General features: G+C 43.2%; 46 protein-coding genes and 2 riboswitches. Of the genes, 32 read left to right on the top strand and 14 right to left on the bottom strand.

Features of this window, described 5'->3' with window-relative positions:
* Positions 1 to 33: 33 nt before the first annotated feature.
* The 3 genes from H140_RS0109155 to H140_RS0109145 all read right to left on the bottom strand — a co-directional run bounded on the left by H140_RS0109155 (position 34) and on the right by H140_RS0109145 (position 4,392).
* Positions 34 to 1,341 carry an MFS transporter gene (locus H140_RS0109155; RefSeq protein WP_019673361.1) on the bottom strand — a complete coding sequence of 436 codons (1,308 nt, stop codon included), beginning with the start codon at positions 1,339 to 1,341 and terminating at the stop codon, positions 34 to 36.
* Positions 1,342 to 1,453: 112 nt separating this feature from the next.
* Positions 1,454 to 3,220: a phospholipase D family protein gene (locus H140_RS0109150; protein ID WP_406947558.1), complete on the bottom strand. Its 1,767-nt coding sequence runs from the start codon at positions 3,218 to 3,220 to the stop codon at positions 1,454 to 1,456.
* Positions 3,221 to 3,417: 197 nt separating this feature from the next.
* Positions 3,418 to 4,392 (bottom strand): NAD(P)-dependent oxidoreductase, encoded by a 975-nt coding sequence (locus H140_RS0109145; RefSeq protein WP_019673359.1) that lies wholly within the window; start codon positions 4,390 to 4,392, stop codon positions 3,418 to 3,420.
* A 360-nt stretch (positions 4,393 to 4,752) separates the two neighbouring features.
* Here H140_RS0109145 and H140_RS0109140 point away from each other — a divergent pair, with 360 nt between their 5' ends.
* The 4 genes from H140_RS0109140 (at position 4,753) to H140_RS0109125 (ending at position 8,808) form a co-directional block, all read left to right on the top strand.
* Complete coding sequence (locus H140_RS0109140) at positions 4,753 to 6,030, top strand: O-succinylhomoserine sulfhydrylase (RefSeq protein WP_019673358.1); 1,278 nt, start codon at positions 4,753 to 4,755, stop codon at positions 6,028 to 6,030.
* A gap of 222 nt (positions 6,031 to 6,252) precedes the next feature.
* The gene (locus H140_RS0109135) at positions 6,253 to 6,585 is read left to right on the top strand and encodes a YbaB/EbfC family nucleoid-associated protein (protein WP_019673357.1); all 333 of its coding nucleotides are present in this window, start codon (positions 6,253 to 6,255) and stop codon (positions 6,583 to 6,585) included.
* Between the two features lie 195 nt (positions 6,586 to 6,780).
* A complete protein-coding gene (recR, locus tag H140_RS0109130; RefSeq protein ID WP_019673356.1) occupies positions 6,781 to 7,368 on the top strand; it encodes a recombination mediator RecR in 588 nt (195 codons plus the stop codon).
* 93 nt (positions 7,369 to 7,461) lie between these two features.
* Positions 7,462 to 8,808, top strand: coding sequence for a ribonuclease D (locus H140_RS0109125; protein WP_019673355.1), 1,347 nt, complete (start codon positions 7,462 to 7,464; stop codon positions 8,806 to 8,808).
* Here H140_RS0109125 and H140_RS0109120 read toward each other — a convergent pair.
* The 5 genes from H140_RS0109120 to gcvT all read right to left on the bottom strand — a co-directional run bounded on the left by H140_RS0109120 (position 8,805) and on the right by gcvT (position 15,453).
* The gene (locus H140_RS0109120; protein ID WP_019673354.1) at positions 8,805 to 9,527 is read right to left on the bottom strand and encodes a lipase family alpha/beta hydrolase; all 723 of its coding nucleotides are present in this window, start codon (positions 9,525 to 9,527) and stop codon (positions 8,805 to 8,807) included. The genes H140_RS0109125 and H140_RS0109120 overlap by 4 nt on opposite strands.
* Positions 9,528 to 9,668: 141 nt before the next feature.
* Complete coding sequence (gene gcvP, locus H140_RS0109115) at positions 9,669 to 12,572, bottom strand: aminomethyl-transferring glycine dehydrogenase (RefSeq protein WP_019673353.1); 2,904 nt, start codon at positions 12,570 to 12,572, stop codon at positions 9,669 to 9,671.
* A 104-nt stretch (positions 12,573 to 12,676) separates the two neighbouring features.
* Positions 12,677 to 13,456: a nitroreductase family protein gene (locus tag H140_RS0109110; RefSeq protein ID WP_019673352.1), complete on the bottom strand. Its 780-nt coding sequence runs from the start codon at positions 13,454 to 13,456 to the stop codon at positions 12,677 to 12,679.
* A gap of 331 nt (positions 13,457 to 13,787) precedes the next feature.
* Positions 13,788 to 14,168 (bottom strand): glycine cleavage system protein GcvH, encoded by a 381-nt coding sequence (gcvH, locus tag H140_RS0109105; RefSeq protein ID WP_019673351.1) that lies wholly within the window; start codon positions 14,166 to 14,168, stop codon positions 13,788 to 13,790.
* Positions 14,169 to 14,307: 139 nt separating this feature from the next.
* Positions 14,308 to 15,453: a glycine cleavage system aminomethyltransferase GcvT gene (gene gcvT, locus H140_RS0109100; protein ID WP_019673350.1), complete on the bottom strand. Its 1,146-nt coding sequence runs from the start codon at positions 15,451 to 15,453 to the stop codon at positions 14,308 to 14,310.
* Positions 15,454 to 15,624: 171 nt separating this feature from the next.
* Positions 15,625 to 15,818: riboswitch (glycine riboswitch) on the bottom strand.
* A gap of 98 nt (positions 15,819 to 15,916) precedes the next feature.
* A riboswitch (glycine riboswitch) is annotated at positions 15,917 to 16,034 on the bottom strand.
* 164 nt (positions 16,035 to 16,198) lie between these two features.
* Here gcvT and H140_RS0109095 point away from each other — a divergent pair.
* The 7 genes from H140_RS0109095 (at position 16,199) to H140_RS0109065 (ending at position 23,796) form a co-directional block, all read left to right on the top strand.
* Positions 16,199 to 16,519 (top strand): YcgL domain-containing protein, encoded by a 321-nt coding sequence (locus H140_RS0109095; protein ID WP_026348984.1) that lies wholly within the window; start codon positions 16,199 to 16,201, stop codon positions 16,517 to 16,519.
* Between the two features lie 258 nt (positions 16,520 to 16,777).
* On the top strand, positions 16,778 to 17,443 hold the full coding sequence (locus H140_RS0109090) for a hypothetical protein (RefSeq protein ID WP_019673348.1): 666 nt from the start codon (positions 16,778 to 16,780) through the stop codon (positions 17,441 to 17,443).
* Positions 17,444 to 18,068: 625 nt separating this feature from the next.
* Positions 18,069 to 18,977 carry an AAA family ATPase gene (locus tag H140_RS0109085; protein WP_019673347.1) on the top strand — a complete coding sequence of 303 codons (909 nt, stop codon included), beginning with the start codon at positions 18,069 to 18,071 and terminating at the stop codon, positions 18,975 to 18,977.
* A gap of 42 nt (positions 18,978 to 19,019) precedes the next feature.
* A complete protein-coding gene (locus H140_RS0109080) occupies positions 19,020 to 20,264 on the top strand; it encodes a vWA domain-containing protein (RefSeq protein WP_019673346.1) in 1,245 nt (414 codons plus the stop codon).
* Positions 20,265 to 20,385: 121 nt separating this feature from the next.
* Positions 20,386 to 20,922 (top strand): septum formation family protein, encoded by a 537-nt coding sequence (locus tag H140_RS0109075; protein ID WP_019673345.1) that lies wholly within the window; start codon positions 20,386 to 20,388, stop codon positions 20,920 to 20,922.
* A 233-nt stretch (positions 20,923 to 21,155) separates the two neighbouring features.
* Positions 21,156 to 22,301 (top strand): carboxynorspermidine decarboxylase, encoded by a 1,146-nt coding sequence (nspC, locus tag H140_RS0109070; RefSeq protein WP_019673344.1) that lies wholly within the window; start codon positions 21,156 to 21,158, stop codon positions 22,299 to 22,301.
* 235 nt (positions 22,302 to 22,536) lie between these two features.
* Positions 22,537 to 23,796, top strand: a complete 1,260-nt coding sequence (locus tag H140_RS0109065) for a saccharopine dehydrogenase family protein (RefSeq protein ID WP_019673343.1) — start codon at positions 22,537 to 22,539, stop codon at positions 23,794 to 23,796.
* A 364-nt stretch (positions 23,797 to 24,160) separates the two neighbouring features.
* On the opposite strand, the gene H140_RS0109055 is transcribed toward H140_RS0109065, so the two are convergent.
* The 6 genes from H140_RS0109055 to metG all read right to left on the bottom strand — a co-directional run bounded on the left by H140_RS0109055 (position 24,161) and on the right by metG (position 31,760).
* Positions 24,161 to 24,535, bottom strand: coding sequence for a hypothetical protein (locus H140_RS0109055; protein WP_019673341.1), 375 nt, complete (start codon positions 24,533 to 24,535; stop codon positions 24,161 to 24,163).
* Between the two features lie 378 nt (positions 24,536 to 24,913).
* On the bottom strand, positions 24,914 to 25,708 hold the full coding sequence (locus tag H140_RS0109050) for an ABC transporter ATP-binding protein (protein WP_019673340.1): 795 nt from the start codon (positions 25,706 to 25,708) through the stop codon (positions 24,914 to 24,916).
* A gap of 110 nt (positions 25,709 to 25,818) precedes the next feature.
* Entirely contained in the window at positions 25,819 to 26,712 is an 894-nt protein-coding gene (locus H140_RS0109045; RefSeq protein WP_019673339.1) for an ABC transporter permease, read from the bottom strand.
* A gap of 312 nt (positions 26,713 to 27,024) precedes the next feature.
* Positions 27,025 to 28,041, bottom strand: coding sequence for an ABC transporter substrate-binding protein (locus H140_RS0109040; protein ID WP_019673338.1), 1,017 nt, complete (start codon positions 28,039 to 28,041; stop codon positions 27,025 to 27,027).
* A gap of 173 nt (positions 28,042 to 28,214) precedes the next feature.
* Complete coding sequence (locus H140_RS0109035; RefSeq protein ID WP_083932732.1) at positions 28,215 to 29,204, bottom strand: ABC transporter substrate-binding protein; 990 nt, start codon at positions 29,202 to 29,204, stop codon at positions 28,215 to 28,217.
* Between the two features lie 456 nt (positions 29,205 to 29,660).
* The gene (gene metG, locus H140_RS0109030) at positions 29,661 to 31,760 is read right to left on the bottom strand and encodes a methionine--tRNA ligase (RefSeq protein WP_019673336.1); all 2,100 of its coding nucleotides are present in this window, start codon (positions 31,758 to 31,760) and stop codon (positions 29,661 to 29,663) included.
* Positions 31,761 to 32,097: 337 nt separating this feature from the next.
* Here metG and H140_RS14350 point away from each other — a divergent pair, with 337 nt between their 5' ends.
* From H140_RS14350 to H140_RS14345, 21 genes are all read left to right on the top strand, one after another.
* Positions 32,098 to 32,841, top strand: a complete 744-nt coding sequence (locus H140_RS14350) for a TIGR00366 family protein (RefSeq protein ID WP_019673335.1) — start codon at positions 32,098 to 32,100, stop codon at positions 32,839 to 32,841.
* Positions 32,842 to 33,308: 467 nt separating this feature from the next.
* Complete coding sequence (locus H140_RS0109020; protein WP_019673334.1) at positions 33,309 to 34,010, top strand: CoA transferase subunit A; 702 nt, start codon at positions 33,309 to 33,311, stop codon at positions 34,008 to 34,010.
* A 75-nt stretch (positions 34,011 to 34,085) separates the two neighbouring features.
* Entirely contained in the window at positions 34,086 to 34,715 is a 630-nt protein-coding gene (locus H140_RS0109015; RefSeq protein ID WP_019673333.1) for a CoA transferase subunit B, read from the top strand.
* Between the two features lie 286 nt (positions 34,716 to 35,001).
* Positions 35,002 to 36,339 carry a magnesium transporter gene (gene mgtE / locus H140_RS0109010; RefSeq protein WP_019673332.1) on the top strand — a complete coding sequence of 446 codons (1,338 nt, stop codon included), beginning with the start codon at positions 35,002 to 35,004 and terminating at the stop codon, positions 36,337 to 36,339.
* Positions 36,340 to 36,729: 390 nt separating this feature from the next.
* The gene (apbC, locus tag H140_RS0109005) at positions 36,730 to 37,950 is read left to right on the top strand and encodes an iron-sulfur cluster carrier protein ApbC (RefSeq protein WP_019673331.1); all 1,221 of its coding nucleotides are present in this window, start codon (positions 36,730 to 36,732) and stop codon (positions 37,948 to 37,950) included.
* 151 nt (positions 37,951 to 38,101) lie between these two features.
* Positions 38,102 to 39,328, top strand: coding sequence for a DUF2804 domain-containing protein (locus H140_RS0109000; protein ID WP_019673330.1), 1,227 nt, complete (start codon positions 38,102 to 38,104; stop codon positions 39,326 to 39,328).
* A 154-nt stretch (positions 39,329 to 39,482) separates the two neighbouring features.
* Positions 39,483 to 40,058 (top strand): dCTP deaminase, encoded by a 576-nt coding sequence (gene dcd, locus H140_RS0108995; RefSeq protein WP_019673329.1) that lies wholly within the window; start codon positions 39,483 to 39,485, stop codon positions 40,056 to 40,058.
* A gap of 324 nt (positions 40,059 to 40,382) precedes the next feature.
* Positions 40,383 to 41,021, top strand: coding sequence for an NADH-quinone oxidoreductase subunit A (gene ndhC, locus H140_RS0108990; RefSeq protein ID WP_019673328.1), 639 nt, complete (start codon positions 40,383 to 40,385; stop codon positions 41,019 to 41,021).
* A 10-nt stretch (positions 41,022 to 41,031) separates the two neighbouring features.
* On the top strand, positions 41,032 to 41,700 hold the full coding sequence (locus H140_RS0108985; protein WP_019673327.1) for a NuoB/complex I 20 kDa subunit family protein: 669 nt from the start codon (positions 41,032 to 41,034) through the stop codon (positions 41,698 to 41,700).
* A gap of 244 nt (positions 41,701 to 41,944) precedes the next feature.
* Complete coding sequence (gene nuoC / locus H140_RS0108980) at positions 41,945 to 43,732, top strand: NADH-quinone oxidoreductase subunit C/D (RefSeq protein ID WP_019673326.1); 1,788 nt, start codon at positions 41,945 to 41,947, stop codon at positions 43,730 to 43,732.
* A 96-nt stretch (positions 43,733 to 43,828) separates the two neighbouring features.
* Positions 43,829 to 44,338, top strand: a complete 510-nt coding sequence (nuoE, locus tag H140_RS0108975; RefSeq protein WP_026348979.1) for an NADH-quinone oxidoreductase subunit NuoE — start codon at positions 43,829 to 43,831, stop codon at positions 44,336 to 44,338.
* 38 nt (positions 44,339 to 44,376) lie between these two features.
* Positions 44,377 to 45,963: an NADH-quinone oxidoreductase subunit NuoF gene (gene nuoF / locus H140_RS0108970; protein ID WP_033426950.1), complete on the top strand. Its 1,587-nt coding sequence runs from the start codon at positions 44,377 to 44,379 to the stop codon at positions 45,961 to 45,963.
* 16 nt (positions 45,964 to 45,979) lie between these two features.
* Positions 45,980 to 48,967, top strand: coding sequence for an NADH-quinone oxidoreductase subunit NuoG (gene nuoG, locus H140_RS0108965; RefSeq protein WP_019673323.1), 2,988 nt, complete (start codon positions 45,980 to 45,982; stop codon positions 48,965 to 48,967).
* A 1-nt stretch (position 48,968) separates the two neighbouring features.
* Positions 48,969 to 50,009, top strand: a complete 1,041-nt coding sequence (gene nuoH / locus H140_RS0108960) for an NADH-quinone oxidoreductase subunit NuoH (protein WP_019673322.1) — start codon at positions 48,969 to 48,971, stop codon at positions 50,007 to 50,009.
* Between the two features lie 151 nt (positions 50,010 to 50,160).
* The gene (nuoI, locus tag H140_RS0108955) at positions 50,161 to 50,709 is read left to right on the top strand and encodes an NADH-quinone oxidoreductase subunit NuoI (protein ID WP_019673321.1); all 549 of its coding nucleotides are present in this window, start codon (positions 50,161 to 50,163) and stop codon (positions 50,707 to 50,709) included.
* Positions 50,706 to 51,443: an NADH-quinone oxidoreductase subunit J gene (nuoJ, locus tag H140_RS0108950; RefSeq protein WP_019673320.1), complete on the top strand. Its 738-nt coding sequence runs from the start codon at positions 50,706 to 50,708 to the stop codon at positions 51,441 to 51,443. Before nuoI ends, nuoJ begins: the two co-directional genes overlap by 4 nt.
* Positions 51,444 to 51,808: 365 nt before the next feature.
* Positions 51,809 to 52,120, top strand: a complete 312-nt coding sequence (nuoK, locus tag H140_RS0108945; RefSeq protein WP_026348978.1) for an NADH-quinone oxidoreductase subunit NuoK — start codon at positions 51,809 to 51,811, stop codon at positions 52,118 to 52,120.
* 4 nt (positions 52,121 to 52,124) lie between these two features.
* Entirely contained in the window at positions 52,125 to 53,999 is a 1,875-nt protein-coding gene (gene nuoL, locus H140_RS0108940) for an NADH-quinone oxidoreductase subunit L (protein WP_019673318.1), read from the top strand.
* 1 nt (position 54,000) lies between these two features.
* Positions 54,001 to 55,764 (top strand): NADH-quinone oxidoreductase subunit M, encoded by a 1,764-nt coding sequence (gene nuoM, locus H140_RS0108935; RefSeq protein WP_019673317.1) that lies wholly within the window; start codon positions 54,001 to 54,003, stop codon positions 55,762 to 55,764.
* Complete coding sequence (gene nuoN, locus H140_RS0108930; protein WP_019673316.1) at positions 55,764 to 57,239, top strand: NADH-quinone oxidoreductase subunit NuoN; 1,476 nt, start codon at positions 55,764 to 55,766, stop codon at positions 57,237 to 57,239. Before nuoM ends, nuoN begins: the two co-directional genes overlap by 1 nt.
* A gap of 210 nt (positions 57,240 to 57,449) precedes the next feature.
* Positions 57,450 to 57,671: hypothetical protein (locus tag H140_RS14345; RefSeq protein ID WP_026348878.1), on the top strand; the 222-nt coding region annotated here is incomplete at its 3' end.

The following is a 57,671-nucleotide window of genomic DNA, read 5'->3' as shown; positions in this document are numbered from 1 at the left end:
AAATATCAAAGCTTGCAGTTCAAAGCTTTAAGTTCAAAGTTTAAGTGAGGCATCCAAATCTTTAAACTTAGGTAAGCGGAAGATATACAGTCCAATAATAAAGCTAATCAAGCCGACAAAGGTAATATACAGGGCTGGTGAAAAGCTAATAATATTGGTAGCATAACCTAGTCCTAAAGGAAGGGCTGTACCAACAATGGCATAAGTACAATTGTAAGTTAAAGATACTGCGGTTACTCTCAGTTCAGTTGGGAACAGCTGCACTAATATCACAGCGCCCAAGCTGACAATGCCAGTACAAAATGCCAAAATCGCATACATCAATAGAATAAAAGAGCCAGCACTGTTTTCTAAATGATAGTAAAATGCTAACGTCTGTACGATCAACGCAAAAGAGCCAATCATTAGCGCCTTACCTGTGCTACTTTTATCTGCAATTAAACCAAAGAATATACAGCCGATAATCAAAAATAATAAGCTCAAACTATGAGAAAAGTTGAGCATAGACTCATCGACACTAAACTTCATTAAAATTAGGTCAGGGAGCAGTAAAGCAACGACCATGATTAAGCTAGAAATAATAAAGGTCATCAATAGTGCTAAAAAGATAGCGTTACCGCGTTTTAGCGATAAGTCTATCTCCGACATTTTTGGTAAGTATTTTTTTGTTACTTGCTGACAGGTAAAAATAGGTGTTTCATCTAACACATTCCATAGCAATAATGCCACAAAGCTAAGCATAGCGCCCCAGACAAAAGGAATACGCCAGCCGCTTTCAATGAGCTGTTGCTGTGTATGAGTGCTGGTAAGTGCTTCGAACAATAAGTTTGAGCCAAGCTCGCCTAGCATAAAGCTTGCAGTAACGCAGCTTAAATAAGTTGCTAAGTTACTTCTAGGAACATGTTCGGCAATATAAACCCAGCCTAAAGGCGTGTACGCGCCAAAAGCCATGCCTTGAAATAATCGGGCAATAAAAAATAATATTGGTGCCCAAACGCCAGCTTGCGCATATGTCGGTAGCGAGGCGGTGATTAAGGTGGTGATGGCGATGCATAACAAGCTAATTAATAGAGCTGGTTTGCGTCCACTGACATCTGCATAACGACCAATCAGTAAGGCGCCAAGTGGACGTGTTAAATAGCCAGCACTAAATAAACTAATGGCTTGTAGCTTGGCTAACAAAGGATCTTCACTAGAAGGAAAAAAGGTAGTACTGATAATATCTGCCATAAAAAGGTAGATTAAAAAATCAAAAAAAGCCACAGCATTACCATAGCAAATAATTAATAATTGCTTGATGGATAAGGTATTTTGTTTGGTAGATAAGGCAACAAAAGGCATAGTCGTTGTATTCAATAATTAAAGAGTAATGGCTGACATAATTTAAAATAAAATTACGGCTGATTTTACGTTTAATAGTCTTATGGCTTTAAGCTAAAGCTCGAGCAGGCATCTATAACAGCCAGTCTATCGGCATTAACGACATCATATTAATCCAAAAACTGTCCATAAACCCAACATCAGGCTCTTTGTCATAAATCACTGGCACCCCATCTTCAAGCGTCTGCCAGCGTATCTGAGCTTGTGGTGTCAGTACTAAGCGATAGGCCTGTGGCAACAGATCTTCACTGATGGCAGCATGTAACCTGTCTGCCAACTCATCATCTTCGATGATCACGCCCATCTCTGTATTAATGTTCGCAGAGCGGGGATCGACATTATAAGAGCCGATAAACACATGGTGGTCATCTACCGCAAATGCTTTAGCATGTAAGCTGGTAGAGGACTGTGAGCGGGCTCTCCATAGTTTATTTTCGCGTGCTTCAGCGCCTGCGGTTGCTTTGAGCTCATAAATCTCAACCCCAGCTTTTAATAAGGGCACGCGCCACTGAGCATAGCCAGAGTGAACTGCTGCCACATCGGTGGCGTTAAACGAATTAGTGAGTATTCTAACCTGAACGCCTTGTTGTGCAAGTTTGATTAATGTAGCCACGCCATCCTTGGTGGGGACAAAATAAGAAGAAATGATAGATAAATGGGTATCTGGCGTGCCTAGCATCTCTCTGAGTTTAAATACCAGATGACTGTTGGCAGGCGCATTATTAATCAGCTTATCCACATCATCGCTTAAAAAAGTAATGGGCGCCCAACGAAAAGGTACTTGCTTATTAATCAAATCGACATCAATACGTGACTTTTGTTGTGCTTGTAAATAAGTCGTTAGGCTTTGGGTGCGATTGCCTTGTTCATCAAACTTGATCTTGTCAAGATGACGAATAAAGTCAATTTTGCTGGCAGGTGTGGCAATAGGTAAGGCATGGTCTGTTGTATGGGCTTTGAGTTGAGCTTGAGCTGGTTTGTTTAATTTTGCTAACTCACCCGAGGGTCTTACCAAGGTTTGAATATCATAGGCCAAGGGTGAGTGCCAATATTGTTCAAAGCTGTCGGTAATTTCCGCCACCACATCACCGATTAACAGCACGTCAAGATCTGCAAACTGGTTGTATTCATTATTACTTAAATATTCATCGCCCACATTGCGCCCGCCTATGATGCTCAAGCTGCGATCAAAGGTCATGCTTTTGTTGTGCATTCTGTGGTTAATTCGCCGCAAATCGGTTAAGTAGTTAAGGGTTTGTAACTTGCGGTGTGACATGGGGTTGACCAAGCGCACTGCAATATTGGGATGGCTAGCAAAGCGCAACAGATGCTTGTCTAAGGCAGCAGTGTTGTTAAAGTCATCGAGCAAAAAGCGTATGATCACCCCACGCTCAGCCGCTTGCCACAGATGCTTTAATAACAGCTGTCCTGCTTGATCATTGTGCCAAATATAGTATTGCACATCGATGCTTTCACGTGCCATGTCGGTTAACACACTGCGGGCGGCAAAGGCGTTGGAGCCAGTAATGATGGTGTGATAGCCAGACTGATTTGGATGTGACTCGCTTTGTTCGATAATCGACTCGCTAAGGCGCAGCTTTTGTCGCTCTAACTGTGGGTCGGTAACGGGCTGATAATTGGGCACTTGTGCGTTTAATAAGGTGTCGTCAGCCATAGTGTTTGCTTGATTGTAATGGGCATCTAACAAGTTACTTAAACGCACGCTTTTGGCAATATGCGGCTGCTGTGGCAAGCTATTACAGGCGGTTAATAACACAAAAAGCAGGGGGAGTAGGCATATTTTAACCAGATTATAAATACCTGTCTGATGCATCGTTATATTCAGCTGCTTTAAACTAAGTTGCTTTATAGCCAACCGTTTTAATATTAGTTGGTCAAAAGTTAGCCTTTTAAAAACAGGCCACTGAATTAAAACAGACCACTGAGTGAAAAAAGGCATGACAAAATGCTGGCTAGAGCTTTGTGGTCGGCCAGATGCATTGTTTTGAGAGTCCGTTAACTTATTTTTCAAAATAATCATGCCTTTTTGTCGTTACTGTTCTTTGGCGTCTGCAACTGTTTAGAATCCTCAATATTAATACCGGTTAGCATCTCATAAAACTTAGCAAACTCTGAAAAATCGACTGCCCCTGGTGGGTGCTGATTGCTGGCTGCTCGAATCAAGCTCGCCACCTGTGCCATTACTGGGGTGGGTACGTTTTCTGCTGTTTGTAAGTCTATTGCAATGCCACAGTCTTTCGCCATCAAATCTAAGGTAAAGGTTTTGGGAAATGTTCGATTAACAATACGATCAGGAAAAGTGGCTAGGGTAGCAAAGCTTTGACCACTGGCCTTGTTGAGACAGCTTAAAGCGGCGCTGGGATTAACGCCATGTGCTTTTAGCACACTTAATCCTTCTGCTGCGGCCCAAGCGTTGATAGCAAATAAGGTGTTGTTCACTGCTTTGACCGCAAAGCCTGCGCCCAAGCCGCCGACATGCACAATTAGACCAGCAAAGCAGTCAATGGCTGGCTTGGCATAATCAAGGGCAGCAGCTTCTGCGCCGACCATAACTGTGAGGGTGCCAGCATCTGCTCCAGAAGTTTGTCCAGAGACCGGGGCATCAATAAATTGGCAACCAATGGCATTTAATTTGTGTTGACTTTGTTTGGCTTGATCTGGCACGCCACTGGTGCAGTCTACCCAAACACTGCCAGGCTGCATATGTGGTAACGCCTGTTCAATAATGGCATCGACAACATCACTGGTGGGCAAACAAGAAAAAATAACATCGGCGCTCACAGCCTGCGCCAAGCTTACCGCTTGAGTGCCAAACTGTTTGGCGTGGGCTTCAGCAGTTTCAAAGCTGCGGTTCCAAACCATAACAGTCTCAAACTCACCGACTAAATGCTTGGCCATCTGATAACCCATAGCGCCAAGACCCAAAAAACTGACGCTTTGAATTGGCTGGGTAGGGATAAAATGTTGAGTCGAAGTGTGTGCTGTGTCCATCAGTCATTTCCTTTGGCAATAGAGTTGATTTTTAATATTTAAAAACAGAATAGCGTTAACCTAGATTAGAAGGTTAAACTAACATAAAACCTGTCATCTATTTGCTAAAATAGCTTATTTATGATTACTCTGTAAACTGTATCCTATTTTATGGGTTAGCGTTTACTTTTTACATTGTTATTTTTACATTGTTATTTGTTTTCTATTCTCTGCTATTGAATTGACTCGTCATTGTTTTGCTGTTTATTTTGATGACCTGTTATTGATTATTTATTACTTTTATTATTACTTAATTATTCTATTGTGATATCCACATATTTTATTATTTCTTTTATCTAAGACAACTGGCTGACGGACACTATGACAGACACCCAAAAAAATCAAAATCAAGCAACCACCAGACTGGATTCTAATTGGTGCAGCGATGCATTAGATTTGACCCAAGACTACGGCATGCAAACCATAGCCGTTCGTGCTGGGCAGCACCGCAGCGATGAAGGTGAGCACAATGATCCTATCTATACCACCAGCTCCTATGTGTATGCTTCAGCGGCGGATGCAGCCGCTCACTTTAATGGTAGCAAAACAGGCAATGTCTACTCTCGCCATACCAATCCAACAGTGCGCACCTTTGAGCGTCGCTTGGCTGCCTTAGAAGGCGCAGAGCGTGCGGTGGCAACGGCGTCAGGCATGGGTGCTATTTTGACCATGTGCTTGGCGTATTTGCAACAAGGCGATCATGTTGTGGCTGCCAAACAGTTATTTGGCTCTTCTGTGGGGCTATTTAACAACCTTATGAGCAAGTTTGGTGTCAGCGTTACTTATGTTGATTGCTTCGACAATGAGGCTTGGGCGCAGGCAGTTGAGCCGAATACCAAATTGCTGTTTTGTGAAACGCCAAGTAATCCACTGGGGCAAATTGCTGATTTAAAAGCCATTAGTCAAATCGCACATGCAAACGATGCCTTATTTGTGGTGGATAACTGCTTTGCGACGCCGGCCATTCAGCGGCCTTTAGAGTTGGGTGCAGATGTGGTGATTCATTCAGCGACCAAATATATTGATGGGCAAGGACGGGTGCTTGGCGGTGCGTTGGTTGGTAGTGATGATCTGATGCAGCAAGCCTTTGTAGTGGTGCGTTCTGGCGGTATCAGTATGAGCCCGTTTAATGCGTGGGTATTCATTAAAGGCTTAGAAACCTTAAACTTACGCATGCAGGCGCACTGTGATAATGCCAATAAAATCGCAGCCTTTTTAGAGTCGCATCCTAATGTCAGCAAGGTGCATTTCTCAGGGTTGCCTAGCCACCCCATGCATGCGCTTGCCAAGCAGCAGCACCATAGAGCCAACTGTTTTGGTGCCATCATGGGCTTTGAAGTCAAAGCTATTGGTGAGCATACGCAGCAATCAGCCGCTTGGCATGTGATTGATAGCACGCAAATGGTTTCTATTACCAATAACCTTGGCGATGCCAAAACCACAGTGACGCATCCAGCAACCACCACTCATTTTAGAATCTCACAACAAGCCCGTGATGAAGCTGGCGTGACGAATGCTTTAATTCGCTTGTCGGTAGGACTTGAGGATGTGGATGATATTATTGCTGACTTAGCACGTGGTTTAGACAGCTTAAGTTAATAGATTGCTAACTTAAAATATAATTGCTCACTTAAAATATAATTGCTCACTTAAAATATAATTGCTTCCTTAAAGCACAGTTGCAAACTTAAAGCATAAGAGTGGCATTTACTTTAGACAGCACGCAGAGTTATCAGTATAATAAAGTCACTGATGGCGATTGCCATGTTCCTAATTCGCACGTTTTTAAATTCGTAAGTAATGACTTTATATGAGGTAAATATGAATATTCAAGCTTTAATGCAGCAAGCACAAGCCATGCAAAAGCAAGTGGAAGCCAATGTTGAAAAAGCAAAAAAAGAGCTTGCTGACAAAGAAGTGCAAGCTGAAGCTGGTAACGGTTTGGTAAAAGTAACCATGACAGGCCGTCATGTGGTGAAGCGTTTGTCGATTGACCCAAGTTTATTGGAAGATGAGCCTGATTTGATTGAAGACTTGATTGCGGCTGCTATCAATGCAGCAGTGACGAAAGCCGATGAGCTTTCTGATAAAACCTTGGCTGATGCTACTAGCGGCATGGGCTTACCACCAGGCATGCAAGGTCTATTTGGCTAATAACTTGTTTGGCTAACTGATCATTTGTTTGCCAGTAAGTGGGATAACACGCTCAGCTTATGGCTTCGATAGCCAACCAGGTAGGGTGGTAATTTTTTGAGTTACCTCCCTTTTTTTATGTTGTCGCCGCACCAATCTATTAGTTAATGTTAGATTGTTAGTTGCTGTTAAACGAAAAAAGATAAAGGTGATTGATTGTTAACCGAAAAATTTGATAATTTGGTTAAGCAGCTGCGGGTATTACCCGGTGTGGGTCAAAAGACCGCACAAAGAATGGCGCTGCATCTGCTTAATGGCAAGCGTCCACAAGGGATAGCACTAGCGCAGGCGCTGGATGTGGCGATGCACGATATTATAGAGTGTCGCCAGTGCCATTCGTTCAGTGATGACGAGGTATGTCCGATCTGTTTGGACCCACGTCGTGATGACAGTCTGCTGTGCGTGGTTGAAACTGCTGCGGATGTGATGGCTATTGAACAGACAGCGGGATATCGTGGTCGCTATTTTGTGCTCGGTGGTCATCTATCACCACTTGATGGCATCAATGCCGATGATTTAAATATTGATCAGCTGGTAAATCGATTGAAGACGACGCAAGTTGATGAGTTGATTTTGGCAACCAGTACCACAGTTGAAGGACAGACCACAGCTCACTTTATTGCTGAGGCAGTGCGCCGTCATGTGGGTAAGGTGACACGTATTGCACAAGGTATCCCGATGGGCGGTGAACTTGAATATTTGGACAGTATGACCTTATCGCAGGCGCTACAAAATAGATCTTAATGTGTGTTTATTTAGCTTCCTCCATTAAGTGCCACTGAGTGCTTGCACAGTTACTGTACATTATTTTATTTATAAAAAAGAAAGAAGGCTTTTATGACTCAGTCCACGCAACACTCGCCATCTCATGTAAACGCAAAGGAGTCTGCTGATGCTAACAAACCAAAGCTGGCGTCTATTTATGATGACAGTAAGTTGCTTGATATCGATCGTATCCAGCGTGAGTTGCAAGCGTCAACCGATCTGCCAGTGTATTGGGTATCAGACTTCGATGGGCTAGAGGCTTGCTTAGATGACTTAGAGACCCAAGATCGTATTGCGCTGGACACAGAGTTTATTAAGCGCAGTACTTATTTTCCCATTTTGGCATTGGTACAGATCAATACTGGTGAAACCATCTATTTAATCGATGCGCCTAAGCTAGACTTGACTGAGTTTTGGGTGGTGTTAGAAGAAATGCCACAGATGATTTGGCATGCCTGTGGTGAGGATTTGGGTATTTTTTATCTGCTCTCTGATAGCCCGGCTTTAACCAATGTGTTTGATACTCAAATTGCGTTGGCATATTTAACCGGTCAATTGCAGATGGGCTATCAGCAAGCGGTTCATCAAGAGCTTAATATTCAATTGGAAAAAGGTGAAAGTCAATCTAACTGGCTACTGCGCCCATTAAGCCAGGAGCAAGAAAGCTATGCCATTGATGATGTGCGCTACTTACTCAATCTGTATGATATTTTGCAGCAGCAATTACAAAAAACAGGTCTATTTGATAAGGTGGTTGAAGACTGTCAACTGTATGCCAAAGAGCTGTATGAGTCAGCCAATATCGAAGATGACGCCACTTATTTGGCGATGGCAGATTTTCGCTATACCAGTGAGCAGTTGGCCGTATTGCAGGCGGTATCTAGCTGGCGTGAGGCGTTGGCACGGGCGACCAATCAGCCAAAAACCTTTATATTAAAGAAGCAAGCTGTACGTGAAGTGGTGCTTGAGATGCCCACGACTATGAAGCAATTGACACAAAAAACCACCATGCAGCGCAACATGGCTCGCCTTTATGGTGATGAGCTACTGCAAGTGATTAACCAAGCCCGCCATCTAGATGAGCAAGAGCGTCCTGCATGTATTTTGCCTCCTTATCGCTCAAAAGATAAGACAGTTTCTAAAGCAGTAGATACAGCGGTAAAAGCGTATGCGGCTAAGGTTGGTGTGCCTGCCAATGTGTTAATGCGCAAAAAGTGGATAGCACAATTATATGAAATCGTCGCTTATGATTTGCCATTATCTGAGCTACCAGAAGGCTTGCAAGGTTGGCGTTATCAGTGGGTCACCCAAACGCTAATTCCACTGATTACTACCCATAAAGAAGCCCTCAAAGCAGGTATGAGTATGGCTGAGGATTCTGACTCTAATAATGAGTCTAATACAGAATCTGACAGCTAACGCTTGAAGCGCCCGTGTAGTAAAAAATAAGAGGTCTGATCAGCCACTGTTTTGTTAATCAGCATACCTGTATGCGACACGGGTAACACCAAATGATCACGGGCGTTGGGTAGCCGTGTTTCACTGACAAATACCGTACCATCATGTTCGCTTTGCTCAGCGGTAAGCTTGGCTTTGCGCTTATAATGATTTAAAAATAACTGTCCTAATCCATGCGGCGAGTTGCCTGCAATCACACCCAAACTTATCCGATCTGGCAAAGGTGCGCTAGTGCCATCTAGTGCGCCTTGATACGCCTTACCGACGGCAGCCGGCAGCAACTTACTAATATAATCAGCACTGACGCTGCCATTGTGCGGCGTACCTAAGGTAACGCAGCGCCCGATTGACCAATGCGGATAGCGCTCAATAAAGTCACGTATCACCAAGCCGCCTAAGCTATGACCTACCAAATACAGCATATCATTTGGATTGTAATGCGCTTCTAGCCACAGATTTAAGCTGCGGCTGTGCTCAGCAATGGGCGCACTTAAGCTATGATAATCATGCAGATGAGTCTGAAAGCCTTGCGCTTTTAAACGTCTACCTAAAACTGACATGATAAAGCCACGCTGGTGTAGGCCATGAATGAGCACCACCAAGGGTAGGTTGATTCTAGCAACGGGAAGTGCGTCTGGTGCGTCAAGATATGACGGTGTCATAATAACGGGTTGTGGCATAGTGATATCTTTTTTATCAGATGAACAAGCTTTACGTTAAACAAAAACATCCTGCAAATCAAGTGCTGATTTGCAGGATGTTAGGTCAATCAAAACAGTTATGGTAGGGCTGATAATTCGTTCAATTATCCAGCAAAAATCCTACATGTAGTTCTCAATACTTGGGCAGCTACACATTAGATTTTTGTCACCATACACATCATCAATACGACCCACAGACGGCCAGAACTTATGTTGACGAATATAGTCTAATGGGAAGGCGGCTGTATCACGGCTGTATGGATGTGACCACTCATCGGCAGTAATAACAAATGCAGTGTGTGGTGCATTAACCAGAGGATTATCCTCAAGCGTCCAGCCATCTGTGCCTGCTTTAACTTTTAACGCTTCTTGCTTGATGGTTTTTAGCGCATCAATAAAGCGGTCTAGCTCATGCTTGGCTTCTGACTCTGTTGGCTCAATCATCAAAGTACCTGCCACTGGGAAGCTCATGGTTGGCGCATGGAAGCCATAATCCATCAAGCGCTTGGCAATGTCCGCTTCTGTGATGCCAGTTTCTTCTTTTAATGGGCGAATGTCGATGATACATTCATGTGCCACACGACCATTATTACCTGTATATAAGATTGGGTAATCATCTTGCAGCTGGCTGGCAACATAGTTAGCATTTAATAAGGCAGACTTAGTGGCAGCAAGAAGTCCGTCACCACCCATCATGGTGATATACATCCATGAGATAGGTAAGATGCTGGCTGAGCCATAAGGTGCGGCTGATACCGCAGTGGTTTGTTGCGTAGCATTAAAGACAGGTGTGACACTGTGATTGGCCTTAAATGGTGCAAGATGTGATTTCATGCCGATAGGCCCCATGCCTGGACCACCACCACCGTGTGGGATGCAGAAGGTTTTGTGTAGGTTCATGTGTAGCACGTCTGCGCCCACTTCAGCAGGCTGCATTAAGCCTACCTGAGCGTTCATATTTGCGCCATCCATATATACCTGACCACCATGCTCATGGATCAAGGTACAGATGTCACGGATACCTGGCTCAAACACACCATGAGTTGATGGATAAGTAATCATCAACGCACCCAGATTGTCGCTATGCTCTTCACACTTGGCTTTTAGGTCATTAATGTCAACGTTACCATTGTCATCAGTGGCAACTACGACTACTTTCATACCCATCATATTGGCTGTGGCAGGGTTGGTACCGTGCGCTGATTTTGGAATTAAGCACACATTACGGTTGGTTTCACCCAGTGACTCATGATAACGGCGAATAGCAAGCAGACCTGCATACTCACCAGAAGCACCTGAGTTTGGCTGCATAGAGATGTCATCAAAACCAGTGATCGCTTTTAGCTGCTCTTGCAAGCTTGCAATCATATCTAGATAACCAGTCACTTGGTCACGTGGTGCAAAAGGATGTACATTGGCAAACTCATTCCAAGTGATCGGTAGCATTTCGCTGGTGGCATTTAGCTTCATGGTACAGCTACCTAGCGAAATCATACTACGGTTCATCGCCAGATCTTTGTCTTCTAGCTTTTTCAGATAGCGCAGCATCTCATGTTCAGTATGATGCGAGTTAAAGACAGGATGAGACAGGATGTCATCAGTACGTAGAACAGAAGTATCTAATGAAACTTTAGCGTTTGTTGGCAGGGGATGTGCTTTATTAGTAAACAACTGAGTTAGGATTTCAAAATCAGTTTGGTCACTGGTCTCAGAGAAAGAAACTGCTAATTTGGTATCGCCTTCACGCCATAAGTTGTAGCCCACGTTATCAGCGTTTTCAAAGATTTGAGTGGCCAGTTTTTCTGAACCACAATCAATTAATATCGTATCAAAGATTTGATCATGGACGACTTTAAGGTCAGCACCAGCGGCTTTGATGGCATCACTAAAGGCAGTCGCTAGCGCATGGATACGGGTTGCAATGCGTTTTAGACCTTCTGGGCCATGGTAGACGGCATACATACCCGCTAAATTGGCGAGCAGCACTTGTGAGGTACATATATTAGAGTTGGCTTTTTCGCGGCGAATATGTTGTTCACGGGTTTGCAGCGCCATGCGTAGGGCGGTATTACCTTGAGCATCCTTAGACACACCAATGATACGACCAGGTGCTGAGCGTTTTGCTTTATCTGTAAAAGCAAAATATGCAGCATGTGGACCACCAAAGCCCATTGGGATACCAAAGCGCTGGGTACTACCTAAGGCAACATCAGCCCCCATGTCAGCGGGTGACTTTAATAGTACTAAGCTCATGATGTCACTGACTACTAAGGCGTAGGTTTTGTTTGCTTTAACTGCCGTGATGACCTCGGTCAAGTCAACCACGTCACCCTCACGCCCTACATACTGAAAAATAGCACCGAAAAAGTCACCAGACTTAGCGGTTTCAAAGTCGCCAACTACTACTTCCCAACCAAAATATTTTGCACGAGTTTTGATCACATCTAGTGTCTGCGGATAGATACGCTCATCAACAAAGAATTGATTTGATTTATTTTTGCTGACACGTTTGGCCATTGCCATACCTTCAGCAGCAGCAGTGGCTTCATCAAGAAGTGAGGCACCTGCCATTTCAAGACCGGTTAAATCAATACAGACCTGTTGGAAGTTTAATAAAGCTTCTAAGCGGCCTTGTGAGATTTCAGCTTGATAGGGTGTGTAGGCTGTGTACCAGCCTGGATTTTCCAACACGTTGCGCTGGATAACAGCGGGCATGCGTACTGGCGAGTAGCCTTGACCGATATAGCTTTTGTTAACTGTAATCTTGTCAGCCATCGCGCGCAGTTTCGCCAGCGCATTGTGCTCGCTCATGGCAGGGGGTAAATCAAGCTTGCGGTTCATACGCACCGCTTCAGGTACGGTATCTGCAATAAAGCTGTCTATATCTTCATAACCGATGGCTTTTAGCATTTCTGCTTGATCGTTAGCACCAGAGCCTAGATGTCTGGCGACAAAACGTGCTTCATCAAATAGCCCATCAAAAGATAAGCCATTACTGGTATGGGTTGAATTTAGTGAAGTCATGGTTGTCCTTTGTGTTAAGTTGGTAGTCAAGCTAAAGTAGCTGTTTATTAATAGTTGTTAAAAATATCTTAATTTTAACTAGAGATACTCTATTTTAAAGATACTTAAATTTCTTTAACAAACTGATCATAATCGAAGCGAAATTGGCTGTGGTAAATGCCATTGTCTGCTCGTTCACCAGCAGCAATCATCATAACCACATGATGGTGCTTCCCTAATTTTAATAAACGCTTTAGTGCAGGTTCGTCAAATCCACCCATAGGGCAGCTATCGAAGCCATGAGCACGAAGGGCTAGCATTAAGTTTTCCGCTGCAAGTGCTGTATTGTTTGTTGCCCAGTTTTTGATGTCATCAAATGTATAATAAGGGGTTTTAACGGGTCCTTTAAGCTGTCTGACAGCCTTTGTCATACCACGTTTAGCCAATGAAACAACGCCACCAGGTCCACGCAAAAAGTCTAATGGAACTATTTTTTCATAGTAGGTACGTACTCTTTTTGGTGCAGGACCATCAGGGAATTTGCGAATATTTTGTTTGGCATGCTCTCGCCATGTATCGGTTCTAGCAACAACTGCGATAAGCTTATTTGCTGTCCTAGCTGCATTTTGATTCATGCAGATTTTATTTGCTTTAGCCCGCTTTTCTGGTGTGTTGATAATATAAAACTCCCAAGGTTGCAGGTTGCTTGAGTTAGGTGCGAGCATGGCTAAGCGAAGACAGTCACGCAGTACATCATCAGGAATAGGGGTATCCGTAAATTTGCGCACAGAGCGACGTGACTCTACTACCTCTGTAAAAGCTGCTAAACGAGCAGCATCTTGCGCTTGCAGACCGTCATAGCTAAGGGTGCTTTGTGGCTGAGATGGCTGAGATGAATGTGACATAACAATTATCCCTAATTGGTGGTTAATAAGACGGGGAGTAAACATGCGATTAGGGCGCATTGTCTTATATTGCATAAGACAATGCTGAATTAAGCCAATATATGGCATATACAATAGCTAAGAAAGTTTTAAATAAATGCTAGAAAAGTCTTAGCTGTGGCATTAGATAATTTTTTAGATAAAAGTATCACAGTATGGGTGACAACTGATAATATAGTCACAGCCATATAAAAGAGTTACAGCGTTAACCTCGTTTAGCCTACTTCAGTAGTAAGTAGTACTTGCACTCGGTTGCCTTGCAACTCATTTATCTGGCTACAAATATAGCTTGTTACAGCTCAGTTTGATATTCTTCAGCTGTCATTAAGTCTTCATAATCAGCAACATTATCAGGCTTAATGCGATACATCCAGCCATCACCGTATGGGTCTGTGTTGATAACTTCTGGATCATCTTCTAGTGCTTCATTGATCGCCACAACTTCCCCAGTGATAGGGGCATAGACATCAGAGGCTGCTTTGACAGATTCAACAACCGCCACCTCATCATCAACAGCAACGGTATCGCCAACATCAGGTAATTCAACGTAAACGATATCACCTAAGGCTTCTTGTGCATGGTCAGTGATGCCAATAGTAATGGTGCCGTCATCTTCTAAGCGTAACCACTCGTGGCTTGCTACATACTTTAACTCACTTGGTATATTACTCATAGGTTTCTCCAATTTTGGTAGAGGGGGTGGGGGAAAACGATTGATAAAAACTTATCATAGCTTAACTGTATTTAAAATAAACCAATTAAAATAAATTAAAAGCTAAAATGGGCTGCAATAAATAAATGGGTTAAAAAAATTAGTCAAATTGCTTTTGGCCGTTACGTACAAAAGGCAGCTTTAATACGCGCAAATCAACAAACTTGCCTTTACCGCGCAAATCAACTTGCACGCTGTCTTCATCGCTAAGAGTGGCCGGAACACGGGCAATGGCGATTGACTGTTTTAGGCTCGGTGAGAAAGTACCACTGGTGATGGTGCCAGTTTGTTCATTGTCAGTGCCTTGGTTAATGGTCACAGTCATGCCTTCACGCAACACGCCACGGGTTTCTAGTAATAAACCCACTTGCTTCATAGCAGTGCCGTCTTCTTTAGACTGTTTGCGCTTATTAACCAGCGCCTCACGACCGATAAAGTCACGCTCATCTTTTAACGCCAACGTCCAGCCCATATTGCACTCATAAGGACTGGTAGTCTCATCCATATCGTGACCATATAGGTTCATGCCAGCTTCCATGCGCAAGGTATCACGAGCGCCAAGGCCGGCAGGTTTAATGCCATTTTCTAATAATAAACTATAAAAGGCCTGTGCTTGCTCACCTGGCAAGATGACTTCTACACCATCTTCACCTGTGTAGCCCGTACGTGCCACAAACCAGTTATCGCCTTCGATATCAGTCAAGTCAGCACCAACAAATGGCTTAATGGTATCTAGTGTTTCTGTCCATTCAGGCTTGGCTTGTTTTAGTTTAGCAACCGCTTGTGGGCCTTGAACCGCAAGCATGGCAAGCTCAGGACGCTCAGTTAACTCAACGTCAAATTCAGCGGCAACTTTGTTAAATTGTGCCAGGTCTTTGTCACGAGTGGCTGCGTTTGAGACGATGCGGTACTTAGTTTCTGCTTCGTTCATTAAGTAGACAATCAGGTCATCAATAATGCCGCCTTCTTCATTTAGCATGGCAGAGTATAAGGCTTTACCAACGGTTTTTAGTTTGGCAACATCGTTAGCAAGTAGCTTTTGCAGCCATGCTTTTGACTCTTTACCTGCTACGTCAGTGATGACCATGTGTGATACATCAAACATACCAGCATCGGTACGGACGGCCTCATGTTCATCAATTTGAGATCCATAATGAATGGGTAATTCCCAGCCTGAGAAGTCAACCAGCTTGCCGCCAGCGTCTATATGAGATTGATAAAAAGGCGTACGTTGTAATGTGCTCATGACAAATCCTTGTGGTTTTTGTAAACTTGTGGTTGAAATACAACCCTAAAAAATATAAAAAAAAGGGCAAATAAGCCAATAAGAACTATCTATCTGTACCCAAGCTGTGTCCAAAAGCAATACATATCGCTTTGGTGCAGCTTGCACTGATGAGATACCTTCATTGATTTATTTGCCCCATCTGTCCTGTTACCTGAGATTTTCAATAGTTTAGTTTTAAATATCCAGTTGCTATCATTAGATATTCAAGCCAGTAGATATTCAAGCAGATTACCTAAAACTAAGCTATCTTTTCCCCTTCGGTGGACACAAGCTAGTGCTTCTCGTGTAGCACTTTGTTTGTATCTCTCTCCAGATTTGTCATTTTGATTCCAAAGTCTATTAGCCAACATAAAAAGGATTGATATGCTAGTTAATAGTGACTTTGAAATAAGTCTTAGCGTATTTATTTGTTGCTAAGATAATGAGTCTTTCAGTCCGGTTACCTGAGCGATTGGCAGGGTGCTTACGCCTTCGGTGGCAGTCATAGTCGCTACTGTCTAACGACGGTATAGGCTACTGCGCTCTCCTGAATAACAGTGCTATTATGAAAGGTGTTACACTATTTTACAAGTGACAAATTTTACCGTTTTTAATTGAAGGCTGACGGGTTGAGCGTTAATAAGCGTTGAAGCAACCCTAAGCTGGCTCAAGGCGTGTTACAATAGCGGCTGATAACAAGTTTCTGTAAAAGGTACTATTTGATATGCATTGCGACATTTATAAATTCCCTAAGCACAGTGAAATGTATGTCTATATCGCTCGTCCTGACTATCCCAATGATACTGATGAAATAAAAGACTGGCTAGGCGTATTACCAAAAGAGCTGCGCCAAAGCTTAGGTGAAGCCAAGTTTTTGATGCATTTGGATTTGGCAGAGACCAAAAGGTTGGCTCGAGTTGATATACATGAAGTAATGGCTAAACTTGACGCCCAAGGCTATTTTGTACAGACACCGCCGTCAGATGTCCTGTTAGCCCAAGCGCAAGCACGTATGAAAGAGTCACAAGACAATCGTTACGATTAATTGTGCTAGAGCATGTCTCTAGTAGTGAGTCATATTAAAATAGTGGGTCATATTAAAATAGTGAGTAACATCAAATCAGCGACAGCTAATAACGACACCTAAGTGGTTTTAGATATGTTTCAGTTAAGATAGTTTTTGTTTTTTGTCAAAATACATTTAAAATGTGGCAGGTTTATTATTGAGTAAGTCATGATAGAATATAACCGATAAAATCGAAGATTTAATCTTAACCAATTTTAATTTTAGACTGAGCATTGCATGGACTGGTTACGCAACATAGTTTCTAATTTACCACTAGATGACATCAGCGAGGTGGCAAGCCGAGTGACAATTTGGTGGAGTCACTTTGTAGCAGATGTGCCGCCTGATATGTTGCCTATGTATGCTTATATTGGGTTTTCGGCGATAGTATTATTGCTTTGGCTATTTGTGGTCAAAGTCTTGCCAAGCCCAATTGGCGGTATGAGTTGGATGGCAATATTTGCTATTTTGTTTGCGCCTGGGTCAGCGACGGGGAATTCAGGTGAGGTAGCACCAGCCAGTATAGGTGTGCTATATAGCCTATTGATGAAAGAGCCGGGGATGGCAATGCGCAACTTGCTGCCAATTTTGGTGGTATTTTCTGCTGGTATGATGCTAGGCTTTATTTGGCAAATGATCAAAAGTATCATTGAATCAAATATTGAAAAAACCAGTGATTCACCTCGTATTGATGAACAGCAAAAATTGCAATTGGCGTCAGGTAATTATGCGCAGTTGACTGATGAGGTTGATACTGAGCTAAGCAATAACAAAGAACTAAGCAACAATAGAAAAGAAGAGATGTTAGCTAAGCCAGCAGATCGTCCAGTACAACAGCCATCTACTATTAGCAGTGAACAGGTTGCTAATGAACAGGCTGCCAACAAGCCAGAGGATAGCTAGGGTGCTGCAATTGGTCCTTGGCGATTGATGGGCTAAAAATGTCTATATTCTCTGAAAAAATTTACTTTTATTAACAAAAATCTATTTCATTTTTAGCCAAACCAACCAAATAGAGATGCGCCCTAGTTGTTTTTAATATGCTTTAAGCTTTTATATTCTGAAGGTCTGGTTTTAACAGGCTCTAGTAACTGTGAGCTTACCCCAAACAGTACAGGGATATTAGCAGCAATAGCCTAAATATATGCACGCCATATCCTAAATTTGTGAAAGTAATGGCTATAAAGTAAGTAAAACGTTGCCCTGTTCACACACTATATTCTAATTTACTTACTATATTCTATATTGGCTATACTCTATATGGGATAGCCGTCTTGCAGTACCTCATATTCATGACGCTGACTGACCCAGGTATTATTTTGTATCTCATTGTATCTCATTGTATCTCATTGTATCTAGCCGTCAGTTAGCTTTCATCCGTATTCAATGTCGTTTAGTATTTGTTATTATTTATCAATAGGTCACTTACAAGACCAGTAATAGCTTGATAAACTATATTGCAACCTTTAAGTTTTATATAACAATTTTTAAGTTTGTTTTTTAGATAACTCACCTTTAAGTTAGCGAGATGTTTGTTATGAGCCAAAATAGTTACAGCAGTCAACCCAGTGATAATCCTAATAATCAGGATCAAAATACCCTGTTTACTGGCACGCAAAGCTATATTGCCACCGAAGATTTGCAGCTTGCAGTGAATGCGGCCATTACTCTGCAAAAGCCGCTTTTGATTAAAGGTGAACCAGGTACAGGTAAAACCTTACTGGCCGAAGAGGTAGCGCAAAGTCTTGGGATGCCATTGATTACCTGGCACATTAAGTCAACCACCAAAGCCGAGCAAGGTCTGTATGAATATGATGCCGTATCACGTCTTCGAGATTCACAGCTTGGTGATGATAAAGTTTATGATATCAACAACTATATCAAGCCTGGTAAGCTGTGGGAGGCCTTTACATCTGAGCAGCGCAGTGTGCTATTGATTGATGAAATTGATAAAGCAGATATTGAATTTCCTAATGACTTACTACATGAGCTAGATCAGATGTCGTTTTATGTTTATGAGACGGGAGAGACGATAGTTGCTGAGCAGCGTCCTGTGGTGATTATTACCTCAAATAATGAAAAAGAGTTGCCTGATGCCTTTTTACGCCGCTGTTTTTTCCATTATATTGATTTCCCAGATGAGCAGACGATGCGTCAAATTGTCGATGTTCACTTTCCAAATATTCAAGAAAAACTGGTGAATGACGCACTAGATATTTTCTATAAATTACGCAATATTCAAGGCTTAAAAAAGCCACCCTCAACCTCAGAGCTAGTGGACTGGCTGACATTATTATTAGCAGATGATATGGCGCAAGAGGAGCTTGAAGAAAACTTACGTGGTGAAAAGTCGATTCCGCCACTGTATGGTGCGTTGTTAAAAAACGAAGCCGATATCAGCTTATTGCAGCGCTTTGCTAACTTGATGAATCGCTAGTCGTTGACACATCGTTTCTAATTTAGAATCAAGAGGGCGGCTATGTTTGTCAAATTATTTTATACCTTGCGAGCGTATGGTGTACCAGTTAGTACCCGTGAGCTACTCGACTTAAATGCAGCGCTGGATAAGGGCTTGATGCGTCAGCCACATCCAGTGCTGTCTTCCGATGATCCTGATAATAAGGGCTTATGGACGTTTGCCAGTCGTGAGGATATGTATCGGCTAATTAAGCTGTGTATGGTCAAAGATGAGCGTCATTTTGATAAATTTGACCGTGCTATGGCCGATTATTTTGAAGGAGTGGATAGTTTGGATATTGATGAGCTAATGTCTAAGCTAACCGATATCCCACAAGAATGGCTGGACTTAAAGTTAGACCCCAAAAACCTAACCGAAGAGCAGCGCCGTTTACTCAAAAAATACGACTCACTAGAAGATCTGATGAAGGCTTTAGAGGAGCGACTCAAAGAACAAAAAGAGCGCCATCAAGGCGGTAGTAAATGGGTTGGAACTGGCGGTACATCTCCTTTCGGGGCTTATGGAGATCATCCAGAAGGGGTGCGTGTCGGTGGTGAGTCACGTAAGCGCAGTGCGGTCAAAGTTTGGGAGCAGCGTAAGTATCGTGATTTGGATGATGACAAGCAACTAGGTACCCGCCAATTACAAATGGCGCTACGCAATTTGCGCCAGTTTGCACGTACTGGCAGCGCTGATGAGCTTGATATTGGGCAGACCATTAAGCGTACCGCACAAAAAGGGGTGTTGGATATTCAGATGCAGCCTGAGCGCCGTAATCGGGTAAAGGTGCTGATGCTGTTTGATGTTGGTGGTAGTATGGATATCCATATTGAAGCGCTAGAAAAGCTTTTTTCAGCTGCTAAAAATGAGTTTAAAACTTTAGAGTTTTATTATTTTCATAACTGTCTTTATGACTTTGTGTGGAAAAACAACCAGCGCCGTCATGCTGAGCGAACGCCGACCATGGAGTTGTTACAAAAATATGGGCGAGAATATCGAGTCATCTTCGTTGGTGATGCGTCCATGTCTCCTTATGAGCTGTTTTCAGTAGGGGGTAGTGTCGAATATATGAATGCTGAGCCTGGGGCGGTCTGGTTAAAAAGGGTGCTTGAACACTTTGATAAAGTGGCTTGGTTAAATCCAGAAGATCAGGCGTACTGGCAATATACCCATACCATAGGTGAGATTAAAAAACTAATGAAAGGCCATATGTATCCGATGACCCTGCATGGCGTAGAAGATATGACCGAATATTTGGCAAGATAGTGTGGTTTGACAACTCCTTATTTAATTAAGTTCAACGAATTGCAGTCCATAACTCACTCGCAACTTTATTTAAGCGAAGCTTATACCAATTATACAAAGACAAATTATACAAAGACAAATTATGCTCAAATATAATCAAGCACACACACATATCAAAACGACGAGTATGTCACAACGAAAGGTGAGTCTTGTGGGGTTACTACTAGGCTTGCTTGCTGTGTTCAATGTTGGCTGCTCACCACAACATGAGCTAGATATTAACGTGAATAATGAAGTCAATAACTTATTGGTGGGCATGTGTTTTGATGATCCAAGCGAAGAAGATTTGATTATTGATGATCAGCGAAATACGGCTGCTGATAACTTCCCGATTGTTGATTGTCACCGCTTTCATGACAACGAAATATATTATATTTTTAACCTGCCAGATGCTGAGAAGTATAACGAGACAGAAGCTTTGTTAAACAGCATGCTTGATGTTTGTGAGGATAAATATAAAAAGTACATTGGAGTGGCGTACAAAAAATCATTTTATGAGATGTCAGTACTCACGCCAACCGAGACAAGCTGGAAAGATGGTGATAGAGAAGTGGTCTGTTATGCGTTCCATCCTAATGGCAAAAAAATCGACTTTCCACTAAAAGATATTCATCAATAACTTAATCGGTTTAAAGCTCTGTTAGATTGAAGTCCTGTCATTTGGTTTAAAGCGTTGTCATAAAGCTATTAGAGCGTAAGATAAAATCAATAAAAATAGCTTGAATTTTGGTAGCAATCTACCCATAATCGCAAGGTCAAAAAACGCTTCTTTGTGTTGTTAACGTCATTTATATGTTTAACCATATCTATATGTTTAACTCAACTTTATTGTTAACTGCTTAGGAATGGCCTATGCTCACCACACCTTATTATCAAATCGATATCCCTGCCTTAAAGCAAAACCTTGCAACTGTAAAGCGCCTATGTGATTTATCTGGTGCCAAGGCATTGTTAGCACTGAAATGCTTTGCGACTTGGGGCGTGTTTGAGGAGATGAAGCCCTATTTGCATGGCACGACATCTTCATCATTAAATGAAGTGCGTTTGGGTAAAGAAGAGTTTGGCAATACGCCAGGTAAAGAAACCCATGCGTATAGTGTCGCATATAGTGCAGATGAAATTGATGAGGTATTAAGTTACGCTGATAAAATTATTTTTAACTCATTCAATCAGCTACACGCGTTTAAAGATAAGGCTCACTCAAAAGGTGTGCCTGTTGGATTACGCATCAATCCTAAAACCAGTAACTCCTCTTTTATTATTGCTGATCCCGCCCGTCCTTTTAGTCGCTTGGGTGAGCATGATCCTGATAAAATCCATCAGGTCATTGCCGATATCACAGGGGTAATGATTCATAACAATTGTGAAAACGACAGCTTTGAAGCCTTTAGTGCCAGCCTTGATGACATTGAAAGCAAATTTGGTGAGCTGTTTCATCATCTTGAGTGGGTTAGCTTAGGCGGCGGTATTCACTTTATTGCACCAGATTATCCGCTTGAAGAATTGGCCAAGCGTTTAAAAGACTTTAGTGAAAAATACGGGGTGCAAGTGTATCTTGAGCCAGGTGAGGCCTGTATTCATCAAGCCGCTAAACTGGTAACAACAGTATTAGATACCCTGCACAATGGCAAGCCATTGGCGGTCGTCGATGCGTCAATTGAAGCGCATATGCTAGATTTATTAATCTATCGTGAAACCGCGCCGCTGGTTCAAGTCAATGACCACAATTGTCATATCACCTCACAGGAAACCGATAACAGCACCATTATTTATGGTAAATCATGCCTAGCCGGTGATATCTTCGGTGAGTATGAGTTAGATAAACCATTGGCCATTGGTGATAAAGTAGCGTTTGGCAATGCGGCTGGCTATACCATGGTGAAGAAAAACTGGTTCAATGGGGTAGCGATGCCTTCGATTGTGATATGTGATGAGCAAGGTGAGTTAAAAGTACAAAAGACCTTTGGCTATGCTGATTTTAAAGCCAGTTTATCTTGAGTGAGATCCTAAATTAAAGGTCATAAAATTTTGTATTTCATCTTATAATTGCGGGCTCTTTTATAGGGTCTGGGTTAATTTATTTTTGTTCAATCTTACTTTTAGCTGTATCTGGTTTTGGTTGTATTTTATTCGGGTGCGTGGGTTTTCCTATTTCTTCCTTTTTAATTCACGCACAACATTCACGGCGTCACTTGTCTACAAATAAGCTGACCCACTAAGGAGGATTTTTAGAGTGACTACTCAAGCAAAACGTAACGTATTGATCATCGGTGCAGGTGGTGTGGCACAAGTGGTTGCCCATAAGTGTGCGATGAATAATGAGGTGTTGGGCGAGATTCATATTGCTTCTCGTACCAAGGCCAAGTGTGATGCCATTGCGGACAGTGTGGCAGAAAAAGGTAGCTTTAAGCAGCCAGCAACTTTGCACACACACGAAGTCGACGCGATGGATTCAGAGGCTGTGGCGGAGTTAATAAAGCAGACAGATACGCAGATAGTCATTAACGTGGGTTCTGCATTTGTGAATATGACGGTGCTTGAGGCTTGTATCAATACTGGTGCCGCTTATATTGATACCGCCATTCATGAAGATCCACGCAAAATCTGTGAAACCCCACCTTGGTACGCCAACTATGAATGGAAGCGCAAACAGCGCTGTGCTGATAACAAGATCACTGCCATTTTAGGTGCAGGTTTTGATCCTGGTGTGGTCAATGCTTATGCACGTATCGGCTATGATATGATGGATAAAGGTTCGGTCACTGATATTGATATTATAGATATCAATGCGGGTAATCATGGTAAGTATTTTGCAACTAACTTTGATCCTGAGATTAATTTCCGTGAGTTTACTGGGACGGTTTACTCGTGGCAAAATAGTCAGTGGCAGTCTAACAAGATGTTTGAGGTTAAGCGTACCGATGATTTGCCAGTGGTTGGTGTGCAAAATAGCTACCTTAGTGGTCATGACGAAATCCACTCATTATCTGCCAACTTAGATGTGCCTAATATTCGTTTTTGGATGGGCTTTGGTGAGCACTATATTAATGTCTTTACTGTGCTAAAAAACCTAGGTTTGTTATCCGAGCAGCCAGTAATCACAGCGGAAGGTCAAGAAGTTGTGCCGTTAAAAGTAGTGAAAGCTGTATTACCAGATCCAAGCTCGCTGGCGCCAAACTATACGGGAAAAACCTGTATTGGTGACAAAGTTAAAGGTAAGATTAACGGGGTAGACACGGAAGTCTTTATCTACAACGTATCAGATCACAAAGATGCTTATAACGAAGTCGGCAGCCAAGGTATCTCTTATACTGCTGGCGTGCCGCCTGTCGCCGCTGCTATGTTAGTTGCCACAGGTGAGTGGGACGTGGGTCATATGGCAAACGTTGAAGAGCTAGACGTGAAGCCATTTATCAATCTACTTAACCAAATCGGTCTGCCAACCCGTATTCAAGACGAGCAAGGTGACCGTGCTTTAGAGTTTGATATTTAAGACCTGTATAATACCAAATCTAAAAATTAAGCTATCGAGGAAAACGAGTGCAAACGCTACAAGTAGTAGGTTTAGCGAGTTTGACAAAGATAGGTTATTTTTTAGAAAAGGTATAAGCTCTAATTAGCTTCGACAAATCTATACTGCAATAAAAAAACCTAACAATGATTGTTAGGTTTTTTTTGTGCTTATTGTACTTATTGTACTTATTGTACTTATTGTACTTATTGTACTTATTGTACTTATTGTGCTTATTGTCCTTATTGTGCTTATTGTACTTATTGTACTTATTGTACTTATTGTGCTTAGCGCTAAGCCAGATACCAGATACTGTTGAGTAGTGAGTACAGTTTATGGGGTCAGATTAATTGTACTCAGTACATTTGATGTCTTGGTCACGACAAAACATCTCATGAAACTGACTCATACATTGTTTTTTGACATCAAGACGTGCGCGACCTCTATTGGTGTTTTCGGAACGATATTGATGGGTAAAGGCGCTTAGCGTACAAGCATGAATTGACTTGTCTGCGTTGTCCAATTTGTTTTTGTCTTTTTGATCCTTGCTGTTTTGGATGCCATCAATATTTTCCGTTTTTACATCAATAATAATCGGCACATGAATAGGTGCTGGCTGTGCAATAACCTCACTGTCACCGCTGCTAGGTGATACCACACAAGCAGACAGCAGACTTACCATAAACGCTGTGGCAGTGATAGCGGCTAACGGGTTTTTCATTATTGAATACTCCAAAAATTGCTAGAGGACTAGCTAGGAAGGTTAGGGAGAGAAACACAACTTAAGGTTTTTTTAATAGGGCAGTCAGACGGATATTTCAGAAAGCAATATCGGAAACTAAGGCAAAAAATAAGATAAAAATAAGCACTGTTAATGAGCAAAATATACACCCAAATAATTTTCAGCGCAATAAAAAATAGACTAATGTTTGGTTAAAACAACTGACTTAAGTTAAATGGTTTAAAAATAACTGGTTTAAATTAAATTGACCCAATAAAAAAATGCCCATCATAGACGGATAGGCATTCATTTAGCAGGCTTAAGAGACTGTGACAATCAGCAAGCAGCCAACCATAAGCTATTATCTAGTGATCAGCGTTAACCGAGCAATAAGCTGTCATCTTCCACCTTCTCACCACGAGTACGCTCAAACATATCCAATAAGTCATGAACATTCATGCCTTGGCGTTTATCACCTGACACATCCAAAACTACCTGACCTTGGTGCAACATAACCGTGCGATCTCCATGAGTCAGCGCTTGCTGCATAGAGTGAGTGACCATCATGGTGGTAAGATTATTATCATTAACAATCTTGTCCGTCAGCTCCAAGACGAAAGCAGCGGTTTTAGGATCCAAGGCAGCGGTATGCTCATCTAGCAATAAGATTTTTGATGGCTGTAATGACGCCATTAGCAAGCTAACTGCTTGGCGTTGACCACCGGATAACAATCCCATTCTATCGGTTAGTCGGTTTTCAAGTCCCAGCTTTAGGATAGACAGCTTCTCGCGGAACAGCTCACGATTGTGATTGTTTAAAGCAAACTTAAGTCCTCGTGAGCCGCCACGTTTATAAGCTAAAGCTAAATTTTCTTCAATGGTCAAGGCTTCGCAAGTACCAGCCATTGGATCTTGGAAAACACGGGCAACCCAATGCGCTCGTTGGTGGGCATTTTTTTTAGTAACATCAATACCATTTAATAAAATAGAGCCAGTATCAACCCGTGTGGTACCGCTGATGGCGTTTAAAAAGGTTGATTTGCCTGCACCGTTGGTTCCGATAACGGTAACAAATTCACCTTCTGCGATGTTGAGACTAATGCCACGTAATGCAGGGTTTTCAATAGGCGTGCCTCGGTTAAAGGTTAACCGTAGGTCATTGGCTTGCATCATATGCGTTATCCTTAATTGTTACTTCTCACTGCTAGGGTTTGGGTTTAATGACCCAGCCACTAACACAACATTTCTATATTTTCGAGGACGACTGGGTTACGCCGCACACCTTAATTCATTTTAGATAGAATTTTCGATTTAATATTAGGTAATACTAAGGCTAACACCACCATTAATGCGGTTAGTAGCTGTACGTCTGAAGATTGAAATCCAATATCACGCAGTAGCTTACTTGATAACGCCACCTGAATGATCAAGCGGTAGACAATGGCACCAAGGATAACGGCCAGAGTAATTAACCAGATACGTTTGGCTGGTAAAATGGTTTCACCCATAATAACGGCTGCCAGACCAATAACGATAGTACCAACCCCGATAGAGATGTCCGCACTGCCTTGTGTCTGTACGAATAAGGCACCACCCAGCGCAATTAAGGCGTTAGAGATGGCCATACCGATCACTGTCATCCATGATGTATTAATGCCTTGCGCTTGCGCCATACGTAAGTTTGAGCCAGTGGCACGCATGGACAGCCCTGACTCGGTACTAAAGAACCAGTCCAATACCAGCTTTGCAACCAAAACAACAGCACCTATGATGACACAGCGCATCCAATAGCCATTTTCATTGGTCACTAAGTCAGTAAAGATGGTTTGTTCACCAAGTAAGGGCAGGTTTGGAGCGCCCATGATGCGTAAGTTGACAGAGTACAAGGCAACCATTACCAAGATACTGGCCAATAGTTGCAATATGCCCAGCTTAACGTGCAAAAACGCTGTCACCATACCAGCAAGGGCGCCAGCAAGCATACCAAGACCACAAGCAATCCAAGGGTCGATGCCTGAGATAATAGAGATACCAGCAATGGCCCCACCAAGTGGGAAGCTACCATCGGCTGTTAAATCAGGAAAGTCTAATGTGCGAAACGAAAGTAGAACCCCTAGCGCTACTAGCGCATAGATTAGACCACTTTCAAGAGCACCAAAAAAAGCAATAAGTGACATGAGGTATTAAACCACCGCTGCATATTTAATATGCTATTAGGTCTCATCTACATGACTTTAAAAACAGTCAGTTAAATGATAGATAAGTTAATAGTATACAAAGTGTATTTAACAGATGAGTGCATCTGCGGTTAAAGTGTGCCAATGCCTGTAAGCGTATGACTGTATTTAATATTTTATTTTAAATAATATAAAAATGAAACACCACAAAACATTGGTAGAAGCATAAAACAAGATACAGCCATACATTGCGTCATCAATATTCAATAGACTTTAATAGGCGTATGGCTGTAACAAAAGGTGGTGTGAAGCTTAATCTAGTACTTGTTTTGCTTCATCTAATAGCGCTTGTGAAAGCTCGATGCCTTGCTCGGCAGCATGGCTTTTGCTAACGTATAAATCTAAGTCTTTCGGAGTATATACAGGGATAGAGCCTGGATCTTCACCGTTTAAAATACGAACAACCAGTTTACCCGTTTCACGACCAAGGGCATGATAGTTGACACCCAAGGCTGCAATCGCACCACGCTCAACAGAGTCTGTGTCTGATGCAATTAATGGCACTTTGCTTTCTTTTGCCACCTGATACAGTGATTCATAAGCAGAAACTACGTTATTGTCAGTTGAGGTATAAATCAGATCTACCTTATCTGCAATACTACGGGCAGCCATCGCAATATCATTACTTTTTTGTGCTGGCGCTGAGTGAACTTGAATACCCATAGGCGTCAATTGTGCTTCTAGATTTTTTAATACAATGGTTGAGTTGACCTCGCCTGGACTATAAACATAACCAACACTTTTTAGCTCAGGGATAACTTGCTGCATTAGCTCGACTTGAGGCGCATAAGGCAATGCATCAGAAGCGCCTGTTACGTTAGTGCCTGAGCCATCAAGCGAGTTTAATAACTTAGCTTCAACAGGGTCAGTGACCGCTGAGAATACCAAAGGAATGGTGTTGGTCGCTGCCGCAACTGATTGAGCAGAAGGGGTAGCAATGGCTACGATAACATCTGGATTATCACCGATAAACTGCTTGGCAATCTGACCAGCAGTGGCGGTATTACCCTGTGCGCTTTGGAAATTAATTTTAAGGTTTTCACCTTCTTTAAAGCCTTCAGCAGCCAACTCTTCGATAATGCCTTCACGTACTGAGTCAAGTGCTGGGTGCTCTACAATGGCTGTGATTGCAACGTTTTTGATATCTGCCTCAGCTACCGTAGTTGTGCCTTCAGATGTATCGGCTTGTGGTTTATTACAGCCAGTTAAAACTGCAGCCGCAACGCCACCCCACATTAAGGTGGTGATCAGACGGTTTGAATGGAACATATGCTTCTCCTAAAGATGATAGTGCTTATTCTTTCAGTACGAGTTATTCGGTTAATACGAGTAAATCACTAAATATGGGGTAATAAGCGGTGTTAGTCCGTTAAAGCGTATTTGCATAAAGCGCCAATACGCAGTTGTGGGTGGTTAAAATATTACTGATATTCACTTTTCAGTTAATGACTGGGCGCAACCTCATCGACATTAATCGCATCTGCCAAAATTGACGGGTCAAGTGTGACGCCTTGTGCTTTGGCATGAGTGGGGCTGACATATAAAGTTAAGGTGTTCATCACCTCTGGCTTAATGTCGGCGATGGCTTCACCGTTTAAAACACGGTACACCATTTTTCCTGTCACTCGGCCAAAGTCATAGTCATTGACACCTAGTCCAGCGGTGGCACCACGACGTACACTGAACTCATCTGATGTGATGACTGGAATACCCATCTCATTAGCAGCGCTTGCCATCGCTTCAAAAGCGGTAATCACATTGTTATCAAGTGAGGTGTAAATCACATCGGCACGACCATTAAGACTGCGAGTCGCCATGGCAACATCGGTTGGACGATTCGCAGGTACTTCCAGTATTTGTAGTCCACGTGCTGGAGCAGCGTCTTGCAATTGCTTGAGCACTACTGCTGAGTTGGCTTCACCTGGGCTATATACATAGCCAATGGTCTTTACATCAGGCACAATCTTCTGAATTAAATCTAGTGGTGGCTCTATCGGTAATAAGCTTGATAGTCCTGTCACATTAGCCTGCGTAGGATGGTTGTTCTTATCTAACAGCTTTGCCGCCACAGGATCTGAAATGGCAGTGTAAATAACTGGAATGGTACTGGTTGCGGCTACAATGGTCTGGGCTGATGGGGTCGAAATTGCCACGATGGCATCAGGCATATCACCAGCAAACTGCTTGGCAATTTGTGCCGCTGTCGCCATGTTGCCTTGAGCAGTCTGAAAGTTTACAGTCAAGTTTACACCTTCTACATAATCTTGCTCGGCCAGCTCTTCAATAATGCCACGGCGTATTGTATCAAGTGAAGGATGCTCAACAACCTGAGTAATGGCTAAGGTTTTCGCTTCTTTGTTATTGCTGGCCTGTTTAGCATGTTCGGCAGGCTTATCACCACAGGCTGTTAACGCGGTTAGCGATAGACCCATGCTAAGCGCCAGTAGCCCACGCCAAATTTTTGATTGTTTGGTTATATCGCTTGGTTGGCTTAATTGACAATGGCTAGTCTGTAAGTCGTTAGATAGCTTATGACTCAATGCAAATGATGAGGCAGAGTCTATGGTGGGAAATAGATTTGGCAGCATAAGAGTTAATTATTCCATGAATGTAAGAGTATATTATAATAATGTAACACAACAGAGAAATAAAAAAAGTAGAACAAGATAAATAAAAGCCGATGACGAGCATCGGCTTTACATCAAGCTTGTTTTTGTTTATTGCAAGATTAGGCTTGAGTATCTGTTTTTGAATATAAAATGGATTTTGGATAGATGATAAATATTATCTAGGATATAGGGCTAAGACTAGGTTGTCAGAGTATACACTCAATTGACATGAAATCTGTTGCCCTATTATCTATCTGGCCGTATCTCTTACAGTAGCTATTAGGCCAGCTTGTCACCAACTTGGCACTCATCTGGTACGGTGACAACCACTAAGCCTGTTTTTGGATCACCTGAAGATAAAATCATACCTTCAGAGACGCCAAACTTCATTTTGCGAGGCACTAAGTTAGTGACACAAATCACTTTTTTGCCCGTTAATTGTTCAGGCTCATAGAATTTACGAATACCGCTAAAGACGTTAATGGTCTGCTCTTTACCGATATCTAGCGTAAATTGCAGCAGCTTATCAGCGCCTTCAACATAGTTGCACTCAACCACATGTGCCACGGTCATTTCAACTTTCATAAAGTCGTCAAACTCGATGGTATCAGCAGTATCCGCTTTTTTATTATCTAATTTTTTCTGATTGTTTTTCGCATCAGCTTTGACAGTGCCAGTCGTTGCCGCTGCTGCTAAGTCTTGCTTTGACTCTTCAATTAACGCATCGATTTGAGACTGCTCAATACGCTGCATTAATGGCTTAAACTTATTGATTTTATGCCCGAGCAATAACTCATGACGGCTCGCAAAGCTTAAATCATCAAGGTTCAAGAAGGCTTTGGCGTTGTCCGTCAGCTCAGGCAATACAGGTGCAAGATAAACCATCAACTGGCGGAAGATGTTGATAGCAACCGAACACACCTCTTGAACGTCTTGCTCAGTGCCTTCTTCTTTGGCCATCGCCCAAGGCTTTTTGCTATCGATATATTCGTTAGCCTTATCTGCACACTGCATAATTAGGCGCATCGCACGGCTAAACTCACGATTTTCGTAAGCATTGGCAATCTCTTCACCTGTGCGCAAGATGTCGTTTAATAGCTCAGGCTCAGCACAGGTTTCTGACAACATACCGTCATACTTTTTGACAATAAAGCCGGCACTGCGACTGGCGATGTTGACCACTTTGCCGACCATATCTGAGTTTACTTTTTGCATAAAGTCAGCAAAATCTAGGTTAATGTCTTCTACTTTATCTGACAGTTTGGTCGCAAAATAATAGCGTAGATATTCAGGGTGCAAATGCTTAGCAAAGGTTTCGGCTTGAATGAAAGTACCACGAGATTTACTCATTTTCTCGCCATTAACCATCAAAAAGCCGTGCGCAAAGATACTCGTCGGCGTTCTAAACTCACTACCAGCAAGCATTGCAGGCCAAAATAGGGCATGGAAATAGACGATATCTTTACCAATAAAGTGATATAGCTCAGTTTTGTGTTGATTTTCTTCTAACCAATAATCATCAAAGTTTAGTTCTGGCTTTAATGGATCGGTTGAACCCTTGCGCTGTTTGCATAAGTTTTTGAAACTGGCCATATAGCCCACAGGCGCATCTAGCCAAACATAAAAGTATTTGTCCGGCTCATCGGCTGGCGTGTCTGGGATCTGGAAGCCAAAGTAAGGGGCATCACGTGAGATATCCCAACTGGCTAGACCAGCGTCAAACCATTCTTGTAACTTGTTGGCAACAGAAGGCTGGAGACGGCCTTCATCGTGGGTCCATTTTTGCAAAAATTCGGAAAACTCAGGTAAGTTAAAGAAGTAATGCTTTGATGTTTTTAAAATAGGGGTTGCGCCAGATAAGGTTGAGTGCGGATTTTTAAGTTCGGTGGCATTATAAGTGGTGCCACATACTTCACAGTTATCCCCATACTGATCTTCTGCACCACATTCTGGGCATTCGCCTTTTACAAAACGGTCCGCTAAAAATAGACTTTTTTCTGGATCAAACAATTGCTCAACATCTTTGGTTGAGATATGACCTTCACTGTTTAAACGGCGGTAAATCAGCTCAGAAAACTCTCGGTTTTCTTCAGAGTGGGTGGTGTGATAATTGTCAAAATCAATCAAGAATTGACTAAAGTCAGCTTCGTGTGAGGCTTTTACATTGGCAATTTGTTCTTCTGGCGTAATACCGTTTGCTTCCGCTTTTAGCATAATTGCCGTGCCATGTGCATCATCTGCGCACACATAGGTTACTTGATGGCCCTGGGCTTTCATCGCCCGTACCCAGATGTCAGTTTGAATGTACTCGACAAGATGTCCTAAGTGGATGGGGCCATTGGCATAGGGAAGGGCACTGGTAACTAGAATTTGACGCACAAAATCACCTATTTGTTGAGTAAGTTTATTGGAATAAAAATTATCCGCCTATGATACCGCAAATGGCATAAAAATGGGAATTAACCTATGTATAAATAGGGTTTATATAGCGCTCCAGTCATAAAAAGCGTATTCGTATAATACTAACAGCCTAACAGTATAAGGTAGTGAAATATGCGCACACGAACAGAGCCTCATAAAATAGCCAAATGCGGATAAAAAAGTTTTAAAAGTTTTAAATTTGAGATAATATAAATCGTTATATAAAAATAAGTGTTAATGGATTAAACATTATTTTGGGTATGAGTCGTCATACTCTCATAGACAAGGATATGTTATGTTTCAATTTCTCACTAATGCCAGTGTGCAACTGGTCAATCGCTATCTACCTTCTCCGTTTGTATTCTCAATTGTCTTAACCTTTATTGCGCTCATTACTGGCATCATGCTAACTGGTCAGAGTGTTCTGGTTATGGCAGGTCATTGGGGGGAAGGGCTTTGGTCACTACATAGCTTTGCTATGCAAATGGCGCTCATATTAGTGACAGGATATGCCTTTGCGAATGCCCCAATCATTCAACGCTTTTTGGATAATATGGCGAGTAAAGTTACTTCTCCCACTATGGCTATTATGGTTTCGACCTTGATTGGTCTAGTAGGGTCATGGATTAACTGGGGCTTTGGCTTAGTGGTCGGGGCTATATTTGCAAAATCATTGGCGCGTAAAGTTGTCAATGTAGACTATCCCTTATTAGTAGCGTCAGCATACTCAGGGTTTGTAATTTGGCATGGTGGTTTCTCCGGCTCTATCCCACTGACAATGAGCTCAGGAGGCGATAATCTGGTTAAGTTATCTGGAGGCGTACTCACCGAAGCCATTCCTCTTTCAGAGACGGTTTTTGCCCCTTTTAACCTAATCATAGTCGTTGCTTTAATAGTTATCCTACCCATTGTTAATCGTTTAATGCATCCCACAAATCCAACGACAGTTGACCCTGACGTTATCAAAGTGGAAGCTTACATACCGCCTGAAAAAAATACCCCCGCTCAAAAACTAGATGATAGCCGTATCGTTGTATAGGCATTACCGCTGTTAGGGATTGCAGGGTTAGATGCGCGCGATAATGGGTTACTGTTTAATTATTCTTGGCGTAGCAGGCGCCATCATTACTGGTGGATTTTGGCTGTTGGTTTAACCCACACAACACCCCCCTTTGATTTGGTTTTGAAAACAGTTAGACTAACTTAGTTTACAACTGTACATCGTCATAAATACTACTGATTGTTAATACTATTGATTACCCCAATCTCAACTCTTTGCGTAGGCTGTGGCTTTAGCCCAGCATATTTGGCTAAAAATTAGGTTTTGCTGGGCTAAAAGCACCAGCCTACAATAGATTGTAATAAGTTGAGAGTGGGGTATTGATTATTAATATTACTAATTATTAATACTGCTGACAATGAATGATATTAACGATATAAACGTATATCTAACCACATAAACGGAGCTTTTAGCCCCTTCTTAGTGATTCAAACAGGGAGAGAATAATGAGTCAATCAAAACTATACGACAGCGCCGAGTCGGCACTAATGGACGTCATTGAAGATGGTCAAACCCTCGCTATTGGCGGATTTGGTCTGTGCGGTATTCCAGAAGCATTAATCCTAGCGTTACGCGACAGCGGTGTCAAAGAGCTGACTTGCATCAGTAATAACGCTGGTGTTGATGATTTTGGACTCGGCTTACTACTAAAAACCCGCCAAATCAAAAAAATGATTTCCTCTTATGTAGGCGAAAACAAAGAGTTTGAGCGTCAATTTTTAGGAGGCGAACTCGAAGTTGAGCTTACCCCGCAAGGCACATTGGCCGAAAAGCTTCGAGCTGGCGGTGCAGGCATTCCCGCTTTTTACACTGCAACTGGTGTCGGGACTCAAGTCGCTGAGGGTAAAGAAACACGCGAATTTGACGGTCGCAACTATATTTTAGAGCAGTCACTCACCGCTGATGTGGCACTGGTCAAAGCCCAAAAGGCGGACAAAGCTGGCAATCTCATATTTAACAAAACCGCTCGTAACTTTAATCCAGATTGCGCCATGGCTGGCAAGATAACCATTGCAGAAGTTGAAGAGATTGTTGAGATAGGCGAGCTCGATGCAGACGAGATTCATTTGCCGGGTATTTTCGTCCAGCGACTGATAGTAAATGCAAACCCAGAGAAACGAATTGAAAAAGTCACCGTCAGCAATTAAAACAGCCAACCTTGGTAAGACCTAACCCTAAAAGACCAAAAATCAAACAGCTTAAAGATAACAAGGAGTATGACAATGGCATGGACAAGAGAGCAAATAGCGCAGCGTGCTGCCAAAGAATTACAAGACGGCTTTTACGTAAATCTAGGTATTGGGCTACCGACCATGGTGGCAAACTACATTCCAGAGGGCATGGATGTTTGGCTTCAGTCCGAAAATGGCTTGCTGGGCATCGGTGAGTTTCCAACCAAAGACAAGGTTGACCCAGATTTAATTAACGCTGGCAAGCAAACCGTCACAGCCAAGCCGGGCGCCAGTTTCTTTGGTAGCTCAGACTCATTTGTGATGATTCGGGGCGGACATGTAAACCTCGCTATTTTGGGCGCGATGGAAGTCTCTGAACAAGGCGATTTAGCCAACTGGATGATACCTGGCAAAATGGTAAAAGGCATGGGCGGAGCCATGGATTTGGTCGCTGGCGTGCAGCGGGTTATCGTGCTGATGGAGCAAACCAACAAACATGGCGACCCAAAGATTTTAAAGGAGTGTCAGTTGCCGCTAACGGGTAAAGGCGTGGTCAATCGTATCATCACTGAGCTTGGCGTCTTAGATGTCACTGAGCAAGGTCTGAAGCTAGTTGAGCTTGCTGATGGCGTTAGCTTTGAGGAGTTGCAAGCCAAAACACCCGTCACTATCTTACAGTAAGAGGTTTTGCAATTTAATTAATTAAAACTAACTGTTTAACAATCCGCTACTTGTTTCTATCTCGGCAATGGCTTAGCATCTGTGCAGACTTTGATGGGCAAGAAGGTGTTATACGAGTGGATAGGTAGGTAGACAAACGGGTAGACAAACAGGTAAGTGACAGCAGGTCAAAGTTAAAGATTTTCGTATCAGCCAATATATATTATTATTGGCTTTTTTTGTTATTCTGCTAGGCTATAAGAGGACAGGGCTACAAAACTGTTTTAGGCTGCATGGAGTATGAGTTATGGATTTAAAAGCCATTGCAAGAAAATTAAATAAATTGACTGAAGACCAAAAATTTGACCAAGCCTTGGCAGAGCTGCATGAACTAAGGCCGATTGATATTGCCGACACCCTAGTGCTGGTAAAGCCTAAGTGTGCTTGGCAGATCTTAGAACGTCTGCCTAATCGAGCGACAATTTTTTCGTACTTAGAGGCCGAAGATCAAGTGGCAATGGCACGTATTTTCCCACGCTCAAGCTTGGTGCAAATGGTCGGAGAGATGCCCTCTGATGAGCGAACTGACCTGTATAAGCGTTTAGATCAAAGCCAGAGAGACGCCTTATTGCCAGCCTTGGCACAAGCTGAGCGTGAAGATATTCGCCGGCTGTCCGCTTATGCAGAAGGCACAGCTGGGGCGCTGATGACCTCTGACTATGCCACCTTAAAAGCAGAAATGTCGGTGGAAGAGGCGTTGGCGGCTCTGCGTCTAGAAGCACCAGATGCAGAAACCATTTATCATGCCTATGTCATCGATGATGCCCGTAAACTGGTGGGTGTGGTGTCATTGCGTAGTTTGATTTTGGCATCACCTGAGCAGTTAATTGGTGATATTATGCTTAGCGCTGTGGTGTCCTCCAATGTCAATGAAGACCAAGAAGATGTGGCCAAAACGGTTGCCCGTTACGACTTGATTGCGCTGCCCATTATTGATGATGATGGGCGCTTGGTTGGGATTGTCACCCATGATGATGCGATGGACGTGGCCAGTGATGAGGCAACTGATGACTTCTTAAAGTCAGGTGGTGTCGCTAGTATGATGGGTAGCCTGAAAGACACTAGTATTCGGCTACTGTACCGTAAGCGAGTGTTTTGGCTGGTGCTTTTGGTGTTTGGTAACCTAATTTCGGGCATCGGAATTGCTCACTTTGAAGATGTGATTGCGGCCAACTTGGTGTTGGTCTTCTTCTTACCGTTATTGGTGGACAGTGGGGGAAACGCAGGGTCACAGTCAGCAACTTTGATGGTACGGGCGTTGGCCACAGGTGAGGTGGTGATGCGTGACTGGTTTTCTCTGCTTGGTCGTGAAGCTATGGTAGCCTTGCTGTTAGGTTTGACTATGGCAGCCGCTATTTCAGTAATCGGTTATATCCGTGGCGATGCGGTGGTGTCTTTAGTATTGGCACTGAGTATGGTATCTGTGGTGATGATTGGTTGTGTGATTGGGATGAGCTTGCCTTTTGTGCTCAATAAACTTGGCTTTGACCCAGCCAGTGCCAGTGCGCCGCTTATTACTTCGGTGTGTGATGCGTCAGGGGTGGCTATTTATTTATTTATTGCCTCTCAGTTTTTGATTGTTTAAACCACCTAATCAGGTGTTCTTTAATATTACGTAGTGTTGCACTTGGCGTGTTAATCTAAGATTGATTAAAAAGATGTAGCTGTGGTGTTACTCTGCTTGACACTATGTTTAACCTAGATAAAATGAAGCTGTTTTAAAGTGTCACCTAAAATGAATCATTTATAGTCCTAAGAGAGTCTTCACCAGTTATAATGGAGGCTTGGTCGTTTAGATGATGTTGTTCAGTGCACTGATAATTCCGAAAAATTAAACATAGCTATTCACAAAAAAATAGCTATTTATGTCAGTAGCATAAGGGGCACAACCTAAAAAAGGGAATGATTGAAAGGGTGTAGGATTGAAAAGATTGATAACTGAAAGGGCATACAATGAATAGGTTACGAGGCAGTTATGTTTGATTTTATAAAAAAAAATAAAAAACAAGAGGCACAAAAACAGCCGTCATCTGATAGCTTGCAGTTACAGCAAGTTGTCCAAGATGTATTGCAAGGCTTTAATAAGACGGGCGAGGACAATCAGTTAACTGGATTTCAACAACAAAGGGACGCTGTCACTCTAGATTTACGTTTAAGTACAAAGGTGAGCCCTGAAGAAGTACACCGTCAACTTAGTATGGCGTTACACACCAAGGGCATCAAAGAAGTTAATCTAAATGTCAGCTTGCCCGCTGGTGCTGCACCAATGCCTGCAATGAAGGGAGCGGGTAATAAGTTACCTAAGACCATAGATGCAGCAGCCAGTAATCAAAGCAATGCCACTACTGAGCCTCCAATCACCAAACGTGCACCGATACAATCTAGTTTACAGCCACACCCTCGTATTAAACATATTATTGTGGTGGCATCGGGTAAAGGTGGGGTCGGTAAGTCAACGACGACAGCAAACATAGCTTTAGCGCTACAAAAATTGGGTAATAAAGTGGGCGTGTTGGATGCGGATATTTATGGCCCGTCTATGCCGAGTATGCTAGGTGCAGAAGGGGTAAAGCCAGCGCTTGAGAATGAGCAGTTTGTGCCAATTGATGCACATGGTTTGGCGATGCTGTCTATTGGTAGTTTATTGGATGGCGACAATACGCCTGTGGCTTGGCGTGGACCAAAGGCGACAGGTGCATTGATGCAGCTGTATAATCAGACCAATTGGCCAATGCTTGATTATCTGGTGATTGATATGCCACCAGGCACAGGCGATATCCAGCTAACCTTAGCGCAGCGTATCCCAGTGACAGGTGCGGTGATTGTGACTACTCCGCAACACATTGCCTTGATGGATGCCCAAAAAGGCATTGAGATGTTCAATAAAACCAGTATTCCTGTTATTGGCGTGGTGGAAAATATGGCACTGCATACTTGCTCAAACTGTGGTCATACCGAAGCTATCTTTGGTGCAGGCGGCGGTGAATTTATCGCCAAAGAATATCAGGTGCCTTTATTAGGTCAATTGCCTTTGGCATCAGCAATTCGGGCGCAGGCGGATAAGGGCGAGCCAAGTGTGATAGCTCATGAAGGTGAGGGCGATGATTTTGCTCAATTTTATCTCGATATTGCCAAAAATATTGAAACCAATATCGCCAAGTTTGCCAAGCAGCGTGATGATGGGCGTATTTTTTAGGGTTATTCATTAAATAGTCAAAGTCATAAATAAGCAAAGTCATAACATAAATAGTCAAAGTCATATTTTTAACGCCAGTATGAATATGAATATGAGTGTTGATGTTAATGTTGATGACGCAATAGGGGATAGGCAATAGGAGGGTTAAGTGATGCAAGGAAGCACAATACAGCATAAGCAGTCTCGCTCACTAGCGGACATTGAGCAGTTAATTGTCAGTGGACAGCCCCAGTTTGGGGTTTTTTCGCGTGTGCAGCGGCTTAACTATTTGGATTATCGTAGTCATCTGCTGTCACAAAAGCCGGTTGCCTTGTGGCGCAAACAGCTAAAGATTAATCAATTTGCCTTTATACAGTTGCAGCAGCCTCCTTATCGGATTTGTTTGGCACTGGCGACCATCAAGCTTGCGACGACCGCTTTTGTTTATATTTATCATCAAAAAACAGGTGAAGTAGAACGGGTCGATGCCTTGCAGCCGTTGACGCGGCATAGTTTGTTTGCAGGTGATCATCAGCAGGGGCGGATGCAGTTTGAGCATTCTAACCTGACAATGCAGTTACAGTTTTTCCCTGAGTCATTACAGCTGAACTTAGACTGCTCGCTATTTACGCTGTCAGCTGAGTTTCAGCGCAGTGATCAGCCGCTCGTTGTTTGTTCCCCTTCGGGTCGTCGTGGCTGGCATTTTACTCAAAAAGAGCCGTTACAAGTAAGCGCTGGCAAGCTAACATTTAAAGCAGAGTCTAAATTTTTTGCGGATAAAAAAGCAGACAGTGCGCTTGGTAACCAGCTTGGTAACCAGCTTGAAAGTCTGCCGAATAATCAGATTGAGCTTGATCAGCAAGCACTGGCAAATTTAGATTGGACTTTAGGTGTGATGCGACACGAGACCAACTGGTTTTGGGCTTGTATTAACAGTCAGCTGCCTGATGGTTGCCACTTTATGCTCAACTTGGCAATGGGTGTTAATGAGACGGGTGTGAGTGAGAATGCGTGCTGGATTGATGGTAATATTTACTATTTACCGCCCGTATTGTTTATAAAGCCAGAGGCTGTAAAATCTGAGTCATCACACTTTGAGCCTGAACAATCTGAATCTGAGCAATATGAGTCACAACAAGCGGCATGGATTATTAAAAATCAAGACTTAGGCTGGAGTAGAGTCACTATTGACTTAACTTTTACGCCACTAAGTGTCTATAAAAAATCAGACAATTATGGTCTGATTGCCAGTGTGTTTGAGCAGTGGCTTGGTTATTACTCTGGGCAAATACAGATTGACAGTGGCGCAGACAAAGGTTTAGGTAAAGATTCAGGCAAACAAATTGTGGTATTAGATAGCGTTCTGGGCTTGGCAGAGGATCACTTTGCAAAATGGTAGCTTAAATGTGACAAAACTTTTATCGCAACTGGCACATTGCGCTGAATAAACGTAAAATAGCCACCCTAAAGAGGTAAACATTAACCAAAAAGCTAACCTTTACGAGAAGAGTTTAACAAGATAGTGGTATTAATCGATAAATTAAGGGTATAAAATGTCAATAAAATCTGACCGCTGGATTCGTAGAATGGCACAAGAGCATGGCATGATTGAGCCATTTGAAGCTGGTCAAGTCCGCTTTAACGAGGCAGGTGAAAAGTTAGTCAGCTACGGAACATCAAGCTATGGTTATGATGTTCGCTGCGCACGTGAATTTAAAGTGTTTACCAATGTGCATTCAGCCATCGTTGATCCAAAAAACTTCGATGAAAACAGCTTTATCGATATTGTTGGTGATGAGTGTATTATTCCACCAAACTCATTTGCACTGGCACGTACGGTAGAGTATTTTAGAATTCCACGCGATGTGTTGACCATTTGCTTGGGCAAATCAACTTATGCGCGTTGTGGTATAATTGTCAACGTGACGCCACTTGAGCCTGAGTGGGAAGGTCATGTAACCCTAGAGTTTAGTAACACCACCACGCTTCCAGCACGCATTTATGCCGGCGAAGGGGTGGCGCAAATGTTGTTTTTCCAAAGTGATGCGGATGACGTTTGTGAAACCAGTTACAAAGACAGAGGTGGTAAATACCAAGGTCAAAGAGGGGTCACCCTACCGCGCACTTGATGCACCGCAACTGTTTTAACAAAAAAATTGATTAGTAAAACATAATAAAATGGGCGGTGTTGCCTTAAAAAATAACAAATGTCAAGATGCAAGTTTAGATATTGATAACTGAATAATGACCTTCTCATTCAGTATTAAACTGGAATTTAAGGTTTAAAAAAAGTATAGTAACACCTCCATTTTCCAGCCGAAGTATCCTACTTTACTCGTGGCTAACATAGCGTGTCATGTTAGATTAATTTTAGTCATTATCATGCATTACAATAATGAGCATCATAATGGTTTGCGTGTCTAGTTGGTACTAGCCAGTGAGGAGACATATCGATGAATTCCGCCTTTAATTGGTCAGCGTTAGCCTTTATTTTGGCTGCCATAGGTCTGGTAATTTTCATGCTGGTTGTTCCCCGTCTTTTAGGGGGTCGTTCTCAAGGCACAGAAAAAGAAGAAGTATTTGAATCGGGCGTTGTCGGAGCAGGCAATGCCCGAATTCGTTTGTCTGCAAAATTCTATTTAGTGGCGATTTTCTTTGTTATCTTTGACCTTGAAGCCTTGTATTTATATGCGTACTCGGTGTCAGTACGAGAGGTTGGCTGGCTTGGATTCACTGCGGCAGCCGTATTTATAGGCATCTTATTTGTTGGCTTGGTTTATGAATTAAGACTGGGTGCGATGAACTGGGCACCTGCTGACAAACGCCGCAAAAAACCACGTATCACACAAGCACCAGCCGGCTTTAATCTAGCCAGCATTACTAAGTTTGAAGGCATTGATGAGCTGCATACAGATCCAACTGGTAAAGTACCGGCTCAGTCATCTGGACAAGTGAACGTGTCTAACGATATTGAGGCCAATAAACGTCATTTGGCCAATATTGACCACATTAATATCACTGGTAATGTGACCAGTGTCGATTTTTCTAGCAAGTCTGCTAGCACTTCTTCATCAAATAAATCGTCTAGTTAAGGGTTATATCATGAAATATACGCTAACCCGTGCAAATCCTGACGCCGATACTTATCCTGCGCAATCGAAGCAAACGGTCAACAATCCGATTGAGGATGAAGTAAACCGTAATGTCTTTATGGGCAGGCTTGAGGACATGGTTCACGCAGCGGCAAACTGGGGACGTAAGAACTCATTGTGGCCATTTAACTTTGGTACCTCGTGCTGCTATGTGGAATATGCCACGACGTTAACCGCAGTTCATGACTTATCACGCTTTGGTGCAGAGGTTATTCGTGCGTCACCACGTCAGGCAGATGTGATGATTGTGGCAGGAACTTGTTTTGTGAAGATGGCGCCGGTTATTCAGCGTCTATATGAACAAATGCTTGAGCCAAAATGGGTGATTTCAATGGGCTCATGTGCCAACTCAGGCGGCATGTATGACATTTATTCAGTCGTACAAGGCGTGGACAAGATTATCCCTGTCGATGTCTATGTGCCTGGCTGTCCGCCACGTCCTGAGGCTTTGATTCAAGGTCTGATGCTATTGCAAGATTCGATTACCAAAGAGCGTCGTCCACTGGGTGCGTATGTCAATGATAAAGGTATCTATAAGCCGCAAATGGTTGCTGAGCGAGATCGTAAGCAAGCCGATCGTATTGCGGTGAAGAATTTACGTAGCCCAGATAGCATTTAGTTGTAAATTAGCTTGGTGTCGTAAATTAGCTTAGTAATGACATTGATCTTGCAAGCTTAGTATTTGAGTAGCAATAAATGTTTGAATAGCAATAAATGTTTGAATGGCAATAAATGTTTGAATAGCAATAAATGTTTGAATAGCAATAAAAGCTTTTTACCCACTGATTTAATCAGTAACAGACAACAACCTATATTCTTGTGTATGCGTAATATTCGCAATGACTCTGAGGTAACCGGTGACCATGGTAACGGATAACAGCAAAGCAACCCATCGTAGTGCCGATGCAACGAAGAAACAGCCTGCGGTGCTGCGTGAGCTTGGACACAAATTTTCAGGTAAATTTAGCGAACAGTTTACTTTTGATGGTATTCCTACCATTTGGGTAGCCCGTGAGCACTTGCTTGATGTGTTGATGTTCTTGCGCACCTTACCTAAGCCTTATGTGATGCTGCTGGATTTATCTGCCATCGATGAGCGTTTGCGTCAGCACAGAGATGGGTTGCCTGACAGTGACTTCACGGTGTTTTATCACCTGATGTCGCTGGAGCGTAATAGCGATATTCGCGTTAAAGTGGCGTTATCAGAAGACGACTTGAATGTACCGACCGCCACCAAGATTTGGCCAAATGCCAACTGGTATGAGCGAGAAGTGTGGGACATGTTCGGTATCGTGTTTACTGGACATCCGCATTTAACCCGTATCCTGCTGCCTAAATATTGGGAAGGTCATCCGCTGCGTAAAGAGTATCATGCGCGTGCCACAGAATTTACCCCTTATTTCTTAAACGCTGCAAAGCAGCAGTTTGAACAAGAAAACCTACGCTTTGTACCTGAAGAGTGGGGCATGAAACGCAGTGGCCGTGATGAGGACTTTATGTTCTTGAACTTAGGCCCGAACCACCCGTCAGCGCACGGTGCGTTTCGTTTAGTATTACAGCTAGATGGTGAAGAAATCATCGACTGTATCCCAGATATTGGCTATCACCACCGTGGTGCTGAGAAGATGGCTGAGCGTCAAACTTGGCATTCGTATATCCCCTATACCGATCGTATTGATTATCTAGGCGGAGTAATGAACGAGCTGCCGTATGTGATGGCAGTTGAGCAGCTGGCCGGTATTACCGTTCCAGAGCGTGCTCAGACCATCCGAGTGATGATGAGTGAGTTCTTCCGTATTACCAATAACTTATTGTACTTTGGTACTTTCATACAAGATGCGGGTGGTATGACGCCAGTATTCTATATGTTTACTGACCGTCAAAAAGCATATGACGTGATTGAAGCGGTTACCGGTTATCGTATGCACCCAGCTTGGTTCCGTATCGGCGGTACGGCAGCAGACTTACCACGGGGCTGGCAGCGTCTGGTGCGTGAATTCTTAGACTGGATGCCAAAGCGCTTAGATGAATATGTCAAAGCAGCGATGGAAAACTCAGTACTAAAAGGGCGTACACAAAATGTGGCTCAGTACGATGCTAAGCAAGCACTCGCTTGGGGTGTCACTGGTGCTGGTCTGCGTGCAACTGGGGTTGACTTTGACCTACGTAAGGCACGTCCTTACATGGGTTATGAGAACTTTGATTTTGAAGTGCCTGTCTTTTATAACGGTGATGCTTATGACCGTTGTATGGTTAAGATTGAAGAGATTCGTCAATCACTACGCATTATCAAACAGTGCATGGATAATATGCCCTCAGGCCCATACAAAGCCGATCATCCATTGGCCGTACCACCACCAAAAGATCGCACTTTAAATGATATTGAAACCCTGATTAACCACTTTATCTCTGTGTCTTGGGGTCCTGTGATGCCAGCGGGTGAAGCTTCTATGATGGTTGAAGCCACCAAGGGTATTAACAGCTATTACATTACTTCAGACAAAGCGACCATGAGTTATCGCACCCGTATTCGTACACCGACATTTGCACACTTACAGCAGATGCCATCTGTGATTAATGGCAGCTTGGTATCTGACTTGATTATTTATTTGGCGTCTATTGATATTGTGATGGCAGATACAGACAGATAAGTCAGTTCATTAAAATTAAGCATAAAGCTTGTCAGTTTCGATAATTTATCACGCCAGCATTCAAATGCTAGCAGTTAAAGAGAAAATAAGACAATGATTAAAATTGTGACCGATAAAGTACCAACCGTTGATGTGGCAAGCATCCTGACTGCTCAAGAAATTGCGGGTATTAAAGCATATATTCAGCATTATCCTCATGCTCGTGCAGCCTCGTTAGATGCATTAAAACTGGTACAAAAACGCAATGGCTGGGTAGATGATGCGCAAGTCAATGCCATCGCCAATTTATTAGATGTACCGGTAACCGATATCGAAGGGGTGGCTACCTTCTTTAACCGTATTTACCGCTCACCTGTGGGTCGTCATGTCATCTTAGTCTGTGACTCTATCGCTTGTTATTTGACAGGTTATGAAGCACTTTCTGCTAAATTCAAAGAGCAGCTAGGCATTGAGTATGGTCAAACCACCCCTGATGGTCGTTTTACCTTATTACCCATCTGCTGCTTGGGTAACTGTGACAAAGGCCCTTCGGTATTAATCGATGAAGATACCTTTGGACCGGTTAGCCCTGATGAGGTTGCTGAGTTATTGGAGTACTACCCATGAGTGAAAATACCCAAAATACAGCCGCTATGAGCCAGAGTATGGCGTCTGAAGCACAGCCAAAACGTCTTAGTATCGCTGAGCAGTTTGCCCGTCGCAAACAAGGTAAAGCGCCGAGTCAATTAAATGAACAGCGTGTACCTATTTATGGCGACAAAGAAACGGCAACCATAGAAACCAGACCGCTAACTTGGCGTTTGGCACATCATGATGCCATCTTAGATTTAGCAACATATCAATCGTTACGTGGTTTTGAAGGTCTAAAAAATGCGTTAGAAAAGCCTGCAAAAGAAGTGGGCGATATGATCAAAGCGGCCAACGTTCGTGGTCGTGGTGGTGCAGGCTTTAACGCTGGTCTTAAATGGTCATTTATGATTCCACCAGATGGTGGTCCACGTTACTTGATTTGTAACGCTGATGAAATGGAGCCAGGCACCTTTAAAGACCGTCTATTGATGGAGCGTCTACCGTTTCAGCTTATTGAAGGTATGTTAATTACCGCTCACGCCATCGGAGCGACTGACGGCTACATCTTTATTCGTGGTGAATATATTATCGCTGCTGAGCGCTTGATGGCGGCTATTGATGAGTGTATCGCTAACAATCTGATGGGCGATAACATTTTAGGCTCAGACTTTAGCTTTCATCTGCATGTGCATACCGGCGCTGGACGTTATATCTGTGGTGAAGAGACGGCGTTGATCAACTGTCTTGAAGGCCGCCGTGCCAACCCACGTACTAAGCCACCATTTCCACAAATCTCAGGCGCATGGGGTCGCCCCACGGTAGTTAACAACGTTGAGACGCTAAGTAATATGCCAGCGATTTTGGTCAATGGTGTCGATTGGTATCAAAGCTTACCTAATGAAAAAGGTAACAGTACCACCCCAGGCACTAAGATATTTGGCTGTTCAGGCTTGGTCAATGATCCTGGTCTTTGGGAGCTACCTTTTGGTTACAGCGCCCGTGAAATTATTGAAGAATTCGCTGGTGGCATGCAACAAGGTAAAACCTTAAAGGCATGGCTTCCAGGTGGCGCATCAACCGACTTTTTAACCGTAGATCATCTCGATACCATCATGGACTTTGATAGTATTCAAAAAGCGGGTAGCCGCATGGGTACTGGACTAATCATGGTGGTCGATGAAGAGCAGGACATGGTGCCCTTGTTAAAGAATTTAGAAATATTTTTCCAACGTGAATCATGTGGCTGGTGTACCCCTTGCCGTGATGGGCTACCGTGGGGCGTCAAATTACTGACTGCCATTGATGAGGGTGAAGGACAAGTTGGCGACATTGAAAAGCTAGAAGGCTTAACCCGCGATTTGTGGATTGGTAAAACATTCTGCGCGCACGCACCAGGTGCGATGGAGCCACTGATGAGTGCGATTAAGTACTTCCGCCATGAGTTTGAAAGCAAGATTGTAGTGGAAGCACCGCCTAAAGTTGATGATGAGACGTCACAATGGGCGCAATCAGAAATTCAAAAAGTCATGTCAACTATGGGCGCAACTAAACCGGTAGCATCAACGCATACAGGTACAGAATCCAACAATCATTCGGACGCAACAGCAGGCACAGAAGAGGGCGTAAATACTGCCGCTTCTAAACCTAGTGATGTGAAGTAGAGGAGTAGAAACAGGCATGGCGGTCATACATATTGACGGTAAGCAGGTCGAGGTAAACGGGGCAGACAACCTATTAGAGGCGTGTCTGTCGCTGGGTATCGATGTGCCTTATTTCTGCTATCACCCTGCACTTGGCTCAGTCGGCTCATGCCGTCAGTGCGCGGTAAAGCAGTTTAACAATGCAGAAGATGCAGCAGCAGGTAAAGGGCGTTTGGTGATGTCGTGCATGGTTGCTCCGACGGACGACATGTATATCTCGGTCGATGATGATGAAGCGGTGGCGTTTCGTAAGTCTATCGTAGAGTTTTTAATGACCAACCACCCACATGACTGCCCAACCTGTGAAGAGGGCGGACATTGCCATTTACAAGACATGACTTATATGTCAGGCCATAACAAACGTCGCTACCGCTTCACTAAACGTACTCATCACAACCAAGAGTTTGGTCCTTTTATTGCACATGAGATGAACCGCTGTATTGCGTGTTATCGCTGCGTGCGTTATTACAAAGACTATGCTGGCGGTAAAGATTTGGGCGTTTATGCTTCCAATAATCGTGTTTATTTTGGCCGTGATAAAGATGGTCAATTTGAAAGCGAATTTTCAGGTAACTTAACCGAAGTGTGCCCAACTGGGGTATTCACTGACAAGACTCATTCAGATCGTTATAACCGTAAATGGGATATGCAGTATGCGCCTAGCATCTGTCATGGTTGTTCTGTGGGCTGTAACATTTCAGCTGGTGAGCGCTATGGTGAATTACGCCGTATTGAAAACCGTTATAACGGTGAAGTAAACCGCTATTTCTTATGTGATTTAGGCCGCTTTAGTTATGGCTATGTCAACCGTGAAGATCGTCCAGTACAGGCTATTGAACACATCAATGACAAGCATGTCAAAATTAATGTTAACTATGCGCTCGATGAAACTGTTAAGCGTGTAAAAGATAAAAAAGTCATCGGTATTGGCTCACCACGAGCCAGCTTAGAGACCAATTTTGCGCTAAAAAAACTGGTTGGCTTTGATAACTTCTCAACTGGTCTCAATCGTCATCAGCAATCATTGGTTGAAAAATGTATTGAAGTGCTGAGCACCGAAGGTATTTACAATCCAAGCGTGACTGATATTGAAAGTCACGATGCGGTATTTATTTTGGGTGAAGACATTACCCAAACCAGTGCCCGTGTGGCATTGGCAGTACGTCAAGCGGCCAAAAATGAAAAAGTAAAAATGGCGCATGCGCTAAAAACGCCAGAGTGGCTAGCAGAGCCAGTACAGCGCATTGCTCAAAAGCAGCTTAGCCCGGTATATGTCATTGATACGGTACAAACTAAGCTAGATGACATCAGTAAAGTCAGCTGTGTGGCCACGCCAGAAGATATTGCGGCGCTAGGCTTTGCCGTTGCCGATATGATTGCCGTACAAAGCGATGATTTGCAACAGCTAAAACAATTGGCCGCTGAAATTGAGCAAGATCAGCCTCAAAATGATCAAGACGCTGATCCGATGCAGCAGTTGGCACAACAAATTGCGTTAGACTTGCTACTGGCTGATAAGCCATTGGTTATTTCAGGTACTGGTCAGTTTAGCGTGGCGGTGATTGAAGCGGCAGCTCAAGTGGCACAAGCTTTGACGAGCAAACGTAATGCAATAAAAGAGTATGAAGCACAGCAAGTGGCTGAATTCAATGCACAAATAGAAGCACAAGCGCAAAATAAAAACGAAGCCGATGCAGAGGTAGCAGAAAAACCTGCACTAAAACAAGTGACGCCTAATTATAATCAACAAGCGGGCTTATATTTAACTGTACCTAATGCCAACAGTATGGGAGTTTGTCTGCTGGGTGGTAAGTCAGTTGAAGAGTTGCTAGCTACTGAGTTTGATGCGGTGATTGTTGCTGAAAATCAGTTAACCGATGCTATTGATATCGAAAAACTGGCGCAGTTATTAACCGATAAAACGGTCATTACCTTAGACCATCAAAACTTACATTGGCATAAATTTGTGGACATTGTATTGCCAGCAGCTAGTTTTGCTGAAGCAGATGGTACTTTGGTGTCTGCCGAAGGTCGTGCTCAGCGTTTCTTTCAGGTCTATGACCCTAGTTATTACAGTAATAAAAACTGTATTAAAGAAGGCTGGCGTTGGCTACATGCGGTTGAAACCAGTCTGAATGAGATGCCACTAGACTGGACACAATTAGATGACGTCATCAATGAATTGGTCGCAACTCATCCAAACTTAGAAGGCATTAAACAAGCTGCACCAGAAGCAGACTTCCGTATTTCTGGCTTAAAAATTGCTCGTGAGCCAAGACGTTACTCTGGTCGTACCGCCTTGCGTGCCAATCTGTCTGTGCATGAGCCGATGCAGCCGAAAGACTTGGATACTGCTTTGACTTTCTCAATGGAGGGTTATAGTGGTACACAAACCCCAAGTGCAATGATTCCTTTTGCGCAAGCATCGGGCTGGAACTCGCCACAAGCCTGGAACAAGTATCAAAAAGAAATTGGTGGCAGTCTCAAGCAAGGCGATCCAGGTGTACGCTTATTTGACTTGCTTGATGCAGAGAGTAAGTATCCAAAACGTGACTATATTCGCCCAGAAATGACGCAGCCAATCAAAACCAGTATTTTCCAAGGCCAAGCCAAATTAGTCCCAGTTCATAACTTATATGGAAGCTCACCTATGGCACATCGTAGCCCTGTGGTTGCTGGACAGATGCAAGCAGCTAGCTTTTATATTAGTGCTGACGATGCGCAACACTGGCAAGTCCGTGACAATGACTGGTTAGCTGTGACTATTGACGGACATCGCGTTGAGTTGCCAGTACAGGTCGTGCCTTATTTGGCAGCAGGCTGTATTGGTTATCCTGTCGGACAAGCACCTATTTTACACGGTCATTTACCCGCATCTGTCACCAAGATAGATCCACCACTAACAGAGTCAGAAAGTGGTGTGGTTAACGAGACACAACCAGATTTAGAAGGTCAGGGAGGTTAATATGGAATCAATGCGAATCATCCCTGAGGTACCGAGTTTTTTAAGTTTATCCACGGAAGCTTGGTCGATATTATTTTTAGTCGCTCAGGCGTTGGTGATATTTTTGGTGGTAGTCATTGTGGCGGCTTTGATGATTATCTATGAGCGCCGTATGCTGGCACTTTGGCAAGATCGTTATGGTCCAAACCGTGTCGGACCTTGGGGCTCATTGCAGCTGGTCGCTGATATGCTAAAAATCTTCTTTAAAGAAGATTGGACACCTAAGTTTGCCGATAAGTTTATGTTTATCTTGGCGCCAGCGATTGCCATGTTCACAGCCTTAGTCTCATTTGTCATTATCCCTATTTCACCGACATTAGGTGTGGCAGACTGGAACATAGGTATTTTATTCTTCTTTGCCATGGCTGGTATGGCCGTCTATGCGGTGATGTTCGGTGGCTGGGCGTCTGAAAACAAATACTCATTATTAGGTGGTTTACGCTCAGCGGCACAGACCATCAGTTATGAGGTGTTTTTAGGTCTGTCTTTGATGGGGGTCGTGGCCATCACAGGGTCATTTAATTTACGCGAAATTGTCGCTGCCCAGACTGGTGGCTTTTGGCACTGGAATATCTTCCCACAGTTTTTAGGCTTTTTAACCTTCGTGGTTGCCGGTGTAGCAGTGACCCACAGACACCCCTTTGACCAACCAGAAGCCGAGCAAGAATTGGCGGAAGGTTACCATGTTGAATACTCAGGTATGAAATTTGGTATGTTCTTCATCGGTGAATATGTCAACGTGGTGTTAATTTCAGCCTTGATGACCTGTTTGTTCTTTGGTGGTTGGGATGCGCCGATAAATTTAGGCTTTACCATTTTGCCACCAGCCTTCTGGTTTATGATTAAGACCCTATTTTTTATGACCATGTTCGTCTTGGCTCGTGGTTCACTAATGCGCCCAAGATATGACCAAGTGATGAACTTTGGTTGGAAAGTCTGCTTGCCAGTGACCTTGATTAACTTACTGATTACAGCGGCTTTAATTTTGATCGCCAGCAATTAGATTTTATTGAGATATCAGTTTTTAAATCTTCTATTTATTAGGTGAGATATAGCCCGTCAAACTTTAACCGATGACATAGCAAATAAGTTGTGAATGGATTAAGTTTTGGTTTGACGACGCCAATCGCTAATAAGCAAAAAGAGAAGTTAACATGTTTAAAACGTTGAAAAATACAGTCGTGGGCATGTTTACCATTGTGCGCTCTATGTGGATGGTTAACAGTCATGCGTTAAGACCAAGAGATACAATATTGTATCCAGAACAGCCGGTTCCTGTGCCCCCACGTTTTCGGGGACGTATTGTATTAACCCGTGACCCAGACGGCGATGAGCGCTGTGTGGCGTGCAACTTATGTGCGGTAGCTTGCCCAGTTTCTTGTATTTCACTACAAAAAGCAGAACGTGAAGATGGGCGCTGGTATCCTGAATTTTTCCGCATTAACTTCTCACGCTGTGTATTTTGTGGCATGTGCGAAGAGGCGTGCCCAACGACTGCCATTCAGCTCACCCCAGATTTTGAATTAAGTGAGTATGTGCGCCAAGACTTGGTTTACGAAAAAGAGCATTTGCTCATCTCAGGACCAGGTAAATATCCAGATTATAACTATTACCGTGTCAGTGGTATGGCGATCAAAGACAAACCGAAAGGGGCTGCCAAAAATGAAGCAGAACCAGTTGATTTAAGGAGCCTATTGCCATGAGTTGGCTACATTGGTTTGATAATACGCCCTTAGTTGGGTTCTATGCATTGGGTTTTGTCGCCATCCTTGCCAGCTTACGGGTAATTATGTTGGCAAATCCAGTGCATGCAATTTTATCCATGATTGTTTCTTTGTTAGCGCTGGCTGGCATCTTCTTCATTATGGGTGCGCCTTTTGCAGGTGCATTACAAGTGATTGTTTATGCCGGGGCGATTTTAGTGTTGTTCGTGTTTGTCATTATGATGCTTAATTTAGGTGTCAAAAATGATGAGCGTGAAAATCTGTGGCTGTCTTCTGACACTTGGGCAGTACCTGCAGCACTGAGCTTTGTGATTGCTGTGGTATTAATTTATATGCTGTCACTGGGCAATAGTTATCACGAAGAGACAGTTGTGACCATGGTGGGTGCGCAAACTGTATCGGCCAAACAGGTAGGTACAGCCTTGTTTACTGAGTATTTATTACTGGTAGAAGTAGCGGCCATGCTGTTATTAGCGGCACTGGTGGCTGCTTATCATTTGGGCAAAAAAGCACTGGATGATGAAAATGAAAGTCATACCAGCCGCTCACCTAATCAGCTTGGATCCAAAAAAACGTTGTCTGAACAAATGACAAATGAGGGCGCATCAGAGTCGTACGATTATCGACCTGTTGATGCCCGTCAGTTCTTACAAACTAAGGAACAAAGCGTGCACAAATCGCAGAACAACTTGCATAATAAGGAGGAGAGTTAATGGCTACGGCAACCTCTGAAACAGTTATGACCGACGCTCCTGCAAGTCAGGCAACTCAATTAGATGAAGTGTTGCAAGCGGTTGAAGGCAGTTTGTTTATTGATGCCGATGAGCTGGCTGACGCAGGTCAAGCTGAACAACAAGAAGCAGCTAGACTGGGTGAGCTGGGCGATGTCGCAGCAGCAGAACAAGCAGTAATAGAACAAGTGGTTGTGGACGATGCAGATGCCGAGCAACAGGTTGTCGCTGAGCAAGAGCTGGGTCAATTGGCTGATGCTGGTGAAGTGGCAACAGTGCAAACACTGGAGATGAAGCCAATTGAAATGATGCAGGCACCACAAATTAACGATGCTGCGCAAGCCTCTATGCTTGGACCCATTCCGATGGAGCATGGCCTGATTTTAGCCGGTATTATTTTTGCGATTGGCTTATGTGGGGTTATGGTACGTCGCAACTTCTTATTTATGCTAATGAGCCTAGAGATTATGATGAGTGCTGCTGGTTTGGCCTTCATTGTTGCTGGTAGTCATTGGTTAAGTGCAGATGGTCAAATTATGTTTATCTTTATCTTAACATTGGCAGCCGCTGAAGCCTCATTGGGCTTGGCCATCTTATTACAATTCTACCATCGTCGTGGTCACTTAGATGTGGATACGGCCAATGAGATGAGAGGTTAATATCATGAGTTTTTTAGCATTAACCTTCATCTTGCCAGCGATAAGTTTTTTAATCTTAGCGTTTAGACGAGATCATTTATCAGAACAAGCAGCAAAATATCTGGGTGTGGGCAGCATGGGGCTATCAGCACTGTGTGCGCTGATTGCCTCTGTTAGCTACCTAGGCCAATATGATCCTAGCACTGTCATTAATGTGCCCTTATGGACTTGGTTACAAGTGGGTGACTTTGCACCAGCTTTTGGCTTAAACTTTGATGGCTTAGCCCTGACTATGACGGGGGTAATTACTGGTGTTGGCTTTTTAATTCACCTATTCGCCTCTTGGTATATGCAAGGCGATAAAGGCTTTAGTCGCTTTTTTAGCTATATGAATTTGTTCGTTGCCAGTATGTTGTTACTGGTATTGTCGGACAACTTATTGCTGCTATACCTAGGTTGGGAAGGGGTTGGTATTTGTTCGTATTTGTTGATTGGCTACTATTATGAAAATAGAGCCAATGGTCGTGCAGCCATGAAAGCCTTTACCGTGACTCGTATCGGTGACGTATTTTTAGCCTTTGGCTTGTTCTTATTGTTCCGTGAATTTGGCACGCTTAATATTCAAGACATTATTATCCGTGCACCGCAGATGTTTGAGGTGAACAACCCAACCTTAGTTCTAGCCACCATGATGTTGGTTGGCGGTGCGATGGGTAAGTCAGCTCAGATTCCATTACATACTTGGCTTGCAGATGCGATGGCAGGCCCGACACCAGTTTCAGCGCTTATTCACGCGGCTACTATGGTAACGGCCGGCGTTTATTTGATTGCGCGTTTACATCCACTATTTATGCTAACCCCAGAGATTTTATTGTACTGGGTGGGTGCTGTGGGTGCCATTACTTTGGTAGTCGCTGGCTTCTGTGCATTGGCACAGACCGACATCAAACGTATTCTAGCGTACTCGACCATGAGCCAAATTGGTTACATGTTCTTAGCTCTGGGCGTTGGTGCATGGCAGGGCGCTGTCTTCCATCTAATGACCCATGCTTTCTTTAAAGCTTTATTATTCTTGTCATCAGGAGCGGTGATTATCGCTGTTCATCACGAACAAAATATTTTCAAAATGGGCGGCTTACGCAAAAAGATTCCATTGGTATTTTGGTGCTTTGTGATTGGTGGCGGTGCATTGGCTGCTATTCCTTGGGTGACAGTCGGCTTTTATTCAAAAGAAGCCATTCTTTGGGAAAGCTATGCCACTGGTCATCAGGTTCTGTTTTACATGGGTGTGTTCGGTGCGTTCTTAACCTCACTTTATACGTTCCGTATGATTTGGTTTACTTTCTTCGGCGAAGAAAAGACGCCAGCTCACAAGCTATCTGGATTGTCGTATCAGCTTCCCTTAGTGGTGTTGCTCGTATTATCCACTGCAGTGGGTGCGCTTATTACGCCACCATTACAAGGGGTGTTGCCTGAGAGTGTGGGGCATCTGTTAGAGCAAGCCGGTAATGCGCATGGCAAACATACCGCAGAGTTTATCGCTATGGGTGCTATGGCAGCAGGACTTATCCTAGCTTTCTTATTGTATGTGGCAAACAAGGGCAAATTATTGGCTAAATTTAAAGCCTCTAGTGTGGGTGGTGCCATTTATTACTGGTGCTATCACGGTCTTGGTTTTGATGCCTTGTATGACTTATTGTTTGTAAAACCATTTTTACTTATTGGCAAATTACTCAAATCAGATCCTGTCGACAAAACATGGAACTTATTACCCGCTATTGCTTCAGCAGGTAATAAGGTAATGGCCATGACACAAACAGGCTCGCTTCGAGGATATGCTGCAAGCTTTGGACTGGGGATGGCAGTGTTATTGATACTAGTCATGACGACGGTGATTTAAGATGACAGAACTTCAATTAGCTTGGATATTGCCAGCATTAATTGCAACGCCCTTTATCGCAGGGACACTGTGTTGGCTAGTAGAAAAAATTAATAACCGTTGGCCACGCTGGATTGCCCTCATTGGTATGATAATTACCTTTGCGCTTACCTTAATCTTATGGCGTGAAGGTGGGTTCTCAGGCATGAGCGAGCAGGTATTAGCAACGGATGCCAAACTGCCTTGGTTTGCAGAATTTATCGTGCCTTGGATTGACAGCTTTGGTATTAGCTTTCACTTAGCATTAGATGGCATGTCATTGATGATGGTGTCGCTCACCGCCTTCTTAGGGATTATGGCAGTCGGCTGTTCATGGGGTGAAATTCAGCGCCGTGTTGGCTTCTTCCATCTTAATCTGTTATGGAGCTTGGGCGGGGTTATCGGTGTATTTTTGGCCATTGACCTGTTCTTATTCTTCTTCTTCTGGGAGATGATGCTGGTTCCTATCTATTTCCTAATTGCAATCTGGGGGCATAATGCTACCAATGGTAAGACTAAGGAATATGCGGCCACTAAGTTCTTTATTTATACCCAAGCCTCTGGCCTAGTCATGCTGGTTGGTATTTTGCTGTTGGTCATTATCAACTATCAAAACTCTGGTGTATTTAGCTTTAATTACAATGACTTATTAGGCACACAGTTGGGCGGTTGGGAATATCCAATCATGCTGTGCTTCTTTATCGGCTTTGCGGTTAAGCTGCCAGTGATGCCATTTCACGGTTGGCTGCCAGATGCCCACGCACAAGCACCGACCGCAGGTTCTGTCGACTTGGCAGGTATCTTAATTAAAACGGCAGCTTATGGTTTAATTCGCTTCGTATTGCCGTTTTTCCCAGCAGCGTCACAAGAGTTTGCACCGATTGCCATTACTTTAGGTACGATTGGTATTTTTTATGGTGCTTGGATGGCATTTGTACAGACGGATATCAAGCGTCTGTTGGCATACACCAGTGTGTCGCACATGGGATTTGTGGTATTGGCAGTCTATGCTGGTACGTTAATTAGCTTGCAAGGCTTAATGGTGCAGATGCTAGCGCATGGCTTAGCTTCGGCAGCGTTGTTCATTATGGCCGGTCAGTTATATGAGCGCATGCACACGCGTGAGCTACCACTAATCGGTGGTATGTGGGGGCAGTTCCGTTATTACGCGCCGCTACTGATGTTCTTCTGTGCCGCTTTATTGGGTATTCCGGGCACAGGTAACTTTATTGGTGAGTTTTTAATTTTAATGGGCTCTTTTGAGCAGTATCCAATCTTTGTGGTATTTGCAACCTTCAGCTTAGTATGGGCGGGTTTGTATTCATTAATTATTATTTATCGTGCCTTATTCGGTGAAAAAACCTTGCCTGATTTAGAGGCACTAGAAGCCGAAACTCAAGCTCGAAAAATGGCTCATTTAAAAGCGAAAGCAGCACGTATGCCAGACATGGTTTTGGCATCAGAGCTTGAAGACTCAGATATTAAAACAGTGCAAAATCCAAGTTACGTCGAACAGACTTATCGTAAGAAAACGCTAAAACTATATGATTTAAACCGTCGTGAGTTGGCACTGTTATTGGTGCTAGCAATCGGACTGGTGTGGCTGGGTCTGTTTCCACAAACCGTACTGGATACCTCAAGTCATGCGATGCAGTGGATTAATAATGCTTATACCTACCATGATGTGGTTCATTTTGATGCCATTGAGACCATACAGTCGACTGTTACCACAGGGGAGGTGCGCTAATGAATAGTTTTATTGCAAATGCTTGGCCTGTGTTACAACCTTTTGCGCCAATCTTAGTGGTCGTAGTCACCTTGTTGATAGTGATGCTTGGCATTGCTGTTAAACGCTCGCATTTTTTAATTGGTACGTTAAGTGTGCTGGGGTTAAACTTGGCGCTGTTGGTATTAGTCGGACAGATGTTAGGTTGGTTTGGGATGTCAGAGCAGCCGATGATCAGCAGTATGTTTATCATCGACCCTTTTGCTCAGTTTAATATGGCGGTTATTTTGGTGGCCGCCTTGGCTTGCTGTACCTTAGCTTATCCTTATTTAAGCACATTTAAAGACCACAAAGAAGAGCTGTATTTATTACTGCTATTATCGACGGTCGGTGCCTTATTAATGGTATCTGCACATAATCTGGCCTCATTCTTTATGAGTTTGGAACTGTTGTCCGTGCCGCTATACGGCATGTTAGCTTATACCTTTATGCGCAGCCGCTCGTTAGAGTCTGGTTTAAAATACTTGGTGTTATCAGCCACAGCATCAGCAACCTTGTTAATGGGGATGGCCTTCATTTATGCCGCCACAGGGACCTTGCAGTTCAAAGAGATTGCTCAATCTTTACCCAATGTTTATGATTCACCTTTATTGGTTTTAGGCGCAGCAATGATGACCTTTGCGATTGCTTTTAAGCTATCAGCAGCACCGTTTCATATTTGGACAGCCGATGTGTATCAAGGGGCACCAGCACCTGTGGCGACCTATTTGGCTTCTGTCAGTAAGGTAGCGATGATGGCGCTGGGCATCCGCTTTTTACTGGATGCTTCTATTTTGGCGATTCCGTCAGTACAGACAGTATTAGTAATTATTGCGACCTTGTCTATTTTATTCGGTAACCTGTTGGCTGTCCGTCAAACTAACTTAAAGCGTCTACTGGGGTATTCGTCTATTGCACATATGGGTTATGTGCTGGTCGCCGTGATTAGTATTGGCGCTGGCGCTTACTCAGTGACTAATATGTATATGGCAGTTTACGCCATGACATCGGTTGGTCTATTTGGCGTGATTACCTTGATGTCTACCACCTTTAAAAAGCATGGTGAGGCTGCACAGCTGATTCATTATCGTGGTCTATTCTGGCGTCGTCCGGTATTGACTGGGGTTATGACTGTCATGCTACTGTCGATGGCAGGTATTCCATTAACCGCTGGTTTTATCACTAAGTTCTTTGCGATTGTGGCTGCGGTTGATGGTCACCAGTGGTGGTTGGCGGCGATGATTATTGTGGGTAGTGCGATTGGTTTATTCTACTATCTGCGTGTAATGTTGACCTTATTTAAGCGTCCAAACCCAACCATGCAGTTCGATGCGCTTTGGCATTGGGGTGTACAAGTGGGTGGCTTGATGGTTCTTGTGGTGACCTTAATTGTCATCTATGTGGGTATCTTGCCGAACAACTTTATCTTATGGGCAATGCAATCTATCATGTGGTAGTTTTAATGGTTTAAATAGATTTTTTACGCCTGTACGCTTATGCTTGTAGTGCATTGTTTGTGCTACAAGCATTTTTTTGCTTTATAGCCTTATAAATAGATCTATAAATACATTGATAAATAACAGCGTAAATAATACCAAATCTAAAAATTAATACCAATTCCAAGAAATAATATATAATAAATTATTATTTACTATTACGACGCCAGTATGCCAAAAATAACGCCTAGAAATCATAAGTTAAGCGATCACGACTTTCTGAAGCTATCAAAAGTTGAATCTAAACCAAGAGCACGGGTCAAACTGCTTATATTACATCAACTCAGTCAAAACAAATCCTTAGAAGGCATAGGTAAAGACTTTGGCTATCATCCTCAAAGCATAGGTATCATCAGAAAGAACTACTGGCTATATGGTCTTAAAAGCATCTAC

The sequence above is a fragment of the Psychrobacter lutiphocae DSM 21542 genome, assembly GCF_000382145.1.
GTDB lineage: Bacteria > Pseudomonadota > Gammaproteobacteria > Pseudomonadales > Moraxellaceae > Psychrobacter > Psychrobacter lutiphocae.
Note: the sequence above shows the minus strand (reverse complement) of the source record. Positions and strands in the feature narration are given on the sequence as shown.

Bases quoted from the DNA above. Each gene is read 5' to 3' on its own strand.
- H140_RS0109155 (WP_019673361.1), bottom strand. From the start codon at position 1,341: ATGCCTTTTGTTGCCTTATCTACCAAACAAAATACCTTATCCATCAAG.
- H140_RS0109145 (WP_019673359.1), bottom strand. From the start codon at position 4,392: ATGGACACAGCACACACTTCGACTCAACATTTTATCCCTACCCAGCCA.
- H140_RS0109140 (WP_019673358.1), top strand. From the start codon at position 4,753: ATGACAGACACCCAAAAAAATCAAAATCAAGCAACCACCAGACTGGAT.
- H140_RS0109135 (WP_019673357.1), top strand. From the start codon at position 6,253: ATGAATATTCAAGCTTTAATGCAGCAAGCACAAGCCATGCAAAAGCAA.
- H140_RS0109125 (WP_019673355.1), top strand. From the start codon at position 7,462: ATGACTCAGTCCACGCAACACTCGCCATCTCATGTAAACGCAAAGGAG.
- H140_RS0109120 (WP_019673354.1), bottom strand. From the start codon at position 9,527: ATGCCACAACCCGTTATTATGACACCGTCATATCTTGACGCACCAGAC.
- gcvP (WP_019673353.1), bottom strand. From the start codon at position 12,572: ATGACTTCACTAAATTCAACCCATACCAGTAATGGCTTATCTTTTGAT.
- H140_RS0109110 (WP_019673352.1), bottom strand. From the start codon at position 13,456: ATGTCACATTCATCTCAGCCATCTCAGCCACAAAGCACCCTTAGCTAT.
- gcvH (WP_019673351.1), bottom strand. From the start codon at position 14,168: ATGAGTAATATACCAAGTGAGTTAAAGTATGTAGCAAGCCACGAGTGG.
- gcvT (WP_019673350.1), bottom strand. From the start codon at position 15,453: ATGAGCACATTACAACGTACGCCTTTTTATCAATCTCATATAGACGCT.
- H140_RS0109095 (WP_026348984.1), top strand. From the start codon at position 16,199: ATGCATTGCGACATTTATAAATTCCCTAAGCACAGTGAAATGTATGTC.
- H140_RS0109090 (WP_019673348.1), top strand. From the start codon at position 16,778: ATGGACTGGTTACGCAACATAGTTTCTAATTTACCACTAGATGACATC.
- H140_RS0109085 (WP_019673347.1), top strand. From the start codon at position 18,069: ATGTTTGTTATGAGCCAAAATAGTTACAGCAGTCAACCCAGTGATAAT.
- H140_RS0109080 (WP_019673346.1), top strand. From the start codon at position 19,020: ATGTTTGTCAAATTATTTTATACCTTGCGAGCGTATGGTGTACCAGTT.
- H140_RS0109075 (WP_019673345.1), top strand. From the start codon at position 20,386: ATGCTCAAATATAATCAAGCACACACACATATCAAAACGACGAGTATG.
- nspC (WP_019673344.1), top strand. From the start codon at position 21,156: ATGCTCACCACACCTTATTATCAAATCGATATCCCTGCCTTAAAGCAA.
- H140_RS0109055 (WP_019673341.1), bottom strand. From the start codon at position 24,535: ATGAAAAACCCGTTAGCCGCTATCACTGCCACAGCGTTTATGGTAAGT.
- H140_RS0109050 (WP_019673340.1), bottom strand. From the start codon at position 25,708: ATGATGCAAGCCAATGACCTACGGTTAACCTTTAACCGAGGCACGCCT.
- H140_RS0109045 (WP_019673339.1), bottom strand. From the start codon at position 26,712: ATGTCACTTATTGCTTTTTTTGGTGCTCTTGAAAGTGGTCTAATCTAT.
- H140_RS0109040 (WP_019673338.1), bottom strand. From the start codon at position 28,041: ATGTTCCATTCAAACCGTCTGATCACCACCTTAATGTGGGGTGGCGTT.
- H140_RS0109035 (WP_083932732.1), bottom strand. From the start codon at position 29,204: ATGGGTCTATCGCTAACCGCGTTAACAGCCTGTGGTGATAAGCCTGCC.
- H140_RS14350 (WP_019673335.1), top strand. From the start codon at position 32,098: ATGTTTCAATTTCTCACTAATGCCAGTGTGCAACTGGTCAATCGCTAT.
- H140_RS0109020 (WP_019673334.1), top strand. From the start codon at position 33,309: ATGAGTCAATCAAAACTATACGACAGCGCCGAGTCGGCACTAATGGAC.
- H140_RS0109015 (WP_019673333.1), top strand. From the start codon at position 34,086: ATGGCATGGACAAGAGAGCAAATAGCGCAGCGTGCTGCCAAAGAATTA.
- mgtE (WP_019673332.1), top strand. From the start codon at position 35,002: ATGGATTTAAAAGCCATTGCAAGAAAATTAAATAAATTGACTGAAGAC.
- apbC (WP_019673331.1), top strand. From the start codon at position 36,730: ATGTTTGATTTTATAAAAAAAAATAAAAAACAAGAGGCACAAAAACAG.
- H140_RS0109000 (WP_019673330.1), top strand. From the start codon at position 38,102: ATGCAAGGAAGCACAATACAGCATAAGCAGTCTCGCTCACTAGCGGAC.
- dcd (WP_019673329.1), top strand. From the start codon at position 39,483: ATGTCAATAAAATCTGACCGCTGGATTCGTAGAATGGCACAAGAGCAT.
- ndhC (WP_019673328.1), top strand. From the start codon at position 40,383: ATGAATTCCGCCTTTAATTGGTCAGCGTTAGCCTTTATTTTGGCTGCC.
- H140_RS0108985 (WP_019673327.1), top strand. From the start codon at position 41,032: ATGAAATATACGCTAACCCGTGCAAATCCTGACGCCGATACTTATCCT.
- nuoC (WP_019673326.1), top strand. From the start codon at position 41,945: ATGGTAACGGATAACAGCAAAGCAACCCATCGTAGTGCCGATGCAACG.
- nuoF (WP_033426950.1), top strand. From the start codon at position 44,377: ATGGCGTCTGAAGCACAGCCAAAACGTCTTAGTATCGCTGAGCAGTTT.
- nuoG (WP_019673323.1), top strand. From the start codon at position 45,980: ATGGCGGTCATACATATTGACGGTAAGCAGGTCGAGGTAAACGGGGCA.
- nuoH (WP_019673322.1), top strand. From the start codon at position 48,969: ATGGAATCAATGCGAATCATCCCTGAGGTACCGAGTTTTTTAAGTTTA.
- nuoI (WP_019673321.1), top strand. From the start codon at position 50,161: ATGTTTAAAACGTTGAAAAATACAGTCGTGGGCATGTTTACCATTGTG.
- nuoJ (WP_019673320.1), top strand. From the start codon at position 50,706: ATGAGTTGGCTACATTGGTTTGATAATACGCCCTTAGTTGGGTTCTAT.
- nuoK (WP_026348978.1), top strand. From the start codon at position 51,809: ATGCTTGGACCCATTCCGATGGAGCATGGCCTGATTTTAGCCGGTATT.
- nuoL (WP_019673318.1), top strand. From the start codon at position 52,125: ATGAGTTTTTTAGCATTAACCTTCATCTTGCCAGCGATAAGTTTTTTA.
- nuoM (WP_019673317.1), top strand. From the start codon at position 54,001: ATGACAGAACTTCAATTAGCTTGGATATTGCCAGCATTAATTGCAACG.
- nuoN (WP_019673316.1), top strand. From the start codon at position 55,764: ATGAATAGTTTTATTGCAAATGCTTGGCCTGTGTTACAACCTTTTGCG.